General features: G+C 71.8%; 60 protein-coding genes. 41 read left to right on the top strand and 19 right to left on the bottom strand.

The window, feature by feature from the left end; genetic code table 11:
• Positions 1-685: 685 nt before the first annotated feature.
• Positions 686-1,306 (top strand): hypothetical protein, encoded by a 621-nt coding sequence (locus ACIQAC_RS40340; protein WP_402200650.1) that lies wholly within the window; start codon positions 686-688, stop codon positions 1,304-1,306.
• Between the two features lie 101 nt (positions 1,307-1,407).
• Positions 1,408-1,782: a helix-turn-helix domain-containing protein gene (locus tag ACIQAC_RS40335; protein WP_402200648.1), complete on the top strand. Its 375-nt coding sequence runs from the start codon at positions 1,408-1,410 to the stop codon at positions 1,780-1,782.
• A gap of 454 nt (positions 1,783-2,236) precedes the next feature.
• On the opposite strand, the gene ACIQAC_RS40330 is transcribed toward ACIQAC_RS40335, so the two are convergent.
• The 4 genes from ACIQAC_RS40330 to tpg (ACIQAC_RS40315) all read right to left on the bottom strand — a co-directional run bounded on the left by ACIQAC_RS40330 (position 2,237) and on the right by tpg (ACIQAC_RS40315) (position 4,658).
• Positions 2,237-2,509 carry a hypothetical protein gene (locus ACIQAC_RS40330; protein WP_402200646.1) on the bottom strand — a complete coding sequence of 91 codons (273 nt, stop codon included), beginning with the start codon at positions 2,507-2,509 and terminating at the stop codon, positions 2,237-2,239.
• Positions 2,509-2,742, bottom strand: coding sequence for a hypothetical protein (locus ACIQAC_RS40325; protein WP_402200644.1), 234 nt, complete (start codon positions 2,740-2,742; stop codon positions 2,509-2,511). The genes ACIQAC_RS40330 and ACIQAC_RS40325 overlap by 1 nt, the downstream gene beginning before the upstream one ends.
• Positions 2,743-3,202: 460 nt before the next feature.
• Positions 3,203-3,964: a hypothetical protein gene (locus ACIQAC_RS40320; protein ID WP_402200653.1), complete on the bottom strand. Its 762-nt coding sequence runs from the start codon at positions 3,962-3,964 to the stop codon at positions 3,203-3,205.
• A gap of 103 nt (positions 3,965-4,067) precedes the next feature.
• Entirely contained in the window at positions 4,068-4,658 is a 591-nt protein-coding gene (gene tpg, locus ACIQAC_RS40315; RefSeq protein WP_402200642.1) for a telomere-protecting terminal protein Tpg, read from the bottom strand.
• 128 nt (positions 4,659-4,786) lie between these two features.
• On the opposite strand from tpg (ACIQAC_RS40315), the gene ACIQAC_RS40310 reads away from it, so the two are divergent.
• Entirely contained in the window at positions 4,787-5,605 is an 819-nt protein-coding gene (locus tag ACIQAC_RS40310; RefSeq protein WP_402200641.1) for a GNAT family N-acetyltransferase, read from the top strand.
• A 127-nt stretch (positions 5,606-5,732) separates the two neighbouring features.
• On the opposite strand, the gene tpg (ACIQAC_RS40305) is transcribed toward ACIQAC_RS40310, so the two are convergent.
• The 8 genes from tpg (ACIQAC_RS40305) to ACIQAC_RS40270 all read right to left on the bottom strand — a co-directional run bounded on the left by tpg (ACIQAC_RS40305) (position 5,733) and on the right by ACIQAC_RS40270 (position 16,167).
• Positions 5,733-6,290 (bottom strand): telomere-protecting terminal protein Tpg, encoded by a 558-nt coding sequence (gene tpg / locus ACIQAC_RS40305; RefSeq protein ID WP_402200640.1) that lies wholly within the window; start codon positions 6,288-6,290, stop codon positions 5,733-5,735.
• Between the two features lie 15 nt (positions 6,291-6,305).
• Complete coding sequence (gene tap, locus ACIQAC_RS40300; protein WP_402200639.1) at positions 6,306-8,537, bottom strand: telomere-associated protein Tap; 2,232 nt, start codon at positions 8,535-8,537, stop codon at positions 6,306-6,308.
• Between the two features lie 100 nt (positions 8,538-8,637).
• A complete protein-coding gene (locus ACIQAC_RS40295) occupies positions 8,638-9,468 on the bottom strand; it encodes a DciA family protein (protein WP_402200638.1) in 831 nt (276 codons plus the stop codon).
• Positions 9,465-11,651, bottom strand: a complete 2,187-nt coding sequence (locus ACIQAC_RS40290) for a hypothetical protein (protein ID WP_402200636.1) — start codon at positions 11,649-11,651, stop codon at positions 9,465-9,467. The genes ACIQAC_RS40295 and ACIQAC_RS40290 overlap by 4 nt, the downstream gene beginning before the upstream one ends.
• A 1,141-nt stretch (positions 11,652-12,792) precedes the next feature.
• Complete coding sequence (locus tag ACIQAC_RS40285) at positions 12,793-13,236, bottom strand: GIY-YIG nuclease family protein (RefSeq protein WP_402200634.1); 444 nt, start codon at positions 13,234-13,236, stop codon at positions 12,793-12,795.
• Positions 13,233-14,432, bottom strand: coding sequence for an XRE family transcriptional regulator (locus ACIQAC_RS40280; RefSeq protein WP_402200633.1), 1,200 nt, complete (start codon positions 14,430-14,432; stop codon positions 13,233-13,235). The genes ACIQAC_RS40285 and ACIQAC_RS40280 overlap by 4 nt, the downstream gene beginning before the upstream one ends.
• Before the next feature lie 269 nt (positions 14,433-14,701).
• Positions 14,702-15,412, bottom strand: coding sequence for an AAA family ATPase (locus ACIQAC_RS40275; RefSeq protein ID WP_402200631.1), 711 nt, complete (start codon positions 15,410-15,412; stop codon positions 14,702-14,704).
• Positions 15,409-16,167: a GntR family transcriptional regulator gene (locus ACIQAC_RS40270; protein ID WP_402200630.1), complete on the bottom strand. Its 759-nt coding sequence runs from the start codon at positions 16,165-16,167 to the stop codon at positions 15,409-15,411. Before ACIQAC_RS40270 ends, ACIQAC_RS40275 begins: the two co-directional genes overlap by 4 nt.
• 363 nt (positions 16,168-16,530) lie before the next feature.
• Between ACIQAC_RS40270 and ACIQAC_RS40265 the strand changes: the two genes are divergently transcribed.
• The 12 genes from ACIQAC_RS40265 (at position 16,531) to ACIQAC_RS40210 (ending at position 26,798) form a co-directional block, all read left to right on the top strand.
• Positions 16,531-17,139 (top strand): hypothetical protein, encoded by a 609-nt coding sequence (locus ACIQAC_RS40265; RefSeq protein ID WP_402200628.1) that lies wholly within the window; start codon positions 16,531-16,533, stop codon positions 17,137-17,139.
• Between the two features lie 172 nt (positions 17,140-17,311).
• Positions 17,312-17,476, top strand: coding sequence for a hypothetical protein (locus ACIQAC_RS40260; RefSeq protein ID WP_402200626.1), 165 nt, complete (start codon positions 17,312-17,314; stop codon positions 17,474-17,476).
• Positions 17,477-17,546: 70 nt separating this feature from the next.
• A complete protein-coding gene (locus ACIQAC_RS40255; RefSeq protein WP_402200625.1) occupies positions 17,547-17,732 on the top strand; it encodes a hypothetical protein in 186 nt (61 codons plus the stop codon).
• Between the two features lie 159 nt (positions 17,733-17,891).
• Positions 17,892-18,194 carry a WhiB family transcriptional regulator gene (locus ACIQAC_RS40250; protein ID WP_402200624.1) on the top strand — a complete coding sequence of 101 codons (303 nt, stop codon included), beginning with the start codon at positions 17,892-17,894 and terminating at the stop codon, positions 18,192-18,194.
• 109 nt (positions 18,195-18,303) lie between these two features.
• Positions 18,304-18,663: a hypothetical protein gene (locus tag ACIQAC_RS40245; protein WP_402200622.1), complete on the top strand. Its 360-nt coding sequence runs from the start codon at positions 18,304-18,306 to the stop codon at positions 18,661-18,663.
• Between the two features lie 239 nt (positions 18,664-18,902).
• On the top strand, positions 18,903-20,624 hold the full coding sequence (locus ACIQAC_RS40240) for a DUF2637 domain-containing protein (protein WP_402200621.1): 1,722 nt from the start codon (positions 18,903-18,905) through the stop codon (positions 20,622-20,624).
• A gap of 114 nt (positions 20,625-20,738) precedes the next feature.
• Positions 20,739-21,218 (top strand): hypothetical protein, encoded by a 480-nt coding sequence (locus tag ACIQAC_RS40235; RefSeq protein ID WP_402200619.1) that lies wholly within the window; start codon positions 20,739-20,741, stop codon positions 21,216-21,218.
• The gene (locus ACIQAC_RS40230; RefSeq protein WP_402200617.1) at positions 21,215-21,523 is read left to right on the top strand and encodes a hypothetical protein; all 309 of its coding nucleotides are present in this window, start codon (positions 21,215-21,217) and stop codon (positions 21,521-21,523) included. The genes ACIQAC_RS40235 and ACIQAC_RS40230 overlap by 4 nt, the downstream gene beginning before the upstream one ends.
• Before the next feature lie 129 nt (positions 21,524-21,652).
• Positions 21,653-23,866 (top strand): ATP/GTP-binding protein, encoded by a 2,214-nt coding sequence (locus ACIQAC_RS40225; RefSeq protein WP_402200615.1) that lies wholly within the window; start codon positions 21,653-21,655, stop codon positions 23,864-23,866.
• Between the two features lie 21 nt (positions 23,867-23,887).
• On the top strand, positions 23,888-24,307 hold the full coding sequence (locus tag ACIQAC_RS40220; RefSeq protein WP_402200613.1) for a conjugal transfer protein TraB: 420 nt from the start codon (positions 23,888-23,890) through the stop codon (positions 24,305-24,307).
• Positions 24,308-24,388: 81 nt separating this feature from the next.
• A complete protein-coding gene (locus ACIQAC_RS40215) occupies positions 24,389-26,530 on the top strand; it encodes a chromosome segregation protein ParM (RefSeq protein ID WP_402200611.1) in 2,142 nt (713 codons plus the stop codon).
• Between the two features lie 79 nt (positions 26,531-26,609).
• On the top strand, positions 26,610-26,798 hold the full coding sequence (locus ACIQAC_RS40210) for a hypothetical protein (protein WP_319770365.1): 189 nt from the start codon (positions 26,610-26,612) through the stop codon (positions 26,796-26,798).
• On the opposite strand, the gene ACIQAC_RS40205 is transcribed toward ACIQAC_RS40210, so the two are convergent.
• Positions 26,799-26,960 carry a hypothetical protein gene (locus ACIQAC_RS40205; protein WP_402200609.1) on the bottom strand — a complete coding sequence of 54 codons (162 nt, stop codon included), beginning with the start codon at positions 26,958-26,960 and terminating at the stop codon, positions 26,799-26,801.
• 224 nt (positions 26,961-27,184) lie between these two features.
• On the opposite strand from ACIQAC_RS40205, the gene ACIQAC_RS40200 reads away from it, so the two are divergent.
• The 20 genes from ACIQAC_RS40200 (at position 27,185) to ACIQAC_RS40105 (ending at position 38,403) form a co-directional block, all read left to right on the top strand.
• Positions 27,185-27,679 carry a hypothetical protein gene (locus ACIQAC_RS40200; protein ID WP_402200607.1) on the top strand — a complete coding sequence of 165 codons (495 nt, stop codon included), beginning with the start codon at positions 27,185-27,187 and terminating at the stop codon, positions 27,677-27,679.
• A gap of 62 nt (positions 27,680-27,741) precedes the next feature.
• Complete coding sequence (locus ACIQAC_RS40195; RefSeq protein ID WP_402200606.1) at positions 27,742-28,533, top strand: hypothetical protein; 792 nt, start codon at positions 27,742-27,744, stop codon at positions 28,531-28,533.
• A gap of 47 nt (positions 28,534-28,580) precedes the next feature.
• Positions 28,581-28,835: a hypothetical protein gene (locus tag ACIQAC_RS40190; RefSeq protein WP_402200604.1), complete on the top strand. Its 255-nt coding sequence runs from the start codon at positions 28,581-28,583 to the stop codon at positions 28,833-28,835.
• 112 nt (positions 28,836-28,947) lie between these two features.
• On the top strand, positions 28,948-29,190 hold the full coding sequence (locus ACIQAC_RS40185) for a hypothetical protein (RefSeq protein WP_402200603.1): 243 nt from the start codon (positions 28,948-28,950) through the stop codon (positions 29,188-29,190).
• Between the two features lie 194 nt (positions 29,191-29,384).
• Complete coding sequence (locus ACIQAC_RS40180; RefSeq protein ID WP_402200601.1) at positions 29,385-29,849, top strand: RRQRL motif-containing zinc-binding protein; 465 nt, start codon at positions 29,385-29,387, stop codon at positions 29,847-29,849.
• Positions 29,850-29,966: 117 nt separating this feature from the next.
• A complete protein-coding gene (locus tag ACIQAC_RS40175) occupies positions 29,967-30,476 on the top strand; it encodes a hypothetical protein (protein ID WP_402200599.1) in 510 nt (169 codons plus the stop codon).
• A complete protein-coding gene (locus tag ACIQAC_RS40170) occupies positions 30,473-30,823 on the top strand; it encodes a hypothetical protein (protein ID WP_402200598.1) in 351 nt (116 codons plus the stop codon). Before ACIQAC_RS40175 ends, ACIQAC_RS40170 begins: the two co-directional genes overlap by 4 nt.
• Positions 30,820-31,803 carry an AAA family ATPase gene (locus tag ACIQAC_RS40165; RefSeq protein WP_402200596.1) on the top strand — a complete coding sequence of 328 codons (984 nt, stop codon included), beginning with the start codon at positions 30,820-30,822 and terminating at the stop codon, positions 31,801-31,803. Before ACIQAC_RS40170 ends, ACIQAC_RS40165 begins: the two co-directional genes overlap by 4 nt.
• A gap of 108 nt (positions 31,804-31,911) precedes the next feature.
• A complete protein-coding gene (locus ACIQAC_RS40160; RefSeq protein WP_402200594.1) occupies positions 31,912-32,214 on the top strand; it encodes a hypothetical protein in 303 nt (100 codons plus the stop codon).
• An 89-nt stretch (positions 32,215-32,303) separates the two neighbouring features.
• Positions 32,304-32,978, top strand: a complete 675-nt coding sequence (locus ACIQAC_RS40155) for a GGDEF domain-containing protein (protein WP_402200593.1) — start codon at positions 32,304-32,306, stop codon at positions 32,976-32,978.
• Positions 32,975-33,421: a hypothetical protein gene (locus tag ACIQAC_RS40150; protein ID WP_402200591.1), complete on the top strand. Its 447-nt coding sequence runs from the start codon at positions 32,975-32,977 to the stop codon at positions 33,419-33,421. Before ACIQAC_RS40155 ends, ACIQAC_RS40150 begins: the two co-directional genes overlap by 4 nt.
• Entirely contained in the window at positions 33,418-33,675 is a 258-nt protein-coding gene (locus ACIQAC_RS40145; RefSeq protein WP_402200589.1) for a hypothetical protein, read from the top strand. The genes ACIQAC_RS40150 and ACIQAC_RS40145 overlap by 4 nt, the downstream gene beginning before the upstream one ends.
• A 25-nt stretch (positions 33,676-33,700) precedes the next feature.
• Positions 33,701-33,904, top strand: a complete 204-nt coding sequence (locus ACIQAC_RS40140) for a hypothetical protein (protein ID WP_037726374.1) — start codon at positions 33,701-33,703, stop codon at positions 33,902-33,904.
• Positions 33,904-34,386: a hypothetical protein gene (locus tag ACIQAC_RS40135; protein WP_402200587.1), complete on the top strand. Its 483-nt coding sequence runs from the start codon at positions 33,904-33,906 to the stop codon at positions 34,384-34,386. The genes ACIQAC_RS40140 and ACIQAC_RS40135 overlap by 1 nt, the downstream gene beginning before the upstream one ends.
• Positions 34,386-34,568 carry a hypothetical protein gene (locus ACIQAC_RS40130; RefSeq protein WP_402200586.1) on the top strand — a complete coding sequence of 61 codons (183 nt, stop codon included), beginning with the start codon at positions 34,386-34,388 and terminating at the stop codon, positions 34,566-34,568. The genes ACIQAC_RS40135 and ACIQAC_RS40130 overlap by 1 nt, the downstream gene beginning before the upstream one ends.
• Before the next feature lie 91 nt (positions 34,569-34,659).
• Positions 34,660-35,088: a hypothetical protein gene (locus ACIQAC_RS40125; protein ID WP_402200584.1), complete on the top strand. Its 429-nt coding sequence runs from the start codon at positions 34,660-34,662 to the stop codon at positions 35,086-35,088.
• Positions 35,085-35,765, top strand: coding sequence for a hypothetical protein (locus tag ACIQAC_RS40120; protein WP_402200583.1), 681 nt, complete (start codon positions 35,085-35,087; stop codon positions 35,763-35,765). Before ACIQAC_RS40125 ends, ACIQAC_RS40120 begins: the two co-directional genes overlap by 4 nt.
• The gene (locus ACIQAC_RS40115) at positions 35,762-36,286 is read left to right on the top strand and encodes a hypothetical protein (protein WP_402200582.1); all 525 of its coding nucleotides are present in this window, start codon (positions 35,762-35,764) and stop codon (positions 36,284-36,286) included. Before ACIQAC_RS40120 ends, ACIQAC_RS40115 begins: the two co-directional genes overlap by 4 nt.
• A 219-nt stretch (positions 36,287-36,505) precedes the next feature.
• Complete coding sequence (locus ACIQAC_RS40110) at positions 36,506-37,465, top strand: ParA family protein (RefSeq protein ID WP_402200580.1); 960 nt, start codon at positions 36,506-36,508, stop codon at positions 37,463-37,465.
• Complete coding sequence (locus ACIQAC_RS40105; RefSeq protein WP_402200578.1) at positions 37,465-38,403, top strand: hypothetical protein; 939 nt, start codon at positions 37,465-37,467, stop codon at positions 38,401-38,403. The genes ACIQAC_RS40110 and ACIQAC_RS40105 overlap by 1 nt, the downstream gene beginning before the upstream one ends.
• Positions 38,404-38,478: 75 nt before the next feature.
• Here ACIQAC_RS40105 and ACIQAC_RS40100 read toward each other — a convergent pair whose 3' ends face one another.
• Complete coding sequence (locus tag ACIQAC_RS40100) at positions 38,479-38,700, bottom strand: hypothetical protein (RefSeq protein WP_402200576.1); 222 nt, start codon at positions 38,698-38,700, stop codon at positions 38,479-38,481.
• 135 nt (positions 38,701-38,835) lie between these two features.
• A complete protein-coding gene (locus tag ACIQAC_RS40095; protein ID WP_402200575.1) occupies positions 38,836-39,033 on the bottom strand; it encodes a hypothetical protein in 198 nt (65 codons plus the stop codon).
• Positions 39,034-39,252: 219 nt separating this feature from the next.
• Here ACIQAC_RS40095 and mobF point away from each other — a divergent pair, with 219 nt between their 5' ends.
• On the top strand, positions 39,253-41,019 hold the full coding sequence (mobF, locus tag ACIQAC_RS40090) for a MobF family relaxase (RefSeq protein WP_402200652.1): 1,767 nt from the start codon (positions 39,253-39,255) through the stop codon (positions 41,017-41,019).
• Positions 41,016-41,363: a hypothetical protein gene (locus ACIQAC_RS40085; RefSeq protein WP_402200573.1), complete on the top strand. Its 348-nt coding sequence runs from the start codon at positions 41,016-41,018 to the stop codon at positions 41,361-41,363. The genes mobF and ACIQAC_RS40085 overlap by 4 nt, the downstream gene beginning before the upstream one ends.
• A gap of 605 nt (positions 41,364-41,968) precedes the next feature.
• Here the strand turns inward: ACIQAC_RS40085 and ACIQAC_RS40080 are convergent.
• Positions 41,969-42,412: a hypothetical protein gene (locus tag ACIQAC_RS40080; protein WP_402200571.1), complete on the bottom strand. Its 444-nt coding sequence runs from the start codon at positions 42,410-42,412 to the stop codon at positions 41,969-41,971.
• 505 nt (positions 42,413-42,917) lie between these two features.
• Between ACIQAC_RS40080 and ACIQAC_RS40075 the strand changes: the two genes are divergently transcribed.
• Complete coding sequence (locus tag ACIQAC_RS40075; protein ID WP_402200570.1) at positions 42,918-44,126, top strand: hypothetical protein; 1,209 nt, start codon at positions 42,918-42,920, stop codon at positions 44,124-44,126.
• Positions 44,127-44,260: 134 nt separating this feature from the next.
• Positions 44,261-44,728: a hypothetical protein gene (locus ACIQAC_RS40070; RefSeq protein WP_402200568.1), complete on the top strand. Its 468-nt coding sequence runs from the start codon at positions 44,261-44,263 to the stop codon at positions 44,726-44,728.
• 84 nt (positions 44,729-44,812) lie between these two features.
• Here ACIQAC_RS40070 and ACIQAC_RS40065 read toward each other — a convergent pair whose 3' ends face one another.
• On the bottom strand, positions 44,813-45,502 hold the full coding sequence (locus tag ACIQAC_RS40065) for a hypothetical protein (protein WP_402200566.1): 690 nt from the start codon (positions 45,500-45,502) through the stop codon (positions 44,813-44,815).
• A 299-nt stretch (positions 45,503-45,801) separates the two neighbouring features.
• On the opposite strand from ACIQAC_RS40065, the gene ACIQAC_RS40060 reads away from it, so the two are divergent.
• Both ACIQAC_RS40060 and ACIQAC_RS40055 read left to right on the top strand, forming a co-directional pair.
• Positions 45,802-46,038: a hypothetical protein gene (locus ACIQAC_RS40060; RefSeq protein WP_402200565.1), complete on the top strand. Its 237-nt coding sequence runs from the start codon at positions 45,802-45,804 to the stop codon at positions 46,036-46,038.
• A gap of 425 nt (positions 46,039-46,463) precedes the next feature.
• Positions 46,464-46,649 carry a hypothetical protein gene (locus ACIQAC_RS40055; protein WP_402200563.1) on the top strand — a complete coding sequence of 62 codons (186 nt, stop codon included), beginning with the start codon at positions 46,464-46,466 and terminating at the stop codon, positions 46,647-46,649.
• Between the two features lie 179 nt (positions 46,650-46,828).
• Here the strand turns inward: ACIQAC_RS40055 and ACIQAC_RS40050 are convergent, their stop codons facing one another.
• Both ACIQAC_RS40050 and ACIQAC_RS40045 read right to left on the bottom strand, forming a co-directional pair.
• On the bottom strand, positions 46,829-49,504 hold the full coding sequence (locus ACIQAC_RS40050; protein WP_402200561.1) for a Helicase associated domain protein: 2,676 nt from the start codon (positions 49,502-49,504) through the stop codon (positions 46,829-46,831).
• Positions 49,505-49,541: 37 nt separating this feature from the next.
• Complete coding sequence (locus tag ACIQAC_RS40045; protein ID WP_402200559.1) at positions 49,542-50,231, bottom strand: hypothetical protein; 690 nt, start codon at positions 50,229-50,231, stop codon at positions 49,542-49,544.
• Positions 50,232-50,274 lie beyond the last annotated feature (43 nt).

The following is a 50,274-nucleotide window of genomic DNA, read 5'->3' as shown; positions in this document are numbered from 1 at the left end:
TCCACCCGCGCGGGGCGCGGCTTTGATGAAAGGTCAGCGCCGGAATTCGTTTCCCACCACTCACCCGAGGAATAACGAATTGCGAAGTCGTGGACCCGAGCCACAGAACGGTACCTCAGATATCGGAAAGCTCGAATTCCGGCGTGCGGAGGTACCGAAGCCGAACGGCCCCCGGGGCCGGGCGGCGGAACCGTCCACCGGCCCCGGCCACGCTTCCCCCGCTTTTGAGCGTCACGGTCGGCACCACCCGAGACTCAGAGCCGTTGCTGCTGTCCCCTGCCTGCACCGGACCGCGGTGCCGCACGCGAAGCGAGCTCAGCCACGGAGGCCGGCTCCCACGATCTGGTGGTTGTCGACGGCGACACGCCCGCCGCTGCCAGCTGCTTGTCCCGTACGCACCGTGGCGTGTCAGCCGGGGTTCGCGTGGTGGTTGAGCTCTAGTGACACATAAGAGCGTTCCGCGCCGAAACCGGCTCTGACCTGCGGTGATGCGAAACCGTTTGTTCTAGGTTTCCAGAACAAACGCGTCCCGGGTGTTCTGGAGATCCAGAACAAACATCGGTCACGCCTGACGGTACGTCAGGTAACTGTGAGCCACTGTTTGTTCTACCCCTCCAGAACAAGCCGGTTTACCTAGTGCTACCGTGCTGCTCGAAACGTTGATCATCTCTGGAGGACTGTGCTGATGGAACAGCTGCCGATCGTCCGCCCCGGCGAGCGCGTGGTTGCGCGGTCGGACGGCAAGGGCGGCTTGATCCTGGGCGTGGAGAAGATCAAGGGCCGGGAGTTCGCCGCGAGCGCGGAGTGCAGCGGCTACGTGCTGGACGCCCGGCTGCTGATGGACGTGCTCGGCAGCCTGAAGATGCCCGGCTCCTGGTTCCAGGTCTGGTGCAAGCTCGTGGCGCTGCAGAACGCCAACCGCGCCGACGACCAGACCCGTGCCGCCGCCCGCGGCTTCGTGAAGACGAACCAGCGCGACCTCCAGGCGCGGTGCAACTTGTCGGCGGCCTCGGTGAACGAGGCGTCGCAGTTCTTCGCGCACATCGGCTGGATGCGCACCGCCAAGCGCGGGGTTCTCCAGCTGAACCCGTGGCTGACGGTCGCCGGCACCTCCGGCGAGCAGGAGAAGTGGCAGGCGCTGTGGAACGGCGCGGAGGGCCCGGCCTGCATCATCCCGCACGCCGACTACCCCACCGAGTGGCGCCAGGCGCGGGAGGCGGAGAAGAAGGCCGCAGAGGCCGCCCGCCGCAAGGAGAAGGTCGTCACGCTCCGGCAGCGTCGGCCCGTGCGCAAGGCGAGCGCATGACCTCGCGCGGCATATCCTCGATACAGCGTCGACCTGATCGAAAGTGGTGAGGCTCCGTGAGCAGCTCTTACGTCCCCAGCCCTCCCACAGAGGCACCCGTCATGATCTCCCGTGACGTCCTGCGCCTCCTGGCCCTGGTCGACGTCTCCACCGCCGGCCGCCGCGTCCTGGACCAGCTGCTGTACCTCAGCGACCCGGAGACCGGCACCGCCGCGATCAGCCAGAACGAGATGTGCTCCGAGCTGGGCGCCAGCAAGCCCACCGTGAACCGCGGCTTCAAGGAGCTCCGCGAGTGCGGACTCGCCTGGAGCCTGGAAGACGGTCTCTACCAGCTCCACCCGCTGCTCACCGGCGGCGCGGTCTCCTCCCCCGTCATGCCGGTCCCGGAGATCCGAGCCGCCGAACCCGAACGCTTCACCGAGCAGCGACGGGCCCGGTTCGCCGCGCAGACAGCCAACCTCGCCGCCACCGGCTGAACACCCCACCGAGGGCCCTCACCGGCCCTCCAGCGGCCTCCTGGCCCCGCGAAGACCCCAAGGCGCTGCACCCCTGGTGTAGCGCCTTCTTCATGCCCGCCCGCGATCAAGCCGGTAGCACTGGCTAAACCGGGTTGTTCTGGTGCAGCAGAACAAACGCCGGGGCGCTCCGTGCAGCAGCGGCCACCGCGAGTCGAGCGCTCGGTAGCACTAGGTGAACCGGGTTGTTCTGGTTCTCCAGAACAACCCGTGGTCCGGTGCAGCAGGGAGCAGCAGCGCCCGCTGCTACTGGGAGGCCGGCCTTGCTGCACGAGCAGCACCCGTGTGCCGTCTGGACTGTGCGAGACCGCGCTGCACGCCGAGCCCGCCTTGCAGCAGCCGAGCAGCACGACCAGGAGCACGAGCAGCACCAGGAGCAGCGGGCCGGTGCAGCGAGCAGCGGCTTCTTAGCTGGTCAGACCTCGATGTACGCGACGACGACCACGGTGCGCAAAGCCGTGACCCAGTACAGCAGGCGCACGCTCTCGACTTCGTCGGTGTACTGGCGCAGCTGGGGGCCGGCGGAGTCGCCGGGCAGCGCCTCGCCGACGTCGGGGTTGACGGAGACGACGACCAGGGCGCGGTCGAGGGCGTGGATCTCCGCCTCGCTGGTGATGTTCTCCAGCTGCTTGGCGGCGGAGTCGGAGAAGGCGATCCGGGCGCGGCGCGGGCCGTGCTGCGGGGCCATCAGGCGACGGCCGGCCGCTGTGCGGCGAGCCGGGCGAGGTGGGCCTCCCGCAGCTCCTCCCACGGCGTGCAGTCCTCCACCGAGGGCAGGCCGTTGGTGGCGATGTCCTCCAGGACGGCGGCGAGCTGGTCGGCGTTCTCGCGGGTCTTCGCCGCGTACGCACGGACCGCGTCGGCGGCCGCGGGCTCCAGCTGCTGCCGGGCGTGGTCGGCGGGGGCCGGCTGTTCGCTCATCGAGGGCTCCAGGGGGCAGAACTGGCGTCTGCCTCCAACGGTATCGGCCGCTCCGGGCCCTGGGGACCACTCCGGACGAACCGGCTCGTACGAGGGCGCGGACCCAGGCCAGGGAGACCCAGCTCCCGGCCCGCTACCCGATGACACAGATCAGCTGAACAGTGACACAGTGAGCGTGTCCACCTGGGAAAACAGGGGGTCGATGACACAGATCGGCCCACTGTTCAGGCAGGCGAAGGATCAGACCCGGATGCGGACCGTAGTCGCTCCGGGAACGGTGTCACGCTGATCGGCGAGTGGCCCGAATCCAGGGGTCGGGCCCGTGATTCCGGGCCGAACCGACAGCGTGACACCCCAACGTGACACCCGGATCGGGGCACGTGACACCGGCGAGCGTGACAGCGTGACAGCCACCCTCGGTGATCACAGGCGCGCCGGAGCGGACCGTGCGAATGCTGCGCTACGACCGGACACGGGCAAGGAACACAGCGAGGGCACCAGCGGCCTCGGGTTCGGTGGTGGCGAGCCGGGCCGCGAACGCCAGCTGGTCGACGTCGACGCCGGGGACCAGACGGGCCAGTTCGGCGAGCAGCGCGGCATGCGCAAGGACCGGCGGGGTGAGAAGACCGGCGGCGGCCTCGCGGGCGGCCGGGCCGCGGTAGTGCCCGAGGTGCGCGGCGAGGGCGTGCGCGAGCCAGGCGTCGACGTCGGCCTGGACGTACCCGCCGGCTCGCCGGGTGAGTTCGTCGCGGACAGCTTCGTCGCCCTCGCGTGGCTCGGTCTGCTCCAGCGTGCCGAGCTCGCGCAGCGCCAGGAGCTCATCGGCGCGGGCCGCGATCCGGGCGGCCTCGCGGTGCTCGGCTTCCCGGGCGGCGGCGGCCGCGGCTTCGGCGGCGAGCTCGGCTCGGACGACGTCGTCGGCCTCCGGGTCGTAGACGGTGCCCGGCGCCGCGTCGGCGAGCAGCTGCGCGATGCGCTCCCACTCCGCGAGCTCCGCAGGGCCGCGGACGTCGTCCGCCAGGTCCTCGTGCCTGGAGTCCTGCCGGGCGTCGAACCGGGCGTCCTCGAGGGCCGCCGCGACGGCGCCGGCGTCCATGCCCTTCGCCCGTCGCCGTACGACGCGGCGGCCGATGCGGGCGGGGTCGACCGGCTCCCGGGGCGCGGCGACGCGCGGGGCGAGCGGACGGCGCGCAGTGCGCCGGGGCGGCCAGGGCGTGGTCATCATCGGCCTCGTATTCGTGATGCGGGATTCGGGGCGGGCCGCCGCCAGAGCGCTGTACGGCGGCCCGCCGGATTGTTTATAGCAGGCCCGGAATTTGACCGGGTCAGAATAGGAACTCGATGGCCTGGACGTGCGTGAAATCTGCGCGCAGGCCATCGGCGCGGGTGCCCCATTCCGTGAAATACGACTCGGTGATGGCCTCCGCGACGATCGGATGCAGATCCTCCTCCGTCGCTCCGGCTTCCTGGAGATCCAGGATCTGCTTCGCGTAGGTGGGTGAGATCGGGGTGGTGATGGTGCGTATGCGGCCGTCGTCGGAGCTGCCTGTGCAGGTGAATCCGAAGTACGCGGTCACCTCCACCATCATCCCGCTGGAGGTGGACGCCTGTTCGCGTGCCTGTGCCCTGACCTGTGGTTGCCACTCGGACTCGGTCTCCTCCACCAAGGCCGCCTGGAGGCGCTTCTGTGGCTTCTTCAGCTTCCCGGCGCGGTAGCGCTCGATCGTGCGCGTCGAGGTGCCCACGCGCTCCGCCAGGCTCCTGGCCGACCCCTTCATCCGCGTGAGGAGGAATTTCACCTGTGCATTTGCGGACTTCGGCGCGGGCCGGGTGAACACCTTCCGCTCCGCCCGCGCGAGGGCCTCCAGGATCTTGCCCCGGCTCGGGGCCGACTGCTGCTGCTCGTGCTCGCTCATACCTCCTAGGGATCACGGATCACCTGTGGACAGACTCCGGGCACCGCGGCTTCAAGTCGCCTGCCAGTGAGGGGCGTTAGGCCGGAGGCCGGGTGGGGGAGGGTTGCGGTGACAAGGGGAGGAACGCCGTGGGGAAGCGGAACGGGGCGCGCAAGGGCGCCCGACGGTCAGGGAATCCGGCACGCCGCGAGGCGGAGCGCCTGTTCTCGGGGGACGTGATGGGCGAGCGCATGTACGCCGCCTCATCCCCCAACGCCGGGGTCGCGGTGCAGCCGGGCGAGATCATCCCCGTGGACGTCCCGGCCTTGCCGGACGGCGTGATGCTCCGGGACGCCGAACCGTCCGACGCGGCGGCGTTAGAGCCCGTGATGCGGCTGGCCGACCCGGACAACCCCGATGGCTCCTGGCGGCAGCTTCCCACCGCGATCCGCCAGAGCCTGGAGGCCGACAAGTACACCCGCGTCCGCGCGGTGCAGGAGACCGAATCCGGCGCGCTGGTCGGCGGCACGATGACGCTGCCGGCGGCGTGGGCGTTCACCCACCCCATGCTCATGGGGTCGCCCAACGCGCACATCATCGCCGGACTGGTCGCCACCCTGGACTCCCTCGCGGTGGTCGAAGCGTGGCGCGGCAAGGGCATCGCCCGCGCCCTGGTCGCCGACGTGGAGCGCGCGGCCGGCGCCCACGAGAAGGGGAAGTTCGGCGCGGCCATCCTGTACGTCACGCACGAGCCGGAGCTGACGGACTTCTACGCCGGGCTCGGCTTCACCCTCTCCCCCGACGGCATCGGCATCCCCACACCGGCCGGCTTCATCTGCCACGGCCCGATCAAGGGCTTCCGCTTCTCGGTGAAGCCGCTGCGCACCGGCGTCCAGATGCAGCCCATGCCGACCCCCTACGGGCGGCAGCTGGTCATCCGTGGCGTCCTGCCCGGCCCCGCGCACTGAGCCGGTGACCCGGGCGAGCCGCCCTCGTTGAGCACGGCATCGCGTGCATGACCATCCGACCCCCGCGGATGCGCGAGCGAGCCCGGACCAATCGGTCCGGGCTCGCGGGCTGTTCGGGGCGTGGCTGCTACAGGTCGAACTCGAGGTGTTCGACGTCGGTGAACCGGACCTCCTCCAGGCTTCCGGCGCGGCGGCCGCCGTCCTGGAAGTAGACCTCCTTGAGCGCTTCGGCGGCGATCTCCCGCAGGCGGTCGTCGCTGGCACCCTGCTCCTGGGCCTCGAAGAGGCGGGCGGCATAGCGGGGCGGCAAGGCGACGGTCAGGTGCCGGATGCGGTCCTGGTCCGTCGACCCGATCGGCGCGGTGTAGCCCATGCGGGCGCGGGCGTCGATGACGATGCCGCCGGTCGTCGCCGCCTTCGCCTTGGCCTTCGCCCGGATCTGCGGCTGCCACCGCTTGGTCACCTCGCGCTCCAGGCGCGCGGCGAGGTCGGCGCGCGGCTTCTTGGCCTTGCCCGCCACGTACCGCTCCACCTGCCGCTGGGACATGCCGAGCAGTTCGGCGACCGCCTTCGTGCCACCGAGCTGCTTGACCATGTACCGCATCTGCGGGCCCGCGGACTTGGGCGCGGGGCGGGTGAACGCCTTCTGCACCGCCTTGTCCAGGCCGTCCCCGAACATGCTCATCACCTGCGTACTCCCCTACTCGCCGTTGTCGACGTCGGTGACGGTGCCGTCCTTGATGTACCGGGCGAGGTTGAGCTCCGGCGCGTTGAACCGCTCGCGGACCTCTTCGCCCCACAGGACGTCCTGGGTGCCCTCGTGCTTGACCAGGCCCGGGTTGATGCCGAGCTTGAACCCGCCGGGCAGCGGCTTGCCCTCCCGGTAGGGCAGGAAGTCCAGCGGGCTCGGTCCGTTCGCGGCGTAGACGACGCAGTCGGACAGGATCGCGATGGGGTACTGGCCGGTGAAGGCGGCGTGCTTGACGATCTTGCGGTGCAGGTTGATCCGGGTGCGGGAGATGACCGCCGCCCGGATGTCGGGCCGCCACGTCGGCCGGGAGAGCGCGCGCCACGGCTCGCCCGGCCGCCAGCCCTCGCCCCGAGGCCGCTCGCGCAGCTTGCCCAGGCCGCCCTTCACCGTCGCCTTAACCGCCGAGACGACGATCGCCAGCTCCGGGTCACGGGCCTTGTAGCCGTCCATCGCCGCGAGGAAGTCGGCCGGGGCCAGGTCGGCGTCGACGCCGAGGTCGGCCATCGTGGCGAGGAACGCGTCGCGCAGCCGGTTGTACCAGCCGTCCAGGTAGCGGCCGTTGTCGTAGCGCACCCATGCCTCCAGCGGGCGCACCTCGTAGCCGAGCTCCACCGCGTACGCCACGGTGGGCGTCGCGTACCAGGCCGGGCCCTCGGGCCGCTCGCCCTTCGGCGTGAACGGGCTCGGAAGCAGGCTGCCGTCCAGCTCCACCCACTCCTTGCCGACCTTCACGCGGGACAGGTCCACGTGGCTCAGGTCGACCAGCCACGAGCCGGGCAGCTTCGGGTCGAACGCGGGAGCCTTGACGTACGTCGCCTCACCGAGCCCGACATTCAAGCCGTTGGCTCCGGCCGCGAAGGCCATGTTGACGTCGATGCCGACCAGGTGGCGCAGGGTGCACTCCGCGTCGGTCATCGGCCGCGCCCAGTCGTACGCCTCCTCGAACAGCTTCTCCGCCGGTCCGCGCACGTGGAACCGGGGCAGGTCTTTGAGGACCGGGTGCCCGTCGGGGACCTCGCACGGCGGCCAGTTCATCGGGTCGATGGCGTCCTTGCCCAGTGAGCCGGGGGTCTTGTCGTCGGCCTGGCGCAGGACGCCGGTCTCCTCATCGCGGACGGCGTAGGTCGGCGGGTGCAGGGCGGTCATCAGCTCCAGGCCGGTGACAGCGGTGGAACCGCGCGGCGTCATCACCCGCGACGCGTACGCGCCCAGGACCCGGGCGAGCTCCGCCGGCGGAAGCTGCGCAGCGTCGCCCCAGTGCCGGGTGTCCAGCGCGTTCCACGACGGGATACACAGCTGCACACACTGGCGGTCCGAGCCCTTGGCCGGGCGGTAGATCCGCGCCCACGGCCCGAAGCCCCTCTTCGTGAGCTGCCAGTCGGCGCGGGTCAGCTGCTTGATGACCTTGTGGCCCTCCGGGATCCGCCCCGCGTGCCGCTCCTCCTCGGTGAGGGCGACGGGCAGGCCGTAGCGCTCCAGGGCGGCCTCGGTGAGCACGATCAGCGGGTCGGCGGGCTTGCCCGGTCCGGACAGCTTCGGCTGCCCGAGCTTCGCCTCCTTGAGCGTCCAGTCGATCAGGGACGGCAAGGACTTGGCGGGCACCTCCAGGACCAGGCCGCCGACGCAGTAAGCCAGGACCTTCCCGTCCTCGATGTCCAGAACCGCCAGCGGCCCGTTCTCAAACCGCGGGTCGGTGCCGCCCGCCGGGGTTCCGGCCGGGGCCGCCTTCTTCGCACCGGGGCGGCGCGACGTCGACGTGCTCCTGGGGGTGCTCGCCGGGCGGGTCGCGGCGGCCGGAGCAGCGGCGACAGGGGCCGGGGCGGGGGTCTGGGTGTTCTCGGTTGCAGTCATGACCGCAGCCTCGGACGCCTCCTCTGTGGACAGAGGACGGGCTTCCGCCGGGGCGGGGGCGCTGGTGAACGTGGCGGGCACCGGGGCCGGGTAGAGCTCCGCGAGCTGCTTGAGCAGTCGCGCGTACGCCTCACGCTCCGGGCCGCGCGGCTCGGTCGGCTTCTTGGTCGACTCCCAGGCGGACACCGTGGCCCGGCGGACCTTCAGCGCGCCGGCGACGTCGTCCAGCGTCAGGCCGTGCGCGACCCGCAGCCGCTTGCGCTCCTCCGCCGACGGCAGAGCGGAGCGGGACGCGACCAGCGCGTCGACCGCGTCGAACATCTCGGACATGGAACACCTCCTGACCCACACTCTACCCCATGAACCGTAAGATTCGCGTACGTCTACCGTACAAACACCGTACGAACCCTCTTGAGGGTGAGGCGACGTTTCATGCTGACGTCCGCAGCGGGGCCCTCTGAGGCGTCACCGCCGGCACCGTCCCGGCCTCCCTCGCCGCACGCTCCGCACGGGCCCGGCGCAGAGCCGCGGCGCGCGAGACGTCGGCCTGGCGGCGGCGCTCGGTGCGGGCCTGCTCGATCGGGGCCGGCGCATCGTCCGCGACGGCATCGGGCTCGGGGAACGCACGGCGGGACAGCTCCCGCATCGCAGCGGTCTGCCGCTCCACCGCCTCCGCGATGTGCGGGTCCACCCGCGACGGCGGCACCGCCTCCTGGTGCGCGGCGAGCGCGCGGCGGTAGCCGCCCGAGGCGGTCTCCCGGGTACGCGGCGGCCCGGCGGGCGCGGCCACGGGCTCCGGGTCGGAGTCGGCCGGCTCGGTCACCGCCACCGTGCCGGGTGCCAGGATCCGCAGGGATCGGACGACCGTCCGGCCCGCCGACTGGTTGGCGGCCGCGATGATGCGGGTCTGCTCCAGCCGGGCCTTCGTCGCCCAGGCCGCCGACTCCGGACACACGGTGAGCTGCCCGGCGTCGGCGTCGTACGACACGGCGGCGACGTGCCCGGCGAGCTCGGGGGCGATGGCCGCCCACCGCTCGCGCAGCGTCGCGCCGGCGGCCGGGAGCTCCCACGCGCGCTCGGTGACCAGCGCGCCGATCGCAGCCCCCAGGCCCATCGGCTCGCGCCCGTCCCGTCGCACCGCACGGACCGGCCGCGGCTTCGCCTTCGCCTTCTGGCCGCCGCCGTTGGCGCGCGCCGCCTCCATCGCGGCCCGCAGCGCGACCCGGGCCAGGTCGACGCCGGACACCTCGCTGCCGCTCATGCCTGCCCCCACGGGGTGTAGCCGAGGTCCAGGTGACCGAGGCCCGAAAGGCGCTGCACGGTCGCGACGAACGACCTGGTGAACAGGCGCTGCGCGGAGTGCTCGCCGTACCGGGCGATGTGGTCGTGGACGATCTGGTGGTCGTGCGCGGCGCGGGTGCGCCAGTCGAGTACCTGCTCGCGGGTCAGGTCCTCGAGGACGAGCTCCTGGTCGTCGTCGACGTCGACGACCCCCGGGGCCGGGGCGACGGGGGCCGGACGGGGCGCGGGCAGCACGACCGGGGCCACCGGCGCGGCCGGGACCTCCGGCTCGGACTGTGCGGCCGCGGCTTCGGCACGGGCCTGAGCTGCGGCGGCCTGCCGGGCTCGGACCTGGTCCCACTCGTGCACCTTCGCCCACGCCCTGGCCGTCACGTCCTGGTGCAGCTGCTTGGCGGTGGCCGCCCGCCGCTCCGCCTCCGAGGCGCCGGGCATCGCGGCGTCGACGGCGGCCGCGACCGCGCGGCGCTGGTCCCGGCGGTCGGCCTGCTTCTCCTCGCACCGGGGGCAGTCCTGCCCGGAGTCGAGCAGCACCCGGTCGTCGCACCGCACGTCGCCGCACTGCTGGCGCTGCGGCAGACCGGCGCCGATCAGCCAGCCCACCGGGTCCTTGATCGGCCCGGCCAGCCGCATCTGGTCGGCCAGACGCCGGGCGAGCCGGTCGGCGAGGACCTGCGGCGCGTCCGCGCGGCCGGCGAACCCGACCACCCTGCCCAGCTCGCTGCGCGCGGCGGCCTCCACCAGGCGGCGGGCGGCTGGACGCTCCAGCCGCGCCCACACCAGGTCCACCGGCGCCAGAACGGCCCGCAGATCCTCCGGCGGCAGAGGCACCCTCCCCCGCTGCTGCCTGCCCTGACCCGCACCGTCCACGACCCGCACCGCACCGTCGGCCACCGGCCCGCGGCCGGGCTTCTCGCTGCTCATCGACGGGGACTTCTCCTGCTGTTCCCCGCGAAGCGGGCCGCCGTCCTCGCGCACGCACGCGCGGTCCGGCAGACCGTGGTTCCCACCACGGCCTTCGCCGGAAAAGCCACCAGAGAGCGCAAGAGAACCCCCAGGAGTAACCCCAGAAGCGTGGAGAGCGTGGTGCTGTGCAGTTGCGGCGAGGTCTGCCGATCCGGCCACCCCGCCCTGTCCGGCGCCCTCGATCCCAGTCGTCACAAGGGTCTCGCCCGTCTCGCCGGACTCAAGATCTCCGGATGCAGTACCGGCGAGGTCTGAAATCAGGGCCTTGGCGACCCGGCGGGCCTCCCGCACGGCCACACCGTGGGCCTCGGCAACCGGCACCAGACGCACCCGCGACTGCGCGTTCAGGCCCGAGCCGGTCTCCTTGCGCACCACGTCCGCGACGCCCTGCTCCTGGAGGCGCTTGAGCACCTTCGCCCCGGCCGCCGCCGTGCAGCCCAGCAGCCGCGCGACCGTCGCCGCCGGCCGCCCACGGCCGGTGTCCACCGACCCCGGGCACAGCTGCAGCCAGCCCGCCGAACCCGTCGTCAGCACCATCAGCAGCAGCCCGAGCCGATCCGTCGCAGCACCCCGGCCCGTACGACCAGCGAGCAGCCCGGCCGGGACCACCGGCTTGTCCTTCGGAGCCCACCCCGGACCGAACAGCACCTCGATCAGGCTCAGCAGCACCGCCAACTCCGAGCGCGACAGCGCCAGCGCGTGCCGCCGGTCGCCGGCCTTCTGCGCCCGGTACATCGGGATCACCCAGCACTCCAGGCCCGTCGCGTGCCCGAAGGCGTTCGTCGCGACGTTCGAGCCGAGGAACCCGGCAGCGCGCAGCTCGGGCAGCACCGTGTGCGCCACCGTCGACTGCGACACCCCCAGCCACCGCCCGAGCTCCGCCGCCCAGATCGACGTCTCGAAGTCCTTGCGCACATCCGCCTTCGCGGTCAGCACCACCGACGCCAGCCGCGCGCCGTCCGACGCCCCGGCCAACGCCGGAGACGTCACCAACGCGCGCACCGCCGCGAGCAGCCGGGCCCGCATCGTCTTCGACAGCTGGAGCGGGTTACCCAGCTCCAGCCGCGCGACCGGACCGGCCTGCGCCGGAACCGACCGCAGCCGACGACGCGACGCCCCGCCGGCGAACTCCGTGCGCGGGCGCGGGAGCACGGCGACCGACGCCGCCGCGGCGCTCATCGGCCCACCCGAACGGACGAGAAAGAGATCATCTCGGCAGCCTTGCGCAGGTCGCCTGTGGACAGAGTCCGAGCAGCGGCGAAACCGTCGCTACCTCCCGCCCGGCGGGCAGGAACTTCGGATCGCGTCCCGCCCCACGGGACGGAGCTCCGGAGCACCGCGGCGGCCGGCGCCGCCAGGAGGACATGGGCCCCCCTCTCGGTATAGGTGTCGCGGACCGGGGTCCGTGTGACACTCCACCCCGAAGAATCTTCGTGACTAATGCCGTGAACAGGGCAAACAGGGTGTGCGAATCCCGTCACGCGGGAAGGGTGGGGGGCTCGAACCAGGCTGAAACGGACACGGTCGAGCTGACAGAAGACACCGATCTCGTGCACTATGGCGGGGACACCAACCTTCATATGGATCGCCCCGACCGCGACCAGGCCCCTGCCAAGGGACCTGACCACGGCCGAACGCTCTGTACGGGTGGAGCCCCGAGCCCGACGGCCTGCCAAGGCCGCCGAACCCGGGGTGACGCTGGTGGCTCAACAGAGGCCCCCTGCCAAAGGGGCTCCTGGAGAGCCGGGGTGGTCGCCTTGCCAAAGGACGACCGGGTGGAGCAGCCCGCCTGCCAAGGCGGGGTGTTGCAGGCCCGCTTGCCAAAGCGGGGTGTTGCATTAGTGAGAAAGACCCAGCTCGATGAGCTGGAGCCCAGAACCGGCGCCAAAAACCGGGATCTGAGCGCCGACCTGGACGGTGCGTCCGGTCGGAAGACGGGCCGCGCGAGGCCAGTGGATGCCACTCCACCTGTCGGCGCGCGCGGCCGATGGCCGCTAGGTCATGGCCGACCCCCTCGAATGCGAGAGCGGAGTCGGCGCATACCCAAAGGCGAGTCCGATGGCGTGATCGCAGAAGAGGAACGGCGCAGATACGCGTGCAGTTCCGCCGACGCGGGTACTCTTCATCCCGCGATCACCTCCTATCAGGTGTCGCCCAAACGAGGCTTCGCCCCGTTCGAGAGCCCTGGGACCCTGCACGGTCCTGGGGCTTTCGTCGTTTTCGATCACCCACAGCCTAGCCCTACAACCCGACACAACTGTCGGACGAATTCGCGCAACGTCCGACGTGCCCGGAATGCCGAACTCACCAGACGGGAAGGTCAGCTGTCGCACAGACACCTCCCGGCTTCCTTCCAGGTCGGGCACTCCCGCTCCACTCGCTCGAAGGCGCTGGGTGGGTCATCGGGAAACCAGGCGATGACCTCTGCCGTTAGCGGGCCTGACGTAGCGACGTCGTGCTTCGGCTTCCGCTGCCCCGTTGGCTCCGATTCCTCCGCCTGCGCCGACTTCACAAACGGACTGACGACGCCTACGGGGTCCTGTCCCAGATCGAACCACTCGCCGTGCTGGCGCTTGTCGGCGAACCGGCGGTGAAGCTCGGCTTCGACGATGTGGCCGCCTTCGAAGAGCGCGAGAATCTTCAGAGGAACAGGTGACCCCGTTTGCAGGTGCCGTAGACGACGCTCCGGATTGTCAGTCCAACCGATCTTCACGAGTGGAGAGCCGGGAGAGCCGATCAGGTAGACCCGCTCTTTACTGGTCACTGGCCACCTCGCAGTTCGCGGAGGTGAGCGACGAAAGCCTGGGCCTCGCTGGCGTGGGCGTAGTGGGACTGGAGGGCCTGCCCGAGGTCGGCGGCCACCATCGCGAGCGACGGCAACGACTTCCGGTCGCCGGCGAGCGCCTTCTCCCCGTACGCGAGGGCCGTGTCGAGATCGCCTTCGCGGGCCGCGACGACTCCGAGGGTGACCCGGGCCTCCGCGTTCCGCATGGGCGAGCGCTCCGTGCCGTCGAAGTCCGTCCCGGCCCGGATCACCTGGTTCGCCAGCTGCTCCGCGAGGCGGTTCTCCCCCACCCGGCGCAGCGCGTCCATCCTGTAGAAGTCATATTTGCCCGGGTCGACGACGAAGTGGTCCTCGATGTTCTCCGGGTACGGGAGGCGCTCCAGGAGCTGACGCCCCTTGTCCAGCGCCACCTCAGTCTGCGACCGGTCCCCCAACCGCGCCCACGCCTTGGCCTGCTGCGCGTACAGCTGCGCGGCCACGCTCTCGTTCGGCGCCACGGCGATCCCGGCCTCCGCGGCTGCGATGACGCCGCGGTAGTCACCCCGGGTCAGGGAGAACCAGGCGCGCATCTCGTGCGCCCAGCCCTGCACGCTCAGCTCCCCCGACTCCTGACCGAGCATCAGCGCGGCCTGCCGGGTCGCCTCCGCGTCGCGCGGGCGCCCGGAGTCGTACTCGACACAGCCCACCAGGAGCGACAGCTTCCCGGCCAGAGCGATGATCTCGCGATGCTGCGCCAGGCTCACCCGTTGGTGTTGGAGGCCGACAACCCGGGCCAGCCACGCCTTGCCTTCAACGAGCAGCTGGTCGGCGGGCATGTACGCGTACTCACAGCACAGCCGGTCCGCCGTGATCCGCAGCGCGTCCAGCGTCGCGACATCGACGTCCGACGCACGCAGCCGCGCGATGATGTCCACGGTGTCCATGCCGCTGACCTGGAGAATCTCCGCGCGCCCGTCGCGGCGGGACCGCTCGGGGAAGAAGGCGCCGGTCGTCGTGCCGAAGGTCTGAGCGATGGCCGACCGGTACTTCACCGGCTGCGCGTCGCCGGCCTCCCACCTCTTCCACTGCCGGAGCAAGTCCTGCTCGCTCACGACCTGGTCGTCCGGGAGCCTGACCATCAGCGCGCGCACCGCGTCGGTCTGCGACCAGTCCCGAGCAGCGCGCTCCTCTACCATCCGGCGAGCCCAGTCAGGGCGCTCGTCAACCATCGCGATCCCCTTCCCCGTACGGTCCAGCGGCGCAGCCTGCGCCCCGACTGGGTGATGCCCGCGGAGCGGAAGCCGGCCCTTCTGCGGCCGAGCATGGCACGGCCCCTTGATCGCGCGGAGGTGACAAGTGGCGGTGACATTCCGAATGTCACCGGCTGATGTCACTTTCCGCAGCCGCCCTACCCGAGCACGGTCATGGTCATTGAGTGCCGGGAGCTGCGGGTGGGAGGTAGGGGTCAATGCGGGCCGCCATCCTTGGAGGGACGTGCACGGCGGAGCGTGGCCAGCACGTTTTCCGGGTGACCGTCGTACACGATGTGCGGCTCATCGTCGGTCGGCGGGGAGAAGCGGCCAGCGTGCCGGAGCAGATCTTCCTCGCTGAACGCGATGCTGTTCGCGTCGACCAGCGACTGCTCGTTGCGCTTCTGGATCCGACCCCAGCGCACCTCGTGCGGTACAGGCAGGTAGATGAGCACGGGCTCGCCGCCGGCCTCCATCACGGTCGCTGCCCACTGTGCCCGCTCTTCGCGAGTCCAGAAGCCGTGGTCGACCACGACCTCGTGTCCGGCCGCCAGGAGCTCCTGGAGCTCAAGTGCGACGTCCTTGAGTACGGGCGCCTCCCTGACCCTGAACTGCCCCCGGGGAAAGTCCCTGCCGTAGTGGCCGTAGCGGCGGAACATCTCCTCGTCAGGGCAGAGGCGCCGGAAGCCGGCCTCTTCCAGGGCGCGGGCGAGGGTCGTCTTGCCGGCGCCCTGCAGCCCGGACATGAGGATCGCGCGAGGCGCGGGGCCCGGTCGGCCGGACAAAGCGGCGGCGATGCGCGTGATCTCGAATCGTCCTTCCAGCGTGAGGGTGTCGGTTCGCTCGGCTCGAAGGAGCTTGCTGAGGCGGGCTTCGAGGCAGGAGACGAGCGTGTCGTCCAGTACGGCGGCGTCGGACGTGGTCACCGCTGCACCTCTGAGGTGGTGCGGCGGGTGCGGCCCGGGGCGCCCAAGTCCACGCCGTACTCCAGCAGTTCGCCGTCGGCATCCAGGAAGCGTGCGGTCAGCACAAGGATCGCCGCGACGGTGTCGGCCTCCAGCTCCAGGAGCTCGAGGTCGTGGTCCGTCGCGATGCGAGCCCCCTCCTCATCCACGCGCTTAACGACGTGCCGCCCGGTAGCCCGAGCGATCAAGTCGAGCGACAACCCGCCCTTGAGCCGCTCGCTCCGCGCCAACTCGGGCACGGCCTGGGCGAACTCCGCCGGGATCCACGAGGTGGAGTGGGAGACGATGCCATGACCGTCCCGGTAGACACGGCTACGACGAATCACGTCGTCACCAGGCGAAATGCCCAGCACGTCAGCGACGTCTTCGGGAGCTTCGACTATGCCGGCGGTGTGGCCGGACGACTTCTCGCCGACGCCCCACGACGACTGCGTCTTGCTGCTGCGGTCGTGGCGCTCCGCCCCGGAGGACAGCGAGATGGGGCGCGCCATCACCTCGGTGCCGACACCCGGGATGCCCTGCACGAGCTTCTCTTCGCGCAGCAGGCGCATGGCCCGGTCAGCGGTGGCTGTGCTGACCTCCCACTCGGTCGCCAGGTTCTTGATGCTGGGCAGGAGGTCACCCGGCGAAAGCTCCCCAGAGCTGATCAGGTCGCGATAGTGGCCCGCGATGCGCGCGTACGGCGGCCGATTGTCGGCTCGGGGTGGCCCTGACATGTGCCTTCGCCTCCTTCGAATTACCTCTGGGTGCCTCACTATACCGCTTGACACATGAGGTTACCTGATGCAACCTGATGTATGTAAGACGTCGGTGATCCTCCGGGAGCACCGAGTGAGCATCACCCGCTAGACCGCAGTAGTCGTCCGCCCCTTGGGGCGGCCGGAGTAGCCCCAGCTTGCTGAGGGCGCGAGAGCACCATCGAACTCCTCCGGAGCCTGACGGCCGCGACGCCTGTGTTGCACGTCGCAGCGCTGTGCGCTGTCTGTCCTACGGGACGCCGGCCTCGTGCCGTGCGGCCCGGAGGGCAGAGAGAGCATCGCGACCCGCGCCCCCCGCCGCTCCGTCCGTGAGGAGTTCAGATGTCTGCTTCGACTCTTGAGCGCACCGCCCGTCCCCGCCGGAGCCGGACCCGCTCGCGCACCGTCAACGCCCGCCCGGCGCTGGCCCTCTCGACTCTCAAGCCCCACCAGTACGACCTGCGCCCGGCCTGTGTGTCGCTGGTCTGCCCCGACTGCGAGACGTGGGTGCCGATCACCGGCCTCGGGACCAGGAAGCCGAAGGTCGTGCCTCACGACACCGGCCGTACGTGGAAGGACGCGGCCGTCCGCTGCCGCCTGGGCAGCAATCGCCTGGTCACCGTCGACGTCACGGTCAAGAAGTGGCAGGAGCGCCTGGAGGACGGTCACGCGGAGACCGGCCACCGCCGGAAGACCACCGTGCTGCGCAAGCCGAAGACCGCGGTGGCCCCGGCCGTCAGCCAGATCGCCGCGCAGAAGCAGACGCCGGCGGATGACGAGCCCGGCGACGGCCGCCCCCTGTGGCTGCTGCGCGAGATGAAGTGGGCGTCGACCGAGTCGGCGGTCCGCGACGCCGACACTCGCCGCGCGCAGCTGCCCGACGGCGATGCGCCGCTCGGTGCGCCGCCGGTGCCGCTCAAGACGCTGCACCCCAAGCGCCGCGCGAGCTGACCCGCTCCGGACGAACGACCAAGGCCCCGGCCACCCCGCAGAGGGGTGGCCGGGGCCTTGGCTGCTCGTACAAGCAGTCAGCTCCCCAAGTGGGGAGTGATCGCGACAGCCCTTGGGATTGCGGCCCGGGGACTGTCCAGGACCTGACTCGGAGGACCTGATGCAGCTCAGCATGACACGCACCACGGCGCAGCCGCGGGCCGGGATCATCGACGACATCGAGCGCGAGGACGACTCCAAGGGCTACGAGCCCGAGGACGCCGCCCGCGTCGACGTCGCCCTGGTCCTTGTTCTCAACCTCGCTGCGGTGCAGACCGGTTGGACGGTGGCGGCATGACCGACGCCGAACGCGAGGCGCTCTCGCAGAAGAACCGGGAGCAGAACCAGCGGTCGGAGAGGCACCAGAAATGAGCGCCCGACCGACCGACGACCTGTTCGTCCGCTACATGAAGGCGTTCGAGGACTCCACCGAGCACACCGGCGGCTGCCCGGCCTGCCAGGGCGAGACGCCGTGTGCTGAGGGGGTGCCGATCCACGATCGGTTCGCTCGCCTCCAGGACGCCTACAACGCACGCCAGAAGCAGCAGCGCTGATCCCCGGCCCTGCCCGTCGTCCCCGCGCCGTCTCGGCCGGGGCCGGCGGAGAGCGCCGGGAGTTCCCGCCCGCTCCGGCCGTCCGGCCGTCGACACAGAACAGCCCCAGGGTGGCCGCCCCGGGGCTGTCTCTCGCACTGGACCTTCTGGGAGGCCCTGATGAATCGCACCTCCATCGTACGCACCCCGTACTACGGCGCCGTCTCCACCGCTGTCGCGCCTGAGCGTCCCCGCGCGGCCTGCGCCGATGAGGACCCGGAGCTGTTCTTCCCGATCGGGGACAGCGGCCCGGCCCTGATCCAGGAGGAAGAGGCCAAGGCTGTCTGCCGTCGCTGCCCGCTGATGGAGTCCTGCCTCCAGGGCGCGCTGGAGCGCGGCGAAGCCGCCGGGGTGTGGGGCGGGCTGTCCGAGAAGGAGCGCCGTTCTCTCAAGCGGCGCGCCGCCCGCCAGCGCGCTGCCTGATCCGTTCTGGCGGCTGCCTGATCCGCCCGCACCGACCGCTGCACCACGGCGGCCGGGACGGGCGGTGACGGGGAGCCGGACAGCCCGGACCACAGTCGAGGGAGGCCACATGGCCACGACGATGACCCCGCTCCAGCCCGGCACGGAGGCCGCTGCCCAGGCCGCCGCTTTCGCGATCTTCGGCAGCGACATCCCGCCGATCGGGCCGGAGGACTACAGCGGCAGTTGGCGCACCGCCCTCCACGTCATCGCGGAGGAGTGGGTGGGCGAGGGCCGCTTCGAGCGGCACGCCGCCCGCACCGCGACCGCGCTCAACGAGCTGTTCGCCACGCAGAAGTTGTACGGCGTCGGCTCGCCCGAGGCGCTCGCCGGTGGCAGCGCGCTCCAGCCGCTGATCGACCGGTGCCGCCACTTCGGCATCACCACCGCCGACCTCATCCGGCACGGCGCGCAGTTCCCCGAGAGCTGACTTCGCGCCCGCCTGGCGGGAGCCGCATCGAGTTTCGAGTCCGCCCCGTGACGCTTCGCGAGACCGGTCGCCCGCCCCCCGGGCCGCCGGCCTTTTCGTGCGCGCGGAGCGGGTAGAGCCGGTGCCAGTTTCGTGATCAACCGACCGCACCGACCCTCGCTTCGGGAACGCGCCGCCGCGTTTCGGGAGCAGCCCCCGCCGTTTCGCGCACGCCCTGAATGCCCCCTCGGAGGCCCCACATGACGATCACCGACTGGCCGCGCACCGCGGCTGAACCCGACCCCGACACGAGCGCACCGGCCGCCGTTTCGGGAACACCTCAGCCGGTTTCGCGGACGACCGGCACCGTTTCGGATGCGCCGGAGTTCGTTTCGGAGACGGAAAGCGGAACCGGAACGGGCCGCTCCCCGGCGAAGCTGACCGGTACCCAGAAGTGGACGACCGGAGCGATCGTCATCGCCGCGCTCGCCCTCGCGGGCATCGGCCTGTACCTGTCCTTCGAGCACGTCGCGGACTTCGCGTTCAAGGAGCTCCGCTTCGGCTCGCTGGGCAAGGGCCAGCTGTTCGCGGTCGGCGTCGACGTCGGCATCATGGTGATGATCGCGGTCGACCTGCTGATGGCCTGGCTCAAGCGCCCCATCAGCTGGATTCGTTATCCGGTGTGGCTGCTGACGGCCGCGACGGTCGTCCTCAACGCGGCGTCCGGTGCCCCGGAGGGTGCCTGGAAGCTGATCGACTACGTCGCGGCCGGCGCGCACGGCGTCGTGCCGGTCCTCTTCATCACCGTGGTGGAGCTGGGCCGTGACGCCATCGACCGCGTTGTCCGGCCTGAGCAGGCCGAACGGGACTCGATCCCGTTGCTGCGGTGGATCCTCGCCCCGATCGCGACGGCCCGGATCTTCCGCCGGATGCGGCTGTGGGGCGTCACCTCCTACCCGGAGATGATCCGCCGTGACCAGCAGCTCATCGCGTACGAGCAGTGGCTCAAGCGCAAGTACAAGGGCGACATCTCCAAGGCGTCCGAGGATGAGCTGCTGCCGATGAAGATGGCGCCGTACGGCTACACCGTCGACCAGGCCCTGGCGATGCCCGATGAGCAGGAACAGGCAGCTCAGGAGCGTGCGGAGGAAGCCGAGCGTCGCCGCCTGGACGCGGAGACGCGCAGCGAGGTCGCCAAGGCGGAGTCCGAAGCCGAGCGGCTGCGCGCCAAGGGCAAGGTGGAGCTGGTCCAGGCGGAGGTCGACGGCCAGACCGGCCAGGCCCGAGCCCACGCCCGAGCCCAGGTCAGCGCCGCAGAGCGGGCCGCCGCACTGGAGCAGGAGGCGCTGGACAACGCGGTGGTCGCCGAAGCCCGAGCACGTGAGGCGGAGGCGGAGCGCAAGGAGTCCGACGAGCGCGAGGCCAGGGCCGCCGCTGATCTTCGGGCGGCGGAACTGGAGCGGCAGGCAGCCGAGAAGCGGAAGGAAGCTGCGGAGGCCGACCGGGTTGCCGCGGCGGAGGCTCAGGCGATCGAGACCCAGACCATCGCCGAAGCCCGCAAGGCCGCTGCCGAAGCGAACCGGCGTGCTGCCGAAACGGAGAAGGCTGCTGCCGAAACGCGGCGGGCCGCTGCCGAAGCCGACCGCAAGAAGGCTGAGGAGGAGCGCCTCCAGGAGGTCGCTCTCGCCGACGCTGCGCGTGCCAAGCGGGAGGCCGCCGAAGCCGAGCGGGCTGCTGCCGAAACGCGGCGGGCTGCTGCCGAAGTCGAGCAGCGCGCGGTCGAAGCCGAGGACGTCGCGAAGCTCAAGCCGCGCGAGCGGGCGGTCCGCCGGGTCGCCCGGATGATCCTCGTGGCCGGCGGCGACGCCGACCGGCTGCCGCTCGCCGACATCCAGCACGAGCTGGCGGTCACCTCGCCCGGTACCGCCTCGGAGTACCGCCAGGAGGCAGCCGAGCTGCTCGCCGGCGGCTACCGCCCCTGATCCACCGTCCGGCACACACCAGTGAGGGCCAGCCCGCGGGATTCGGGCTGGCCCTCGCTGCGACTGCCGGAAGCAGTCACAGCCCCACAAGTACACCAGGAGGGAATCCCCGCCGTGAACAGCGAAAACGACCCGAACTACTCCCCTCTGCGCGACGTCGCGCAGAGCCCGGAGGCAACCGCCCGGTACCTGGCCGACGTTCAGCGGGTCCTGCTGGACATCGGCAAGAACCTGGAGACCCTCGCGCACGAGACCCGCGTGCACCTGCGCGACACGCACGTGGAGGGCGACCGCTGGTACCACGCCAGGCTGCGCGCGATGCCCGTGGAAAAGGCCCTCGGGCAGGTCCTCAAGAACCTGAACAACCTCACCGAGGGCCTGGAAAAGAGCGCCTATAAGCGCCGCGCCCACGACGAGGCCGTTGTGAATACGGCCAAGGACAGGAAGGAAAAGGAGCTGGAAAGGCAGCGGAAGAAGAACCCGCCGAGCCTCCAGGCCGCACCCAATCCGCCCCAGCAGGGTGCGCAGACCCAGAATTCCGGGTATGGTGGCCCCACGTCGATTTACGACCTCGGTAGGAGGGAGTCGGCGTGACGCGCCCCCTCAGCAGCATCGAACGCTCCATTCAAGGGCGGAACAGCTGGCTGCAGGCAGAAGAGCGCAAGGCGATCGAAAGTCGCGGGGAAGTCGGCCGGATGGAATTCTGGCTCCGCGTTACTCGGTCCGAAATCTCCAAGGAAATCAAGGCCGGACGCGGCGACGTCATCGCCGCATTCACGCTGGTCTGCCGCCTCTTCAAGCTCGTGCTGGAGAAGCGGCAGGCGGGCGACCCGCGGCTGTTCGACCACCTCATGCAGTACGCGGACACCGTCCTGAAGCAGCACGGCCCGCGTAGCTGAGCGTCACCCACGAAGGCCCCGCCGGGCTCCGGCGGGGCCTCGCGCGCGTAAAGCGTGCACACGTGCACGTGCACGCGCGTGCACACGAGACCCCACTGTCTGTCAAGTCCCCTGGAAGGGAGGTGCCCTGTGTCCGACGAGTCCGACGACACCGGCGGCGGAACCCTGGTCCACGGCCCGTGGAGCGGCGATTCCACGTACTCGCTGCCGCCGACCCCGGATTTCATCGACACCATTCCGCCGCCGGAAGACATTCCGGCCGCTCCCCCGGAGACCCCGGAGGAAACGACGATGGAACTGCCGACGATTCCGGCTGCTCCGGACCCGGCAATGGCGCTGCGCTCGGACGGGATTTCCCCGCCCGAAGCAGACGATGACGCGGATATCGAATTCGAAGGCGAATACGTTCAGCCGCGTTCTCTCGCTGACCGTCTCGGTGACTGGCTGGAATTCCGGCTGGAAACGGCGCGGGCCAACCACGAAAGCGAAGCGCCTTTCCGCGAGGCTGAAATAGCGCGGAAGGCGGCGCTGCTGGAGGGCCGCACCGCGCAGGAAGTCGCGATGATGGAGCAGAACGGAAAGCTCCACGCCGCGATGATGAAAGCGAAGGGCGACAAGGCGGCGGCGCGCGGAAAGGCCGACGCCGACCGCACGAAGTCGTCCAGCTCCGGCCTGGGGTCGGACAAGGGCCGCTCGAAGGCCGGCGGCGGGGGCGGGTCCTCGCGCGGCGGGGGCGGCAGCGGTCCGTCCCGCAACAACTCCGGCGCCGGGCCGAACCGGTCCGGCGGTTCGCGCGGCTCCAACTCCGGCGGCCCCGGCGGCCGTTCGGGGACCGGATCGACCGGGGGCGGCGGAGGCGGCAAGGGCGGCACGAAGGGCTCCCAGTCGGGCTCTGGCGGCCGCGCAGCCGGTTCCGGGCGCAGCGGTCAGTCCGGGGGGTCGAAAGGCGCTCAGACGGGCTCTGGCGGCTCCGGCCGGAACGGCAACTCCCGGGGTGACGGGGCCAGTCAGGCGTCCGGCGCCCGTGCCGAGCGGGCTCGCGGCCGCCAGGAGCGCGCCGGGGTCCGGCAGGCCGGGCGGCAGGAACGGCGCACCGCCGGGCACGCCGCCGGTGTCGCGGACCGGAGCAAGGACCGCGACCAGGCCCGCGCCCAGCAGCAGCAGGCGTGGGAGGACCGCCGGGCCAGGAAGGCGCAGCGGGCTGAGGCTCGGAAGGCGAAGCGGGAAGCCGCGGCGTCGGCCGACCCGGGCCGCACCACGCTGGGCAAGGCCGTCGGCGAGGAAGCCCAGCGCCGCTGGGACAAGCGCCGCGCCGACGCGAAAGCCGCCGCGGACGCGAAGGACGCCAAGGCGGCCGGCACCGAGAAGGTGAGCCTGACCAAGGACAAGGACTCCAAGGCCAAGGGCACCGACGGCAAGGACGCCAAGACCGCCAAGGACGCCCCCGACGGGGCCTCCAGCGCCGCGAAGGACGGCAAGGCGGGTGATACGCCGGGCACCGACTCAACGGCCGGTGACGGGGCGTCTGACGGCGCGAAGAAGCGGCGGCGGTTCCGGCGCCGGCGCACCGGCAGCACGGGCCGGGCCGGACGACGCGGACGTACCCGCCGCACCGGCCGCACCGGCCGGACGGGACGCGGTCGTACGGGCCGCACGGGTCGTACCGGTCGGCGTGGCCGTCCGGCGGACAGCCCGTTCGGCGCGGAGGACTCCACCCCGACGGTGGAGTGGCCCGACCGTCCCACCCGCCCGCCGCGCACCGACGCCAAGGGCGAGGACGACATCGTCGACGCGGACATCGTCCCCGACGAGCCCGCGGCCATGACGACCGGCGTGCGGGGCCTGCCGCCCGCGCCGGAGCGGCACACCGCACGGCCCGGCACCAGTCGGCCGACCAGCACGGAAGGGAGCAGCGTGAGCAGCTCGGAGGTCAGCAGGCCGTCCGGCGGGGGTGGCCTCGCCGCCCAGCACCGCACGGACATCACGTTCGACGAGTACCTGATGGAGATGGCGAACATCGCCATCCAGGCCGCCTCCGACCAGGAGCGGGCCGAAGCCCTCGCGGAGGCCCTCGACAAGGTCGCCGACGCCCTGCGGGACATGGCCACCGACCTGATCGGCGACCACAACGTCACCACCGAGGTCACCGAGCTCATCTCGGACCTGGCCGACGCCGCGGCCCGCATGAAGCAGCAGGCCGAACGGTGCGCGACCGAGTGCGGGTTGGCCCTGGAGGCCGCCAAGCTCGCGGCCTCGATGGTCGCCCGCATCTACGGCCAGGACATGGCCGCCAAGGAAGACGCGGGCCTCAAGTACGTGTCGGCCGCCGCCCACCACGACTAGGAACAGGGAGGAAACCCGCTGATGAGCAGCGATCTCGCACCCCGCCCGAGCAGCGCGGCGCCCGCCGTGGCCGACGGCGACAACCGCTACAAGGCCGTCCAGGCCAAGCTCGACACCCTCGGCCAGGCGCTCGACGACGCCGGGCTCGGCCTCGAGGAGCTCATGCGCAGCATCATGAGGAACGCCAAGCGCGCTGAGGACGCGGCCCGCGACGTCGGCAACGCCGAACTCGACCCGAAGTTCGTGGAGCTGACCAGCAACGTCAGCGTCGCCCTCGGGGGCGCCGGGGTGCAGGTCAAGAAGCTGCACGACACCGCGCAGGAGACCGCCGACCTCACCTACGAGACCAAGCGCACCCACTCGAAGCTGTACGGCGCGCTGGACGACATCCGCTCCAACCGGCGCGAGAAGACGCCCCGGCCCGGGTTCTTCAACCGCTGACCGCTCCCCTCACCCACCCCTCACACGGGCGGCCCCGCACCACGCGGGGCCGCCCGTGCTCATTCGCCGAAGGAGAAGCCGGTGACCACGCCGCGCAGCGTCGCGCTCGAACGCCTCGCCTACACCATCGCCGCGCCCGTGCTGGCCGTGGCCCCGAACCTCTACCCCGACAGCCCCGTCAACCAGGTCGTACAGCTCGCCGGCGCGGCCGGGATCGGCGGCTGGTTCCTCGCCGCCAAGAGCGATGAGCCCGGCGCCGGACGCAAGATCCTGCGCTGGTCCCCGCTGGTCCTGGCCGCCGCCGTCGACGTCGCCGCCGGACACACCACCGGCTTCGGCCCGTACTGGCTGGACGGGCTGCTCGCCGCCGGATGGGCGGCGGCCGGCTACCTGGTGATGCCGTTCTCCCGGCACGCCCGCCGCCGCCACCGCCCCGCCCTCGCCGCTCCGGCCCCGCAGCCGGCGCCCGCCGAAGTCCTTGAGGAGTCGGTGGCGCAGCCGGACGACGGAGCCGACCTGCTCACCCGCGACGCCCGGGTGCTGTGGGAGCAGGCCGGGATGCCCGGCCGCACCCACATCGTCAAGGCCACCCGGCACCCCGGCCAGCAGCACGACATGACGATCCTGCTGCGCGCCTCGGAGACCGGACGGCCGATCACCGGCCTGTCGGAAGCCGCGGTCGCCGCACCGTTCGGCGTGCACTCCAGCGACGTCGTCCTGGCGGAGGTCGCCATCCAGCCCGGCCGCCAGGGCGGCCCCGGCTGGATGGAGGCCCACATCACCCCCGACGCCAACCAGCGGCGCCGCACCAAGCCGACCGACCAGGAACGCTGGACGGACAAGGTCGGCGGACCCAAGGGCGGCGCCCCCGGCTCCGAGCTGGTCCACAAGACCCGCGACGACGAACGCGGCGTCACCTTCTACCGGGCGAAGATGGCCGACCCCACCGAGACCCCGCGCATCGACCTCGCCAAGGTCTGCCGCGCGCTGAAGCTGCCCGAGGACGACTCCTGCGTGTTCGTCCTCATCGACGGCGCGGAGTTCCTGATCAGCGCGTTCGACGAGCCGCCGCTGTCGCAGATCTTCTCCGCCACCCGCGAGCTGCTCACCCCGGACGCCAAGGGCATGTACGTGTGCGGGTTCACCATCACCGGCCAGCCGGTGAAGACGATGGTGTACCAGCACGACAAGAACGCCCCGGCGCACGGCCTGACCCTCGGAGTCAGCCGGTCCGGCAAGACGCAGTTCTTCGCGATCCACATGGCCGCGCAGTCCCTGGACGGCCAGGTGGTCTGGCTGGGCACCGTCCGCAAGGACGAGAAGACCACCGTGCTCGGTCGCTACATCGACCGGCAGGGCTCGAACGCGCTGTGGATGGCCCGTTCGCTGCGGGCAGCGAAGGCGCTGTGCGAGATCCGCGCCGATATGCCCTGGCCGCACGACGGCCAGCCGCACGACTACAAGCCCGGCGACCCGCGCTGCCCGTACCGGCAGCTGAACGTGTACGGGGATGAGTTCATGACCGCGGCGCAGGACGCGGACTTCGGCGAGTTCATCCAGAAGGACGGCGAGGACCTCACGGTCACCGGCCTGAAGTACGGCATCGGCTTCAACCCGGCCGGACAGTCGCCGTTCGCGCACAACGGGTTCTCCACGGAGATGAAGGACAACCTGCGGCAGAACTCGAGGCCGGTCATCTTCAACATGGGTTCGCCCGGCGCCACCCGCAAGGCGGCGGAGGGCACCATGGAGAACGCCTACGACGTGCCGACCATCCCGGCCCGCTACTCCCGCACCGAGGGTTCCGCGATCGAGCGGGCCATGCGCGGCGAGGCCGACCCGGAGAACGGCGTCAGCACGGGCGGCGTCGCGGTCATCGTCCTCGACAACGGCCGCGCCGTTCTCATGCGGTCGCTGTACGCGGACTTCGACACCGACCTGTCCGAGCTGTTCCCCGACGAGGTCAACCGGCTCACCGACCACGAGATCAGCGAGCTGGAGAAGCGCGGCCTGTGGTTCGACTGGAACGAGCCCGTGCGGCCCGGCGAGTTCTGGCCCGAGCCCGACGAGGACGACGACGGCGAGGGCCGCTCCCGCCGGCGCGGCGGAGGCGGCGGCAAAGGCGGCGGCGGGCGCGGCTCCAAGGGCGGCGGTCGCCGCTCCGAGCAGGTCGCCTCTCCCCGCCAGGCGCTGGAGGCCATCAAGAGCCTCACCGACGCCTGATCACACCCACCCATCCCCGGGGCCGGCCAGCCCGAGCACGGCCGGCCCCACCCGCCCCCTTGTGAAGGAGCACCCCACCGTGGCCCTGTCCATCTCCGCCGCCGTGCTGCTGGGCATCATCGTCGTCGTCCTGGTCAAGGGCGGCTACGTCCGCGTCGGCTCCGCGCTGGCCTGCACGCTGTTCGGCTTCACCCTCGCCGCGACCGGCCTGGCCCCGACCATCAACAGCGGCCTGGTCTCGCTCGCCGGACTGATCTCCAGCTTCTGACTACGCCTCGGTCCACGGCGGGTCGGGCGTGTAGTTGAGCCCCTCGCAGAAGCGGCAGTCCCACTCCGAGGGCACCTCCCACTTGTCGACCCAGAAGCCGACCTGCTTGCCGACGAAGAAGTTGTCCCCGCCGCACCACCCGCACTCGAAGACGAACTCCACCCGATTCCCTCCACCGCGCCTGTCGGATCGAGGATGCCCGGGGCGCCGGTGCGGTGACTACCCACCCGTCAGCCCCAACTCACCCGCTGCACAACGCCGAAGGGCGCCGCCGGACACGACTCCGGCGACGCCCTCCGCCGTTGCGCGCGGCCACTCCCCCACGCGCCCTCCCGGCCATCACGGCCAGGAGGGCGCGCCCCTTCCCGCGTGATCGGAGACCCCCGATGGACCCCCTGAACACCACCCAGTCCGGCATGCCCGAGTCCGAGGCCGCGGCCGAAGCCCGCCGCCTGCTCGACGAATGGGCGAGCAAGCCCGTACGCCACCACCCCACCTCGTTCCGCGACGACACCGAGCCGCCGGCCTTCGGCACCGCCCCGCCCGTGAAGCAGGAGGACCACCGGATCGTCCCGGCCTGGGCGGCCGGGATCGCGGTGGCCTCCATCGGCGTGGGCGCCGGGGTCACCGGCATCGGCTGCGGTGCCTGGCTCGTGCTCCAGGGCCTGGCCTCCGTCACGTTGAACGGCGTCCTCATGGTCACCCTGCCCTTCGCGGGCATCGCGATGGTCGCCACCGCCATCGGCGGCGCGATCAGCAAGGCCCGCGCGGCCGTCACCAAGAACGTCTTCGAGGGTCCGGTCACCCACCACACCGAGATCCACAACAACAGCACCACGCGCGGCGCGTTCTTCGCCCGCACCCGCAACGAGATCCGCTGACCGGCTCCGGCCAGCGCGCACCGCCCACTCACCGATCCCTTCGCCGAAGGAGCAGCTACGCCATGCCCAACAACGACAAGCCGGTCAACGGCCAGGAGAACCCGTCCTTCCTCGACGTGCTCAACCAGCTGCCGCCCGTGCCGCCGGCCCCCGAACTGGACGGCAAGCCCGGCGCCCGGCGGCTCGCCCGGCTGCGCGCCGCGTGGAAGGAGTCCTGGGAAGAGGGCGGCTTCCTCTACCAGCGGTGGGAGGAGGTCTTCCAGGCCCGGCACGCCAGCTGGCACGAGGTCGCCAACTGGATCAAGGCCGCCGCGCTGTTCGGCGGGCTCAGCCTCATCGTGCTGATGCTGGACGCCGCCGGCGACATCGCCTCCGCCACCCTCAAGGGCCTGTCCACCGTCCCGGCGTCCGGCGCCGGTGACGGCGGCGGGCTGTGGGGCACGGTCGACCACCCCGTCCGCGTGTTCCTCGCCGACCAGGCCGCGCACCTGTCCGTCGCCCCGGCCGCCCTGTACGCGTTCTGGCAGCTGACCGGGCTGCTCGGTCTGGTCGGTGGGTTCTTCGGCAACGCCGGAGCCCGCATCGCCTGGCTGCTGTTCGGGATCGGCAGCCTCGCCATGATCTGGTCCGCCGCCCCGGCCGGGGGCCGCGCCGCCGCCACCGGGCTCGCCGCCCTCATGTGGGCGCTGGCCAGCATGTTCGCCCTGCGCGGCTTGACCCTGCGGCCCATCGTCCACAACCACCCGCCGCAGTACCAGTTCAACCCCGCGCTCCACCTGCACGCCACGATCCCCTCCCCCACCCCGGCGGGCGACGACCTCGGTCCCGACAACGTTCACCCGCTCCAGCGCTGACCAGCGCCGCCCCGTTCACACCACCACCGCGCACCGAAGGGAACCTGATGAAGCCGCAGCTGGAGCAGACCGAGTTCTGGGTCGGCACCTTCCACGGGAGCCACGACGGCCTCCCCGCCAAGGTCACCGCGACCCGCGACGACACCCGCCCCGAGCCGTACGCCTGGACGTGCACGTGCGGCGCGTCCCGCTCCTTCCCCACCGAGCACGACGTGTTCCCCACCGCCTGGCGGCACACCCACCCGACCCGCTTCGACCGGCTGCGGTCGTGGGCCGCTCGCCGCTTCCGCACCGCCCGCTGACCTGACGCTCTGCCTGGTCCTCGCCCGCCCCGTCTCCGGGGCTGGCGAGGACCGGACAGGCCGCCCGGCCGCACGCACCACCCCACCCCCCGAGCGAGAAGGAGACCCCGTTTTGGCTGCGAAAGCCCCGGCCGTCATAGGAGTGCTCACCGAGCCCCCGGCGCCGACCTGGTGGAAGGTCAACCGCCACAAGGTCTTCGGTGTCACGGGGCTGCTGATCGGATACCTGGTCGGCACCCACCTGCACGGCGCTCCGGCGCAGCAGCCGGAGACGCCCCGGCCGGGCCACACCACGCCCGCGCCAGCGACGCCCGGTGAGCACTCCACGCGCACGGCCCACGGCCTCGCCGCATAACCCAGCCGCACCACCACTGGACCCCGCCGACACAGCACGACGTCGGCGGGGTGCAGCGCTGTTCACCGACGACTGGAGGAACTGCTCGTGCTCATTCCCCGCCCGCGCCGCCGGATCGGCCGGCCCCGCCCGCAGCGTCCCGGCCCCCGCTACCCGCACCGCCCCGGCCGGCTGCCTGGCGCCTGGAGCAGGTGATGCCGCGCCCGAGGAAGAAGCGCCGCCGCCGTGAGGTGGCCCGGGTGCCGCGCAGTGACGCGGCGCTGCCCGAGTACGACCGCAGCACGGTGCCTGAAGGCTTGGTCACCCGCAGGCAGTTACGGGAGATGGGGCTGAGCCCCGGCGGCAACGAGGGCCCGGTCGCGATCCTGCGGTGCAGGCTGTGCGCGACCCGCCCGCAGTGGTCCTGCCGTCACCCCACCCGCGGCTACCTGCTCCGTGTCGACCTGGCGGTGCCCAAGCGGGTGCCGACGCTCGCTCAGGAGTGGGCCCTCGATCAGGCGATGGCAGCTCGGCAGACCTGTGGCCAGTGCGGGAGGCGGTTCTACATCTGCCTCTCGAAGAAACTCGGCTGCTGCCTGGAGTGCTTCGACGGCACGCCCGTTGACCCCAGCAGCCTCATGACCCTCCCGGCCCCGGCCGTTCACCGGCTGGCCGCGTGAGCCAGCCCCGTCCCGACCGTCCAGGCCGGGACGGGGCCCGCACAACCGGGCGGCCGCAGCACCGGCAAAGGCCGGCCGCCCGCTCCTTCACCCCTTCGAGCTCAGGAGAGATCCAGCATGCAGCATCGTCCCGCCGTCTTCGCCGCCCTTCTCGGACTGACCCGCGCCGGGAGCGCGATCGGAGATTTTTGGGTGCAGTCGGATTTCTGTGCCCGTGTGAAGGGCGCCTCCGACGACCACCCGGTCACCTACGTCGACCCGGACACCGAGGAGAAGACCACCCACGGCACGGCCGACGGCCGTAAGGCGTGCCTGACGCACTGCCTGACCTACACGGCCACGCAGGCGATCGTCGCCGGGGCTGGCGCCCGCGCGCTCGGCATCAAGGTCCACCCGGCCGCCGCCGCGGCCGCGCTCGCCATCTCCTTCGGCACCCACTACGCCGCGGACCGCCGCGTCCCGGGCAAGGGCCTGCTGGAGAAGATCGCCACTAAGACCGGCAAGGGCGGCTTCTACAAGCTCGCCGACTTCGGCATGAACGGCGCCTTCCACCTCGACTCCGCCTGGCACCACGGCTGGGAGACCGTCGCCGCCGTGGTCGCCACCACCAAGGCCACCACCCGGTGACCGGCCGCACCCGCACCCGCCTTGACCGGGTGCGCGCCTCGGTCGGCATCGCCCAGCTCGCCCTCCAGCAGATCGAGGACGACCTGAGTGCCGACGACGTCGACGGCCAGGAGCTCGCCGCGATCCTGCGCGAGCTCCAGGAGGACGTCGACGTCCCCGGCGGCCTCATCCCGATGCTCGCGCAGCTGGTCACCACCGCCGCCCGCCGGGCGGAGCAGATCGAGCCCGACCGCGACGGCGACGCCTCGTGCCCCCTGCACGAGGCCGCCGCCCTGCTCACCGACAACGCCGGGCAGCGCCTGAACTGGGCTGCCCGCTCCCTCGACCCGCAAGGAGACGACGCATGACCTCGGTGCTGTACCCGGACCTGCCCGAGAACGGGCTGATCGTGCTGATCGGTGCCTCCGGCGCGGGCAAGTCGACGCTGGCCCGCACCTGGCCGGCCTCCCAGGTCCTCTCCCTCGACGCCCTGCGCGGCACGGTCAGCGACGACCCCGGCGACCAGAGCGCGACCGGCGACGCCGCCGACGTCCTCAAGGTGATCCTGGAACGCCGGATGGCCCGCAAGCTCAACACGGTCATCGACGCGACCAACGTCGAACAGTCCGTGCGGGTGGAGCTGGTGATGGCCGCCAAGCGGCACGGCATGCCGACCGTCGCGGTCGTCGTCGCCACACCGCTGCCGGTGTGCCTGGAGCGGCAGGGCCCGCGGCCGGACAACCGGCGCGTGCCCGAGGACGTCGTCCGCTCCCAGCACCAGGCCATGGTCCACTCCCACCAGCGGCTCACCGCCGAAGGCTTCAACACGGTCGTCTTCGCCGACGCCCTGTACCGCCTGGAGCCGTTCCTGAAGCGGCTCTCGCAGGTGAGGGAGGCCGAACTCGGGCGCGACGGCAGCGACGGCCTGGGCGACCTGTGGCTGGCCCGCCGCTTCTTCGGCCCGGAGATCCTGCCGTTGTGGCGGTGGCGGCCGGGCTCGGACCTGGTGACCGGCCGGGACCGCGTCGCGGAGATCCGCCTCGGGCAGCAGTACCTCACCCTGGCGCTGCGCGAAGACGTCGACGGCGAGGGCGACTTCGGCTTCGACGTCCTGCTGCCCTGCCCCTTTGACCCGGAGTGCGCCGGGCAGGCGTGGGCGCCGGCCTACTCGGTCACCGACCTGCACAAGGCGCTGACCGGCCGCATGGACAGCGACCCGGACATCGTCTGCACCGTCCACGGCGGCCTTGACGACGTCGACCAGGAGGCCGACGACCACGACCTCCAGGGCGACGACCCCGAGGGCCGCGCCGACCTGGAGGCGCAGTACGCGGACGCGGTCGCGTGATCCGCGCGGTGTGACGGGCGCTCCGTGCCGCCCCGGCCTCCAGCACGACGGAGGCCGGGGCGGTCGCGGTGGTCCCTCACCACCGAGCACAGAGAGGAGCTGGACGTCATGTACCTGCGGATCTACGAGGTCGACGTCCCGATACACGACACCGCCGACCCGGCCCGGCGCGGCGTGCACGTCTTCACCGGCGTCGCCGACTCCCCCGCCGCGGCCCTGCGTCGCGCCCATGAGGTGTACGACGCCGCGCTCGCCGCGCACACGGCCGGACTCGAGATCCCCGGCAAGCAGCCGGACAGCTGGGGAGCGCGCGGGCTTCGGCCCGGCTGGCAGATGGAGTGGCGCGCCGCGACGGCCGGCCTCTGGCACAACCCCGTCAGCTGGACGACCCGCAGCGACTTCGCGCTGTAGCTCCGCCCCGGGACAGCCGCTGTGCTTGGCGGCTAGACGGCTGTCCCGGGCCCATCCATCCCGTACGAGACGAGACGGAGAACCCAAGTATGTCGTCCCTCCTGCGCGTTCAGGGCCGGATCGGCCAGCGCACCCTCTTACTGACGACCGCCGCCGTGCCGTTGACCGGCTGGGCGGTCCACGCGGTCACGCTGCACAGGCAGCTCGCCGCTACCCGCCGCGACCCGCTGACCGGCCTGCTGCGCCGCGACTCCTACACCGCCCGCGCCCGCCGGCTCCTGGCCCGCCGCGACGACCTCGCCGTGGTCATGGTCGACCAGGACCACTTCAAGGCCGTGAACGACGACTTCGGGCATCCGGCCGGGGACGCCGTCCTGGCCGCGACCGCCGCCCGGCTCACCGCGTGGGCGGGCCCGCGCGCGTCCGTCGGCCGCCTCGGAGGCGATGAGTTCGCCGTCGTCGTCCAGGTGACCGCCGCGCGCCTGGAGCAGCGCCTCGCACAGCTGGTCCGGATGCTGCACACGCCGGTCGTCCTGGACGACGGCCGCACCGTCGACGTCGCCGCCTCGGTCGGCGCCGCGACCCCGGCCGCCATCGGCACCCGCGACCTGAGCCTGTTGCAGCGGGCCGCCGACGCCGCCCTGTACGACGGCAAGCACTCCGGCCGCGCCCACCTCGCCACCGTCGCGCACACCACGCTTCCGTCCGTCAACGGCCGCCGGGCCGGACGTCCGGGCACGGCGGTCTGGGGGCGAGCGGCATGAGCACCGGGACCCTTCCGCCGGCGGGCGACTGGATCCGCGGCATCAGCGTCAAGCAGCCGTGGACCACGTGCATCGCTGCCAGGGCCAAGACGGTTGAGAACCGTCCGCAGCACTGGTCCTGGCGCGGCTGGCTCCTGCTGCACGCGGGCCTGCAGACCGACCGGCCCGCCCTGCGCCTGCCGCTGGTCGCCCGTACGATCCGCGGCCGCGACCTGCCGACCGGCGCCGTGATCGGAGTCGCCCGGCTGACCGGCTGCCACCAGGACCCGGACGGCTCCCCGCCCTGCACCGAGTGGGCGGAGCCCGGCCTGTGGCACCTCGAGCTCGCCGACGTCCAGGAGCTCGCCCTGCCGATCCCCGCACGCGGACAGCTCGGGCCCTGGAAGCCCACCGAGGACCTGGTCGCGCAGGTGCGTCAGCAGCTGCCCGACCTGCGTCCGTGAGCACCCGCCGTCGACCCGCACACGCACCGCCCGAGCCGCCCGCCGTGCCGGTCCAACTCCTGGACTGGCATGACGGCAGGCACTTCGCCTGGCCCGAGCGGTGCGTGCTGTGCCGGAAGACCACTCCGCTGAGGTCCCACGACGGAGAGGCCGTGCACAAGACGTGCGCGGAGCTCTGGAACGCGCGGAATCCCGGCGAGACCCGGTTCGTCTCCGACCCGCCCAAGAGCGGCAAGAGCAAGGACCACGCCTGAACTTCCCCTCCAGACGGAGGCCCCCATGAGCAGCACCGAACGCGACGTCGACCACGCCCTCGCCTACCCCGAGCCGCCCGCCTCCCCGCTCTGGCACCGCCACGGCGCCAAGGCCCGCCCGCTCACCCCCGAACAGCAGCGGCGCAACCGCGAGCTGCTGGACATCGCGCAGCGCACCACCCGACCCCGCTCCCCTCGCCCCACCGAGACCCTGGCGGAGGCCAGCTGATGGACACCAAGCACTGCGCCGTCGACGGCTGGGTCGACGCGATACCCGTCCCCGGCCCGCGCGGCACCGTCTCCTTCGACCTGGTCGTCCGGCCCGTCGACATCGACGCGCTTGACGACGACGCACCCGACACGGTCGTCACCTGCACCAGCGGTGACCCCCGGATCACCCACGAGCTGCTGAACGGCATCCAGCCCGGCGACCTGCTGCGCGCGACCGGCACCCTGGTCCAGCCGCCGGCGCCCGGCGAGCCCGCCCGGCTCACCGTCGACGCCCTGGAGGTCCTGGACACCGCGCTGGTCCCGGTCCTGCGGGAGATGGTGCTCGACAGGTACGGCGACTACGTCGTCATCTTCGACGCCGACACCGACGCCGTGCCCGTCTTCACCGCGCACGGACAGTGGGTCGGTCTGGCGGACAACCCCGACGCCATCGCCACCCTCATCGACATCCACGAGCGCGTGAACGGCGGCGATGCCTGATGGACGCCACCGCGACGAAGGCCCGGACCGTCCTGGAACGGTTCCCCGCCGGAGCTCCCCGCGGCTCCTGGCCGGCCGAAGAGTTCGCCGCCGCCCAGCGCGCCCAGGGCACACCGGCGCAGGTCGTGATGGACCTGCCCAGCGACCAGTTCCTCGTGGTCACCGACACCACCACCCAGTAGCGCCACCCCCGAGCGCCGCGCCCCGCCCTTCCCGGCCGGGCGCGGCGCTCCGTGTGTTCCCGCCCCTCACCACCGAGCAGGAGGCTCTCCCTTGCGCCCGATCCGTCTGACCTCGTTCGGCTACCTGCACCTGCCCACCGGCCCGGACGGCTTGCCCGTCCCGCCCGCCGCCGACCGGGTCGAAGACGTCCGCGACCGGCTCCGCGACCCGGCCGCCGCCCGCGACATCCTCGACCTCGACGGCCTCAACCCCCGCGTCCAGGACGTCGTCCTGAACACGCCCGGCGCCCGCGAGCTGCTCGCCAACCTCGCCGATTACGCCGACCTGCCCGCCGGCCCCAGTCGCATCGCCATCGGCTGCGCAGGAGGTAGGCACAGGGCATCCGGACTCACCGAACTCCTGGCCCGCGAACTCCGCGCCCGCGGCCGCGAAGTCGTAGTCGAGCACCTGCACGTCCATCTGCCGCGCGTCCTCAAGACGCCCGCCGGCGCCCGCACCGAGAAGGAGACCGCCCGATGATCCGTCGCTTCCGTCGCTGCGGCCACGGCCCCGGCAACCTCACCCCCGAGGACCAGGCCGTCGTCGACCAGTTCCGCGCGATGCTCGCCGCCGTACGCGATCCCGAGCCCTGGACGCCCGGCCGCTCCCAGGACATCGCCGTGCGCGTCGGCCCGTTCATCGAGCGCGCCCACACCCGGCCCGGCGACGACCACGGCACCGAGATGATCGCCGTGGCCCTGGTCCACCCCGACACCCCGCACGCCGCGGCCTACCGCCACGGCCGCCAGCTCGGCTACGCCGACCGAGGCTGGCTGCGCTGCGAGACGAGCGCGATCCTCGGTCTCTGGCAGCCGGCCTACGCGATGCTCACCCACGCCGCCGCGAACCTGCCCCTCCCCGACGACGTCGGCATGGGCCCCGCCCACTACGGCGTCCACGTCGAAGCCCGCCGCGCCGACGGCACCGGCTACACGCTGCTGCGCCTCGGGCCCTACACCCAGACCTGGCTCGCCTCCCGCGACGCCGACCGCCTCAACACCGAGCTGGAAGGCCGCGCCGCACTCGTCATCCCCGGCTTCACCGTCACCGCGAAGGACGCCGTGTTCCACGTCAGCGACCACGACAGCTACGCCGACCCGCACGGTGCCGACGTCACCGCGCTCCTGGCCGACGCCCTCGCGGGGGTGAGCGCATGACCTCGGCCCTGTACGAGATCGAGACCAGCGAGGGTGACGACGGAACCATGCACCCCGTCGAACAGCTCTGGACGCCCGGCGAGGACGCGGTGGAGAACGGCTTCCTCGCCCACTCCGGCCTGTACGTCACCGGGATCGACGACCCGACCGACGACCACCTCTATCCGGTCGCGTTCCTCGTGCTCGGGCACCAGAAGTGGGCCGCCGCCATCGAGGCCGCCGCCGCGTACATGGCCCGGATCCACGGCTGGCGGAACCTGCACCTGTACCCCGGCGACGACCCTGCGGTCCTCATCCCCCGCATCCCGCGCGCCGTCCACACCCACGGCGTCTTCTTACGACACCCGCACCCGGACCACGGCTGCGGATGCGAGTGGGATGACACCTGGCGCATGGTCTGGACACCCGCCACCGAACCCGGCGCCATCCCCATCACCGCACTCCGGCACCCGGCCGCGCCGGTGACCGCCGCCGGCATCCCTGACCCCGACCAAGGCGCGCCCGCGAACTGGGCCCCCTGACGCTCGTTCCACCTCGAAGCCCCGTTCCCTGGCCCTGCGCCGGGGGCGGGGCTTTTTGCGTTTCCGGGCCCGGATGCGTCAACTCCGCACCCTCCAGCACCCGATGGATCACGCACCCAGACCTGGACTCCCCAATAGGGGAGTGATGCCCGCAAGCCAGTCCTGGCAAGGGTTGAGGGTGTGCCAAGATGCCACTGCCGCGCACGGTGCGGTCCACACATGAGCAACGAGGAAGGGCACCCCGTGCTGAATCCAAGCGGAGCGACACAGGCGATCGAACCGCCCGAGGGCGCCACAGCCGTCGGCACCGGCAAAGGTGGCGTCGGCAAGTCGACCGTCGCCGCGCACCTCGCCGGCGAATCCGCCGCCGCTGGACACCGCACCCTCCTCATCTGCGTGACAGGCCAGGACGACGACGACCTCGGCATCAAGCGCTACGGCCGCGGAGTGCAGCCGCAAGGCGTCACAGCCCTGGACGGCGAGGGCCTGTACCGGGCCATCCACGACCGCGTTCCGCTCCAGCCGATCCGGGAGGTCCGGCCCAACCTGGACGTGCTCCCTGGCGGACCCCGGGTCGCCGACATCGCGAACGTCCTGATGCTGCGCCTCATGCAGGAAGGGCCGGGCGTCGTGCTGAGTCTCGCTCGCTCTCTCGCCCCGATCGCCCCGCTGTACGACCGGATCATCTTCGACAGCGCCCCCGAGCAAGACGCCCTTGAGCAGCTGGTGCTCGCCGCCGCCCGCACGCTGATCGTGCCCACGCGCTCCGACGAGTCCTCCATCAAGGGCATGGAGCGCATCAGCAAGAACTTCAAGGTCGTCAAGCAGCAGGTGAACCCCTACCTCCAGATGGCCGGGGCCTTCCTCTACGGCTCGAACCCCTCCGCCACGCTGATGCACAGCTCCGTACGCGAAGACATCCGTGCGACCTTGGGCGAGGGCACGCCGATCCTGGAGACGATCGTCGGCTACCGGGAGGTCCCAGCCCGCAACGCCCGCAAGAAGGGACTGCTGTTCGGCGAGTACGCCGAACTGCTCCCGAACTCCGCGAGCCCGTACGACGTGAAGGCCGGCCGCGCGAAGGCGGAGGACGTCGTCCCCGACACGATCATCCCGCTCTCCAAGGAGATGCGGTCGCTGACCACCGAGATCTTCGAGCACCACAGGAGGGTTGCCTGATGGCTGGCCTGTTCGACGTCGACACCACCCAAGCCCCGCAGCAGCAGGCGGGAGGTCTCTTCGGCGGCGGCCTGCCCGCCGCGGCCGCCGGAGCCAGCGTCGTGGTTCAGCCGCTCCCCGGCACCACCCTCGCCTCCATCCCGGCGCCCTACCAGCCCCACGGCACAGACGAGCTCTCCGACCAGGAGCGCCAGGACCTCGAGGTCTGCAAGGCCGGCGTCGACAACCTGCACCAGGCGTTCTGGATCGCAGGCAAGGCGCTCGAGACGATGAGCACGGCCGAACTGCACCGCGAAGAGAACCCCAACTTCGCGGAGTGGATCTGGGAGAACTGGGAGATCTCCGAGTCCCAGCTCTACCGGCTCATCGACGAATGGCGCGTCGGCGAGGCGCTCGCCAACCTCGGGCACAAGCCGCTGGAGTACCACGTTCGGAAGATGACCGAGCTGCGCCGTCAGACCAGCGACAAGGTGGCGATCACGGTCTACGACACCATCGTCCGGTGCCGGCCGCGCGTCACCGGCGAACTGGTGGAGAAGGTGGTCACCGACCTCGGTTTCCTCCCGAAGGACGTGGACGCCGCCGACGTCGGTCGCAGGGTCCGCGAACTCCTGGCGACGCCGGAGGGGGAGACCGGCACTGAGTCGAAGGGCGATGACGTCCCCGACATCAGCTCGCTCGGGAAGGACTCCCCAACTGGGGAGTCCAGCCGGAAGCCCAGTAATAGCAAGGCCGATCCCCTCGCCGAGAAGGACATCGAGCGCCTGCAGAACACCCTCGCGTCCCTCCAGGAAGCGGCGAAGAAGATCAACAAGGCGGCGGCACGACGGGCCGTCGAAGCGCAGCCCGACGTCGCCGCTCCACTCATTCAGGAGATCGGCTCGCTGCTCCAGCAGATCGACAGGGCTGTAGCCATCAGGCTCCCGAAGGCGGAGTGACCCGAAGCTGACCGGCTTCACCGGACATGCCAGCGGCCCACCACCTCCCCGGTGGTGGGCCGCTGGCGTACGCGGTCAGTCCTGGAACTCCCGGCTCCGCACCCCGTAGAACGACGGGTTGGCCGGCCGTACGTCGGACTGCTCCAGCGTGTCGGCGAGCTTCACGAAGCCCTCGCTGCGCCGGACCACGGCGAGGAACTTGCCCAGCGCCTCCTTGTCCTCCCAGAGCTCCTGCGCGGTGCTGATGATCAGCGACTTCAGGTGCTCCGACTCGCCCACGATCTCGTCTGCTGCCACGGCGTCCCCTCCTGGTCATCGGAGCGATCAGCCAACCAACCGGCGTCGACTACCCGCAAGACCGCCTCGGTTGGAGTCGGATTCCGGAGCGGGTGGTGCCGATGCGGTCGGCGCGCAGCATTCGCACGGCCGGGGTCAGCTGCCGTAGCGGGCGTGCATCAGGTCGGCCCACTGCTGTGCGCGGGTCATGTCGCTGGCACAGCTGGCGCAGTGGGGCACTGTGTCGGTCCGGGTGGGGTACGGCGTGTTCGAGCGGACTTCGACGGCCGTGCGCAGCGTGAGCGGGCGGCGGCACAGCGGGCAGAGGTCTCCGTGGAGCGGTTCCGTTTTCATGCGGCGGACTGTGCGCAGGGCGACGGCTTACCGTCTCGGGCTGGTCGGACGGCCCGCCTGGCGGGCGCTGCGGTAAAGATCTGGTGATGGCTTCCCGCCCGGCGGGAAGGACCAGGGATCGCGCTTTTTCGCAGGTCAACGCCGGGGTTCCATGGGCCGGTGATCAGCAAAGCGGAGGTTCGCCCGGGGAACGGGTGGCGCTATCTCTTCCGTGGCGTGATGGTCGGCGACGGCCGCCGCGCCGTGGGTACGCCGCTGCGCGCCGCCCAGGACGAAGCCGGTGTCCCGCCTGGCGTCTGGAAGGGCCGGGGCTTGGCAGCGGTCGGCCTCACGGCCGGGGACGTGGTGACCGAGCGACAGGCCGAACTGCTCCTGGGGGAAGGCCGGCACCCGGATGCCGACCGGATCGAGCGCGAGCGCCTGGAGGCGGGCGACGATCCGGCGACGGCGAGGCGGGCGACCGTGCTGGGCAGGCCCATCGAGTACAACCGCTCGCCGAAGACCGAGAAGGCCAAGGAGCGGACGCCCTGGCTGGCCATGGACCTGGTGTTCCGGGCACCGTCGACGGCACACATCGCGTGGGCGCTCGGAGATGACGACACCCGGCTGGTGCTGGAGCTGTGCCAGGACATCGCCAGGGACAAGACGCTGGCGTGGTTTGAGGATTCGGTCGCGGAGATCCGTTGGAAGAGCGGCGGCAAGATCCGCAAGCCGGTCAGGGACGGGCTGATCGTCGCGGTGTTCCGGCACTACGAGTCGAGAGCTGCCGAGTCGAAGCCGCTGCTTCACGATCACGCGGTGGTGTCGATCCGCGCCCGGCGGCCGGACGACAAGGGGACGTGGGGCAACCTGTCGGCGGACTCGCTGATGACCCACATCGTCGCCGCCGACACCCTCTACACCCTCTACTTCATGGAGGAGGTGTCCGCTCGGCTCGGGTGGGCGTGGGAGCCGCGCGAGGTGACGCCCGGCCGTCGGCCGGTCATGGAGATCGCCGGGATCGACCAGCGGCTCATCGGCTGGCAGTCCACCCGCCGCCAGCAGATCGAGGACGCGCTGTCCGTCCTGGTGGCCGACTACGAACAACGGCAGGGGCACCCGCCGGGGGAGCAGGCCGCCTACGCGCTGGGCTGTCAGGCCGCCGACCAGACGCGCCCGCCGAAGCGCACGGTGATGCTGTCGCTGACCGAGCTGCGCGAGCGATGGCGCGCCTCAGCGATACGGGCGTTCGGCGCCTGCACCGTCTACCGGCTCGCACAGCGCGCGCGAGCGGCGGCCGCGGCGGTGTGGGCGCGGGTGCGGCCGGTGGTCGACGTCGCCCTGGCCGCCGTCGACACCGTCGCCGTGGTGTACGTGATGGGCGGCGCCTTCAAGCGCCACCACCTCCTTGCCGAAGCCCGCCGCCACCTCGCCTACGCCCTACGCGGCCGACCTCACCAGCCCGGCCTGGACGACCAGATCGTGCAGGCGGTCGTCGACGACTACACCCGCCCCGTCGGGCGCGGCCTGAAGATGACCGCCGACCTACGCGCCCTGTACCCGAGCGACACCGAGGACCAGGCCGTGCTCCGCCCGCTGACCCGCAGGCGCACCGCGCCCCAGTACGAGCGGGCCCGCCTCGCCGCCGGCGCCCTGGCCGCCCGGGTCCGCGCCGCGCGCCGTGCGGAGCGCCTGGGCTCCCGCCCCCGGCCGTACGCCGTCACGGTGCCCGCCGCCTCGAGGTCGCACCCGCGGCCGTTCCGCACCGGAGGGAAGGACGGCCGCCTCCAGGAGCCGGAGACCGGCGTCGACACGGTGGAACAGACGCGCCAGACCTTGGAAGCCGCCGCCGCGCAGGTGGCCGCCACGATCCAGGACAGCCGGCGGGCACGCGAAGCCGCCCACGGCCCCCGACCGCAGCCCGCCCCGGCGACGGCCCCGCCGCCACACACCCAGCAGCCCGGCATCCAGCACACGCCGGGCCGGAGCTCAGGAGGAGTCACGTGAGCACCCCGGAAGAACAGCCCAACCCCGAAGACGCCCTCGCCCGCGCCCGTGCCGCCCGCGCGGAGATGGCCGCCGCGCTCGAAGAGGACCAGGAGCCCGAGCCCGATGAGCCTGTGAGGTGGCAGCCGGTCTGGAAGCGGCCCCGGAAGCCGAAGTCGAAGGCGGCGAAGAAGGTGGAGCTGCGCAAGCAGCGGCGGCGGCTCCAGGACGCCGCCAAGCGTCGCCTCGCCGCGGGGAACTCGCGCCGGCCCCGCTCCCGGCAGAGCAGGATCGGCAACGCGGCCGCGCGACGCGATGCCCGCGCCCTGTCCCGGGTGCGGCACTCCAGTGCCTGGCTGTGGTGACGATGCAGGGCATCGTCCACCGAGTGGAGCCCACGATGTTCTGCATCCGGTGGCGATGCACGACATCGGGTGGACTCCACTCAACGGACTCCACCCGATGGGCTCCACCGAGTGGACTCCACTCCGGTGCGCCGGATGACGATGGACGCCACCGTGGTGCGCACCGCGATGGTGCGCCACCGCGTCCGGCACCGCACCACCCCGCCGATGCCCGGCACGCTCGCGCGCGCTGGTGCGCCGCACTCGATGCTCCGCACCGCACCGGTGCGCCTGCCGCCGCCGACCCCTTGTCCGGGTGCGGCCGGCCGCGTGCGACCCCCTTGTCCGGCTCCGCTACACCCCCTTGTCCAGCTCTGCTACCGCGACGTTTCCCCTTGACATAGCCGGTTTCGGCTTGCGATCAGGTCGCGGTCAAGGGGGTGTGTGATAGAGGAGCGCGCCCGGTGCGGTGCGGTGATGCCGGGGAGCCGCACCGCAGTGGCGCCCGGCGGTGCGGTGCGGTGGAAGCGGTGCGGTGCGGTGGTGCCGGTGGAGCGCACCACGGTGGTGCGGATGTGCGCCGGGGATGAGCGCCGGACCGCACCACCGTCGTCCCGAGGGTGCGGCTACGCGGTGGTGCGGTGCGCCGGGTGCGCCTCCATCGCCTGCTTCATCCCCGCGGCCTCCAGCTGGCGCAGGACGTCGGCGACGTCGCTGTGGTCCTCGGTGAGGATGTTCTCGGTGAAGCGGGTGATGGTGTCGGCGATGCCCGGCGCACCGGCCAGGCACACGCTGTGGCACAGGAGCTCCAGCAGCAGGCGCCCGAGCGCGGCGGCGAGGAAGGAGTGGGCGCACGGCTCCCCGTCGTGGTCGTCCTCGGTGGTGATGGGGATGAAGATGCGCGCGGCGACGTCCAGGAGCAGCCGGTGCAGCTCCGGGCCCGTGTCGTCGGCGACCGCGCAGGCGGTGTCGATGTCGCCGGCCTGCATCGCCCGGATGTAGGCGAAGGCGTCGGCGACGTCGGCCGGCTCCATCGGGGCGAGCGGCGCGGTGACGGTGTTCTCGGGCATGGGTGGCTCCCTCTTCGTCGGGCCGCCCCGCTGATCGCGGCGGCCTCGAAGACACCCTCGAACTGCGGCCCTGTGGACAGAGTCCGGCCGCTGACGGGGGAGAACTCTCCCCCCTCCGTTTTGATCACGATGCGGTCACGACGGAGGGGTTTTCCCAGACCGGCGTCACACGGAGCCCGAATTCCACACCTGTACGAGGTGAATGGCGGGATAGGCCCGCCCCACCCTCCAGGAGCACCCTGTGGCGAGCACCGCAGACGAGCCCGAGCAGACCCCTGACCAGGCCGGAGAGACCCCCTCCGTGGACCCCTCCATCACCCCCTCCGCGCCCCGTCGCCAACGACCGGGAGTTTCCGCAGGTCAGGCCCGGCGGACAGGGGGCCGCCGAAGGTCCGACAACCCTCATGTACCGAGGAAGCCACAGCACAGGAGGACTTCGACCGGGCCTCGACGCCGGGAGCTCCTGCAAGCACTGGGGATCTTCCAGAGGGCTACGCCCGATCAGTTGTGGAAGCTGACCCGTCCAGACAACCGGCACGACAAGCTCACGCGGGACAACCTCCTGGATCTGGAGGACCACCACCTGGTGAGGATCGAGTCGGTGCAGGAGGACCAGCGGCAGGTGTGGGTGCTGACCAAGCGAGGACACGGCGAGGCGAAGGACCTGCTGGAGCCGAAGGGCATACGGGTCTCGGTGCTGCGCAAGCAGGAGTACGACCCGGACACCGGGGAGCTGCTCGGCACCGGCTACGACGACCACGCCGCGGCGGTCACCTCAACGGCCGCCGAACTCCACCGCGCCGGGATCGGCCACCGGCTCGGCTTCCAGACCGAGATCGGGCACCGACTCGGCAACAGCTACGTGCAACGGGCGGACCTGGTGGTCCGAGCGCCGGAGGCCGGGGTGCCGGTACTGCTGCTGGAGATCGACCGCCGTACCGAGGACGCGCACGACCTGGTCGCCAAGCTGCGCCGGTACTGGGAGTGGGGCCGGCTGCTGCCGAAGGACGCGGACAAGCACACCGTGGACCTGGTCCGCTCCCGGCCGGACGCGATCGACCACGTCGACCACGAGAAGCGGCTGTGGCGCCGCGTCTACCCGCCGACCGGCCGGGAGGGCCTGGTCCCGGTGGCGTTCGTGTTCGCGGACACCACCGAGGCGAAGGTCGCCAACACCGTGAAGGTGCTGGAGGAAGCCGGCCGCCTCTACTGGGCACCGCGCCGGTACCGGACCCTCCACCGGGGGATCACGGCGAAGGACTACGGCCAGGCGGTGCCTGTCGTCGTCACCACCCTGGAGAAGCTCCAGGAGCACGGCGCGGACGCGGCGGTGTGGCGGCGGCTGGGACGCAAGGGCGAGCAGACGCTGACGGCCGCGCTGGACAACCCCGACGGCGACGTCCTCTTCCGCGACCAGGAGGCCCGCGCCGACGCGGAGGAGGAGCAGCGCCGCGTCGCTGAGCGGGAGGCGCAGCGCCCCGTGTGCAAGCGGTGCGGGCAGAAGTTCACCGACCAGCGCTGGGAGGAGACCACCGCGCACAGGACGGCCTGGAACGCCGGGGACGTGTCCGTGTGCGGCACCTGCCACGCCGACGACGTCGCCCGCGAGGAAGCCGCCGCCGAAGCCGCCCGCCTCCAGGCCGCCGCACCGCCGGAGCCGGAGGACGACCCCGAGCCGGACCGGGGCCGCGGCTGGTTCCGCCGGCGAGCCTGACCGCACGAGCCCGCTGTGCGGTCGGCAGCTTCCAGGCCGCACAGCGGGACCGACCCCGAAGTCACCGCACCACAGCGCGGGACGGACAGGCCCATCCGACGGCGGCAGCCCGCCGGAGGCCCTACACAAGCCCCATGAGACGCAGCCGAGAAGAAACCGCACCCCAGGATCTGCCGGGCGACCTGTGGCACGCCCTGGCCCAGCTCCACCACAGCCATCCCGACCCCGTGGGTCGTGTCGGGCCGCTCGCCCGCCCGGCCGGGCTGCTGGCCTTCACCGCGGCCGCCGACACCATCCTCGCGGCCCGGGTGCAGCTGACCGGCGCGGAGACGATGCGCCAGGTGAACGAGACGCTCCGCGCGATGACCGGTGACCTGCCCCACGCTCACTTCACCGGACCCGGCGTCGCCCTGGAGCTCACCCTCAGCAGACGCCAGGAGCTCCCGGTCCACGCGGCACATATCGCCGGACTCACCCGGCTCTTCCGGCACGCCTCCGGCACCATCGGTGCCCGAAGCACCCCGGGCGGTGGCCGCTGTTTCCACTGCGACGGGACCGGGCTCGCCCGACCCTTGTGGGAGCCGGCCGCCGGGCACGCCTGAGAATCGGCCCGCCACAAGAACGCTCGCGCCCCGGGCCGCCCTTCTGGACGGAGCGGGACGCGGGCGGGCGGAAGGAACTGAGGCTTACGCCGGTACGGGCGCCGGTGCCGGGCGCAGCGATGCGAGCGGGGAGCGCCGGCCTTTCTCCACTGCGCGCAGCTGCTCCCAGTCGACTTCGGGGTGGGCGGGGATGACCGCGTCGATGGATGCCGTGGTGTAGAGCGCGACGTCGACGGCCCCGGCCCGGCTGGTGCCGAAGCGGACCTCGATCGACTGCGGGGAGCGGACCCAACCGAGCCGCACCATGTGGTCGAAGTCGGCACGGCGCACCCGGAGCCGGGCAGCGGCCTGCTCCGGTCCGAGCGGGGTGTCGGCGGCGACCAGGTCCGCCAGGTCCTCGCGGCGGCAGACCTCCGCGACCTGGTCGGGGTGGTGCAGCGTCCCCTCGGGGTTCGCGCTCAGGTCGACCAGCAGGCCGCGGTCGACGAACCGGCGCACCACGAACGCCGTCACGTTCGCCTTCTCGCCGATCACGTTCGGGGTGCCGAGCGCGGCGGCGATCCGGTCCGCCGCCGCGCCACCGCCAATCGGCGGGGAAGACATGGCGGCCCGGATGGCGTCGGCGTCCAGCGCCTCCACAGCGGTCCGCGACCACTGCCAGGAGGAGGCGTCCGGGTCGGGGATGAGGCCGGTGTGCCGGGCCCACCGGAAGGCCGCTGCGGGCACCTTCAGGCGCTTGGCGGCCTGGCTCGCGTCGTACTCGGTTCGTCGCATGAGATCACCTCTCGCTCGTTCGCCGGAAGCGGCGGACAGAACATGACAGAACACACGAAAACCTGTCAATACCCCTTGGAAACAGGCAAGTTGGACGCACGCCGCAGGACTGCGCCCGCGTACGCGAAGGAAATTCACCCGCCCGGATGCCGCTGCCGAACGGCCCGGACGGTCGTGGTCGGGGCGACCAGGGACCCCCGACCATGAGGCCGACCACGGCGGGGGTGCCCCCGACCACGGCTCTGGGGCGGGGAGTGTCGGAAGTGACACGCAATTCGAACAAGCGATCTAATGCCGGTATGGACGTGACCGACTTCCCCGACGACCTGGTGCAGACGCAAGCCGCCTGGAACGCCACCTACGACGCGCTCGCCGCACACCGCCCCCGCGACACCACCGCCCTGCGCCGCCGCCTGCTTCGCCTGTCCGTACGGCTGTGGTGGCACCCCTACTGGGAGACCGTCGCCTCGGTGCCGGCGGCACGGTCCGAGCTGCGCCACCTCGCCCGCGCCCATGGAGCCGTCCGGGCCGCGTGACCGGTCGCCCCGGTCGACCAGGAGCACGAGGTTGAGCCAAGGGTTGCGCCTATCTGTTGCGCTGGATGTTGCGCCAAGGGGTGCGCTAGGTGTTGCGCGGCCCGCAGGACTGTCCCCGTGTCCGTGCAGGTCACCACGCCGTTTTGCCGTGGTCGGCCTGCTGACATCCCCGTTGCGGCTGCTCTGCCCATGTCCCTTGGCTGGAGTGAAGGAGGAAGGGACGGGCGGGACGGGCGGCGCGGCCGCGGCCGGGGATCGGGGCGCGCTCAGCCGGTTGCGCGTCGGCCGGGGCCGCCGCGCCTTGCCGCCGTCAGCCCGGCAGCGGAGGCCGGGACGGAAGTCGCCGGCGCCCCGGTGCTGTCCTTCCGGTGCCGAGCCCCACCAAGGGGTGAGGCGGGAGAGTCCCGCCGGATGGAGGTACCGCTGTGATCGTCCGACTCCTGGGTGGCCCGCTCGCCGGTCGTGTACTCACGACCACCAATGCCCCGTGGGCCGGAGGTTGGCTCACGGCCGGTGACGCCGACTGGGGCCTGTACGTCCCGGTGCACCGAGACCCGGCGACCGGCATCGTCCTGGCGGAGGCCCGGGTGACCATCCGGCGCCGCCGGTAGCCGGCCCCCGGGCATCTGCTGCAACACCCGAGCCGCGTTGCACACCTGACCTGCGGAGACGGGCCTGGATGCCCGTCCGGGACCGCTGTTGCACCACCGTGTTGCAGAGACCTCACGCACGAGACCCCGGGACCATCACGGCCCCGGGGTCTCGCACAATCCGGCTCAGCGCCGGACCGTCATGCCCAGTCGATGCCCAGCTTCCGCAGCGCGCCCAGCTGCTCCGCGCTGAGCTTGTCGCGCCGGGACTTGGTGTTCGAGACCCACACGCCCAGTTTCACGGCCACCGGCTCCGCCTCGCCGTCGACCGCGATTTCCTCGCTGTGGCCGCGCGGCACTGGCCGGTCCGCCCCTTCCCGCTCCACCCACTGCGCAAGGGCCTCCAGGCCGCGCTGGAACGCCTGTTGCGCCTTGCTCGGGCCCTTCGCCGCACGGGGCGCCGCCGGGGCGGGAGACGGGGCCACAGGGGCGCTGATGCCGAGCGCGGTCAGCCGCTCCTGCTGCTCGGGCAGGAGCTGCGCCCAAGTGCCCGGTTCCTGCTGCCGCCACCGCCACTTGCCCACGTCGTCGCCGTCGAAGACGACGCCCGGCGCGATGTAGGGCAGGACGCCGTCGGCGTCGACCAGGTCGGCGAGCACCCGGTAGTGGCGCTGCCAGTCCAGCGGCCACGGGCAGTCCCAGTCCGGGTCGATCTCCGTCAGCTGCGCCGCGCGCACGGCGGCCCGCTCCGGGTCCTTGCCCAGACCGTTCTTCGCGCCCTTCCTGCGGAGGTTGGCCATGTACTGCCCGACGGGCACCATCGCCTCGCCCTCGCCCCACACCGCGTCCTGACGCGGCGCGAGGTGCCCGGTGGCCCGCCGGTACGACCGGAGCGCGGCGAGCTTGGCCTCCCACGCTTCCTCGCCCGGCTCCCAGAGCATCCCGGCCTCCGGCGCGTCCAGGAGGACCTTGCGCCGGTCCTCCAGCTCACCCGCCCGCAACGCCTTGCGCTGCTGGTGCACCCACCGCCCGAGGGGGAAGTCCTTCGTGACGCCGACCTCGACCTCAACGTCATAGGGCACGGCGTAGACGCCGGTGATCTCGTTCTCCGCCCGCCAGCGCAGCAGGGCCTGATAGCCCTCCAGCCACACCAGCGACTCCGGCCGGTACACCCGGGTCCGCAGGAATGCCGCGATCGTCGCCGCGTCGCGCGGGCTGGAGAAGTGCAGCAGCGCGGACTCGGCAGCAGCGTCGGTGTCGTCCTGCTCCTGGTCGTCGCCCTCGCTCTCGCCGCCAGCCCCGACGATCCGCCCGTCCTCATCGCGCTGGACGTGGACCTTGCGCTTGCCGCTCGTGAGGGCGCGGGAGGCGAGCTGCTCGACCAGGCGCTCATCATGCGAGCGCAGGCCCTGGAGCACGGCTACGAGGGGCCGGAAGCTAGCGCTGGCGACCATGTCGGTCGGGTCCTCGTTCGGCTCCAGGAACACCGGGACGATGATCCTGGCGACCTTGGTGGAGCCGTCCTTGTTGAGTCGGAGCGCGCGGCCGATGTTCTGCACGATCTCTACCTGGGAGCCGCGGGTGTCGGCGAAGCAGACGGCCTCCACACCCCGCTCGCCCGTGATGTCCACGCCTTCCCCGAGCACGCGAACGCTGGCGAGGAAGGCGCGGTGCACCCGGCGTCCGGCCGCGTCGATGCCGTTGGCGAACTGGCGGATCTTCTCGCGCCGTTCGGCGACGGTGTGGTCGCCGCACAGCCACGCCGACCAGACGCGGTCCGGCGGGACGTGGCGGCCGGCCTCGAGTTCGTAGAACTCCGCGTCGATGGAGGACTTCGGCAGTTTGTCGGCGGCGGCCAGGTCGTCGTCGGTGGCGTCGTTGACGTACAGCTCGGCTGCCGTCTCCGGGAGCTTGTCCGCGAACGCGGCGGCCTCCTCCACCTTCTGGTGGAACGTCATGACCGTACGGAGGTTGTACGCGGCAGCGTGCTCCAGGAGCGCGGTCTGCAGGAGCGCCAGGCGCCGGCCGCGCCGCGCCTCCTCCGACTCCCCCAGAACGGGGGAGGGGTCGCGGATCTCCAGGACGTCGATCTCGAACCCAGCGAGGATCTCCCGCTCGATCGCCTCCGAGAGTCCGAGCTCCGCGAGCCACGCGCCGTACGTGCCCTCCGGGTCGTCGGCCATGGACGCGATCTCCGCCTCCTGGCCGTCCGCGCCCTTCTGCGGCCGGGCAGCGGCGAGGATGCGCGGCGTCGCGGTCAGGTAGAGCCGGAAGTCCGCCGGGATGCGTGCGTTGTCGTGGATCGCCGCCCACGGCCGCCCAAGATCACCAGCGGTGCCGTGGGCCTCATCCACGATCGCGAGGTCGAAGCCTGCCATGCGCTGGCCGTACAGCCGATCCCCGCCCGCCAGAGCGGCCTCCAGCGGCCCGCGAACCTTCCGCTGGCCCTCGGGTGCGTCGATGTCCTCACGGTCCACCAGGGAGGCGTACGTGGCGAACACGACCACCGGCCCGGACCCCGCCCACAGGGCGAGCTGGATCGGGTTGGTGGTGGTCCGCACGCCCAGCTCCTTCAGCACCGGGTCGTTCTCAAGCGAGCACACCGCCACCATCGGGGCCCGATGGCCCACCAGCCGCCACGCCTGAGCGGTCTGCGCAAGCAGGTCCAGGGTGGGCACGGTCACGAGGATCCGGCCGTCCGCGAACGACTCCAGCGCGCACGCAGCAGCCGTGATCGTCTTGCCCGAGCCGGTCGCTGACACGATCGTGGCACGGGCACCCTGCGGGGGCACAGATGACCTTGCAGGGAATCCCACCCACCTGCGAAACGCGGAGCGCTGATCTACCTGGTGTTCCTTGAGCTGAATCGCTGACATTTCCTTGCCTCCCCGAGCGGTCAGTTCCTGTGGTTTTTCAGAGGGCCACGTGCGGAATGCACGCCGCGCCCAAGTCGTTCCAGATCGACGCATCCGCCTTGTGCCAGCCGCCCGGCTTTCCGTCCTTGAAGGGCGGCTTGTCGTCCGGGTCGTAGTGACCGGCATCGAGCGTGCAGACCACGACGTCCCCGTCCGCGTTCCGCGTCCGAGCCGTGCACAGACCGCCGGCCTCACCCAGCGCCTCCAGCACCCGCCGCCGCGCCGTGGTGTGCGGGTGGGTGCCCGGCAGCACGCTCTCCCGGACGAACCTCTCCAGCCGAACCAGGTCGGCCCGCTCACGCTGCCTCACGTCCGCGATGTGTACGGCCAGTTCAGCGGCCCCGGACGACCGGCCGCCGCGCCGGGACCACTCCCGGTCCGCGATGCCCACCAGGGCCTCGCTCACGGCCGTCACGCCGTCATCCCAGCCGTCCGCGAAGACCTCGCCCCGAGAGGCCGGCGCCATGCCGCCCAGCTCCACCACCTGGCACTGCGCCCCGGCGACCGCCCCGGCCTCCAGCGCGGCCACCAGGTCGTCCGCCTCGCTCGCGGGTACGCCCTGCGCCTCCAGGAGCGCGAACACCTTTAACCGGGCGTTGACGCCTGCCGTCTGGTACTGCGTCACCCGGCGCAGAGAATCGCTGCTCAGCGCGGGATCGGGTCCGGTAGATTCGTGGTGACCGGTCATCTGTGGTCGTTCCTTTCGGAATTTGGGGGAGTTCCCGGGTGGT

The organism is Streptomyces sp. NPDC088387 (genome assembly GCF_044753385.1).
GTDB lineage: Bacteria > Actinomycetota > Actinomycetes > Streptomycetales > Streptomycetaceae > Streptomyces.
Note: the sequence above shows the minus strand (reverse complement) of the source record. Positions and strands in the feature narration are given on the sequence as shown.

Excerpts from the sequence above, each read along its gene's own strand:
- ACIQAC_RS40280 (WP_402200633.1), bottom strand. The coding sequence starts at position 14,432 with ATGGTAGAGGAGCGCGCTGCTCGGGACTGGTCGCAGACCGACGCGGTG.
- ACIQAC_RS40105 (WP_402200578.1), top strand. The coding sequence starts at position 37,465 with ATGGCTGGCCTGTTCGACGTCGACACCACCCAAGCCCCGCAGCAGCAG.
- ACIQAC_RS40150 (WP_402200591.1), top strand. The coding sequence starts at position 32,975 with ATGAGCACCGGGACCCTTCCGCCGGCGGGCGACTGGATCCGCGGCATC.
- ACIQAC_RS40325 (WP_402200644.1), bottom strand. The coding sequence starts at position 2,742 with ATGAGCGAACAGCCGGCCCCCGCCGACCACGCCCGGCAGCAGCTGGAG.
- ACIQAC_RS40135 (WP_402200587.1), top strand. The coding sequence starts at position 33,904 with ATGGACACCAAGCACTGCGCCGTCGACGGCTGGGTCGACGCGATACCC.
- ACIQAC_RS40050 (WP_402200561.1), bottom strand. The coding sequence starts at position 49,504 with ATGTCAGCGATTCAGCTCAAGGAACACCAGGTAGATCAGCGCTCCGCG.
- mobF (WP_402200652.1), top strand. The coding sequence starts at position 39,253 with ATGGTCGGCGACGGCCGCCGCGCCGTGGGTACGCCGCTGCGCGCCGCC.
- ACIQAC_RS40180 (WP_402200601.1), top strand. The coding sequence starts at position 29,385 with ATGCCGCGCCCGAGGAAGAAGCGCCGCCGCCGTGAGGTGGCCCGGGTG.
- ACIQAC_RS40155 (WP_402200593.1), top strand. The coding sequence starts at position 32,304 with ATGTCGTCCCTCCTGCGCGTTCAGGGCCGGATCGGCCAGCGCACCCTC.
- tap (WP_402200639.1), bottom strand. The coding sequence starts at position 8,537 with ATGTCCGAGATGTTCGACGCGGTCGACGCGCTGGTCGCGTCCCGCTCC.
- ACIQAC_RS40295 (WP_402200638.1), bottom strand. The coding sequence starts at position 9,468 with ATGAGCGGCAGCGAGGTGTCCGGCGTCGACCTGGCCCGGGTCGCGCTG.
- ACIQAC_RS40095 (WP_402200575.1), bottom strand. The coding sequence starts at position 39,033 with ATGAAAACGGAACCGCTCCACGGAGACCTCTGCCCGCTGTGCCGCCGC.
- ACIQAC_RS40320 (WP_402200653.1), bottom strand. The coding sequence starts at position 3,964 with ATGACCACGCCCTGGCCGCCCCGGCGCACTGCGCGCCGTCCGCTCGCC.
- ACIQAC_RS40060 (WP_402200565.1), top strand. The coding sequence starts at position 45,802 with ATGGACGTGACCGACTTCCCCGACGACCTGGTGCAGACGCAAGCCGCC.
- ACIQAC_RS40335 (WP_402200648.1), top strand. The coding sequence starts at position 1,408 with ATGATCTCCCGTGACGTCCTGCGCCTCCTGGCCCTGGTCGACGTCTCC.
- ACIQAC_RS40140 (WP_037726374.1), top strand. The coding sequence starts at position 33,701 with ATGAGCAGCACCGAACGCGACGTCGACCACGCCCTCGCCTACCCCGAG.
- ACIQAC_RS40130 (WP_402200586.1), top strand. The coding sequence starts at position 34,386 with ATGGACGCCACCGCGACGAAGGCCCGGACCGTCCTGGAACGGTTCCCC.
- ACIQAC_RS40290 (WP_402200636.1), bottom strand. The coding sequence starts at position 11,651 with ATGAGCGCCGCGGCGGCGTCGGTCGCCGTGCTCCCGCGCCCGCGCACG.
- ACIQAC_RS40165 (WP_402200596.1), top strand. The coding sequence starts at position 30,820 with ATGACCTCGGTGCTGTACCCGGACCTGCCCGAGAACGGGCTGATCGTG.
- ACIQAC_RS40260 (WP_402200626.1), top strand. The coding sequence starts at position 17,312 with ATGACACGCACCACGGCGCAGCCGCGGGCCGGGATCATCGACGACATC.
- ACIQAC_RS40270 (WP_402200630.1), bottom strand. The coding sequence starts at position 16,167 with ATGTCAGGGCCACCCCGAGCCGACAATCGGCCGCCGTACGCGCGCATC.
- ACIQAC_RS40245 (WP_402200622.1), top strand. The coding sequence starts at position 18,304 with ATGGCCACGACGATGACCCCGCTCCAGCCCGGCACGGAGGCCGCTGCC.
- ACIQAC_RS40175 (WP_402200599.1), top strand. The coding sequence starts at position 29,967 with ATGCAGCATCGTCCCGCCGTCTTCGCCGCCCTTCTCGGACTGACCCGC.
- ACIQAC_RS40340 (WP_402200650.1), top strand. The coding sequence starts at position 686 with ATGGAACAGCTGCCGATCGTCCGCCCCGGCGAGCGCGTGGTTGCGCGG.
- ACIQAC_RS40110 (WP_402200580.1), top strand. The coding sequence starts at position 36,506 with ATGAGCAACGAGGAAGGGCACCCCGTGCTGAATCCAAGCGGAGCGACA.
- ACIQAC_RS40045 (WP_402200559.1), bottom strand. The coding sequence starts at position 50,231 with ATGACCGGTCACCACGAATCTACCGGACCCGATCCCGCGCTGAGCAGC.
- ACIQAC_RS40070 (WP_402200568.1), top strand. The coding sequence starts at position 44,261 with ATGAGACGCAGCCGAGAAGAAACCGCACCCCAGGATCTGCCGGGCGAC.
- ACIQAC_RS40160 (WP_402200594.1), top strand. The coding sequence starts at position 31,912 with ATGTACCTGCGGATCTACGAGGTCGACGTCCCGATACACGACACCGCC.
- tpg (WP_402200640.1), bottom strand. The coding sequence starts at position 6,290 with ATGAGCATGTTCGGGGACGGCCTGGACAAGGCGGTGCAGAAGGCGTTC.
- ACIQAC_RS40195 (WP_402200606.1), top strand. The coding sequence starts at position 27,742 with ATGCCCAACAACGACAAGCCGGTCAACGGCCAGGAGAACCCGTCCTTC.
- ACIQAC_RS40255 (WP_402200625.1), top strand. The coding sequence starts at position 17,547 with ATGAGCGCCCGACCGACCGACGACCTGTTCGTCCGCTACATGAAGGCG.
- ACIQAC_RS40250 (WP_402200624.1), top strand. The coding sequence starts at position 17,892 with ATGAATCGCACCTCCATCGTACGCACCCCGTACTACGGCGCCGTCTCC.
- ACIQAC_RS40115 (WP_402200582.1), top strand. The coding sequence starts at position 35,762 with ATGACCTCGGCCCTGTACGAGATCGAGACCAGCGAGGGTGACGACGGA.
- ACIQAC_RS40190 (WP_402200604.1), top strand. The coding sequence starts at position 28,581 with ATGAAGCCGCAGCTGGAGCAGACCGAGTTCTGGGTCGGCACCTTCCAC.
- tpg (WP_402200642.1), bottom strand. The coding sequence starts at position 4,658 with ATGAGCGAGCACGAGCAGCAGCAGTCGGCCCCGAGCCGGGGCAAGATC.
- ACIQAC_RS40330 (WP_402200646.1), bottom strand. The coding sequence starts at position 2,509 with ATGGCCCCGCAGCACGGCCCGCGCCGCGCCCGGATCGCCTTCTCCGAC.
- ACIQAC_RS40065 (WP_402200566.1), bottom strand. The coding sequence starts at position 45,502 with ATGCGACGAACCGAGTACGACGCGAGCCAGGCCGCCAAGCGCCTGAAG.
- ACIQAC_RS40220 (WP_402200613.1), top strand. The coding sequence starts at position 23,888 with ATGAGCAGCGATCTCGCACCCCGCCCGAGCAGCGCGGCGCCCGCCGTG.
- ACIQAC_RS40240 (WP_402200621.1), top strand. The coding sequence starts at position 18,903 with ATGACGATCACCGACTGGCCGCGCACCGCGGCTGAACCCGACCCCGAC.
- ACIQAC_RS40200 (WP_402200607.1), top strand. The coding sequence starts at position 27,185 with ATGGACCCCCTGAACACCACCCAGTCCGGCATGCCCGAGTCCGAGGCC.
- ACIQAC_RS40120 (WP_402200583.1), top strand. The coding sequence starts at position 35,085 with ATGATCCGTCGCTTCCGTCGCTGCGGCCACGGCCCCGGCAACCTCACC.
- ACIQAC_RS40080 (WP_402200571.1), bottom strand. The coding sequence starts at position 42,412 with ATGCCCGAGAACACCGTCACCGCGCCGCTCGCCCCGATGGAGCCGGCC.
- ACIQAC_RS40265 (WP_402200628.1), top strand. The coding sequence starts at position 16,531 with ATGTCTGCTTCGACTCTTGAGCGCACCGCCCGTCCCCGCCGGAGCCGG.